This is a genomic window from Vreelandella lutescens (genome assembly GCF_014640815.1).
Lineage (GTDB): Bacteria > Pseudomonadota > Gammaproteobacteria > Pseudomonadales > Halomonadaceae > Vreelandella > Vreelandella lutescens.
In genome coordinates, this window is sequence record NZ_BMHM01000001.1 from 1 (window position 1) to 55,463 (window position 55,463).

Sequence of the window (55,463 nt, forward strand, 5' to 3'; positions counted from 1 at the left end):
AGGCTTGACCCTATAACACCCAAGGGGTCTGGTCGCAGTAATAACGACGAGTGTGAACGCACTCAGAGAACCGGATACGCAGCAGCAAGCCCAGGCGCTTGCTGACAAGAGACGATCACACAACACGTCACACGATTCAGCATGATGTACATGACAAGTTACGCCTGACGACCATAGCACGCGTGAACCACCTGATCCCTTGCCGAACTCAGAAGTGAAACCGCTTAGCGCCGATGGTAGTGTGGGGTCTCCCCATGCGAGAGTAGGTCATCGTCAGGCACTTATACTGCAAAGAACCCAGCCAATAGGCTGGGTTTTTTGTTGCTCCCAAGAAAAGTGCGTCATTCCCCAAGCCCCGTGCACAGCGTGCTCGGGGCTTTTTGCGTTCTCTAATTTATACAGCGATATGCACAAAGCTTCCTTGAAACAAGCGTTTTAAGAAATTAAATAACAAGGAGTTACTAGGCTGTGGTGGCGGTAGACGTGGCGAGCAACTAGTATGGATGAGTACCTATTATTGAAGCACCATCTCAGGAGGAGAGGCGATATGAGTACCCCGTTGATGAAGAAGCTTGCAGTAGCACTACTAATGGCCATGATGATGGGCGGTTTAGCGGCCTGCGATAATCAAGGCCCTGCTGAAGAGGCAGGTGAAAACATTGATGAGAGCATGGAAAATGCAGGCGAGAGCTTAGAAGAGATGGGCGAGAATATTGAAGAGGCTGCAGAGGATTAAACGAACCGGATCCTTGTTGTTGATGCCGTGTGACAATAGAGTATCGATACAAAAACAGCCGCTAAGAAGCGGCTGTTTTGCATTTTAAGGGGCTTATTTATGCGCCTGGGTTTTGCTCAATGCCTTGTAGGTACCAGGGTGCTTGGTCGCGCATGCTGCGGGTCAGGTGCCACGTTTCGTTGAACTCCGTTTGCTCACCGTTCTCGTCCAACACGCCGTGGAAAATCACGGTAGCTTCAGCATGGCCATCATACTCGTTAATATCACCTAGTTCGGCGAACAGTTTCACAACCTCAGTCTGGTTATTAGCAGGCTGCTCGGTACGCTCTTGGCGCAGAAGGTTATAGAGTTCAGGGGTCACATACTCCTGAATTTGGCTGAAATCGTTATTATCCCAAGCGCGTTGGAGCGTCATAAAATGCTCTTTCGCACCGCCGAGGAAGCGCTCTTTATCAAACCAATCTGGTGTGCTCTGCAAACCGCTCGCAAGGCTCCCAGGCGCTGCTGTGAAGTTGCTAGTCGGTGTATGCTGCGTCTCTTGACGTTCACGCTGATAGCCTGCTGCAGTAGTAGCCGACGCCGGGCGGCGCTGTCGCATAAACGCACGGAAAGCGAAGATAGCCAGCGCAGCTACACCGACCATCACTAGCAGATCCATAATGCGCAGCTCATCAAACGCGCCGCCGAAGAAGAGCGCTGCCAGTAAACCACCGGCGAGCAGGCCTCCCATCATTCCACCCATGCCACCACGGCGAGCAGCAGTAGCTGCGCCTGCGCCCTGTTGTTGGGTGCCTTGTGCCTGCTGTTGTGCGGGCGTGCTGGCCGGGCGGTCTGCTGAGCGTGAGACGCTGCCCATATTGCTACCACCGCCTAGCCGACGGGCTTCCGCGTGTTCTATCGCAGCGCTAAAGCCCATAACGCTAACTAGCAGCATGACAAAAAATTGCCTTAACATGTTGATTCTCCAATGAGATGGCAGGGATGTTTCACACTTCTGCAAGAAGTGCATAGAAAGTAGTCGGGCATCAGTTTACCGTGTAACGCCTTGGGTGGGTTATGGTGGTAGTCACTATAAAGACAAAAATAGGAGCAAAAAGTGCGTTTACATCAGGCTCAAAGCGTATTGCTGATGATCGACTTTCAAGCCGGTTTGCTACCCGTCATTGAAGGTGGTGAAGCGGCTATAAAAGAGGCCGCTTGGCTGGCTGGTATTGCCAGTGAGTTGCAGGTGCCGATATGGCTGACCGAGCAGTATCCCGAACGGCTAGGCGGTACTGCGCCAGCGCTGTTGGATGGCTTAGGACAACACGAGGTGTGGCAGAAGCTGCATTTTAGTGCGACAGAAGAAGCACCATTTACGCAGGCGCTCGCCGCGCTTGAACGTAAACAGGTGGTGGTGTGTGGTACTGAAGCGCACATCTGCGTGCTGCAGAGCGCGCTTGGGCTCTTGGAAGCGGGGTACGAGGTGTTTTGGCTAAGTGAAGCCACCGCCAGCCGCCGCCCAGAAGAAGCGCGTCTTGCGCGAGAGCGTGCTTGTGCCAATGGCGCGGTGGCGGTGACGGCGGATATGGTGGCCTATGAATGGCTCTACCGCTGCGACACGGCCACCTTTAAAGAGGTGCATCAGCGCTTTTTAAAGCCGCGCTCTGCTCAGGCGGTCACGTTCTACTGATATTAGCGATCCGTTTCACGGCGTGTGAAGACCAGCGTATCGCCTTCTGAGGCGGCGGCATCAAAACGGTAGCCGGCGACGTCGAAGCTTGTGAGCGCTTCGGGGTTGTTGATTTGTTGCTGGATAATCCAGGCGCTCATTAATCCGCGCGCTTTTTTAGCGTAGAAGCTGATGATCTTGAACGTGCCGTTCTTCTCATCTTTGAAGACCGGCGTGATGACGCGTGCGTCCAGCTTTTTCACATCTACAGCTTTGAAGTACTCGTTAGACGCCAGGTTGACCAACACTTTCGAGCCGCTCTCCGCGAGAGCGCTGTTCAGTGCCTTCGTGAGCGTAGGCTTCCAGTAAGCGTAAAGGTCTTTGCCTGCTTCGTTTGGCAGTTTAGTACCCATCTCCAGCCGGTATGCCTGGATCAGATCCAGCGGACGCAGCAAGCCATAAAGGCCTGACAAAATACGTAAATGCTGCTGGGCGAACTGGTTATCCGCTTCGCTAAAGGTTTCCGCTTCAAGCCCGGTATACACATCCCCCTGAAAGGCCTGAACCGCAGGCTTGGCGTTTTCAAGCGAGAAGGGTGGCTGCCAGTCGGCAAAGCGGGCGGCATTCAGCCCTGCCAGCTTATCGCTAATACCCATAAGCTCGCTCAGCTGTTGTGGCGAGTAACCGCGCAAGATATCAATCAACGGCTGGCTATGGTTGAGAAAATCGGGCTGGGTAACATGATTGGTCGTGGAGGGCGTTTCAAAATCTAGCGTTTTGGCAGGGGAAATAACGCTCAGCATGACGTGCTCCTAGGGCCGTGACAAAAAAGAATTGTCGATGAGGCGATTATATCAAGCCTCGGCAATGGCCGAGGCTATCGGTGTAATAGGAGCCGTTAAGGGCAAGGATTGGGCATACGGCGATGGATATCGTCGATAGCGGTTAACACCTCTTCATCCAGCTTCAGGCTCTCGCTGGCAAGGTTACTTTCCAACTGATCCATGGTCGTGGCACCAATGATGTTACTGGTGAGGAAGCTGCGTGAGTTAACAAACGCCAGCGCCATCTGCGCCGGATCAAGCCCGTGCTCTTTGGCCACATTAACGTACGCCTGGGTCGCTGCTTCTGCCTCTGGTGAGGTGTAGCGCTTAAAGCGCTCATAGAGCGTCAAGCGGCCTTTGGGCGGTTGGGCACCATTGAGGTACTTGCCGGATAGCACGCCAAACCCTAGCGGTGAGTAGGCCAGCAGACCCACATCTTCACGGTGGGCGATCTCTGCCAAGCCCACCTCAAACGAACGGTTCAGTAGGTTATACGGGTTTTGGATAGAGGCGACGCGTGGCAAGCCCAACTGATCAGAGAGCTGCAGCATGCGCATTACGCCCCAAGGCGTGTCGTTTGAAAGGCCCACGGCGCGAATCTTGCCCGCATCCACCAGCTCTTTAAGCGCGGAGAGCGTCTCTTCAAGCGGTGTGGCGTCTTCTTGCTCTGAGTGGGTATAGCCCAGCTTGCCAAAAAAGTTGGTGTTACGGTCAGGCCAGTGCAGCTGATAAAGATCGACATAATCAGTTTTCAGACGCTCCAGGCTGGTATCAATGGCCTGATGAAGGTGCTCACGGCTCATCTTAGGGCCGCCACGAATATGATCTAATCCTGGCCCTGCCGCTTTGGTGGCGATGATGACATCGTCACGAGCGCCACGCTCTTTTAGCCAACTGCCGATATAAGTTTCTGTTAATCCTTGCGTTTCCGCTTTTGGCGGTACCGGATACATCTCGGCTGTATCGATAAAGTTAATACCGAACGCCACAGCTCGGTCGAGCTGTTCGTGGGCTTCGGCCTCGCTGTTTTGCTCGCCGAAGGTCATCGTGCCTAAACAGAGCCGACTAACCTCCATTCCGGTTCTACCCAGTGGGCGCGTTTGCATGATTGTGTCCTCGCTAAGGCAAAATGATGACTGTCACAGGGGTGTTTAACACCGCCAATGACCGTATGTGGAAGGCATGTTAGCGAGGGTCTACAAAAGCAGCAAATCAATAGGGTTGAGTCGGGGCGAAGGCAGGCGTATGCTTGCCAGCCCATCGACCGGCCAAGTGCCGGTTTATCGTATGGTTAGCCGTCGCTGTAGGTGAGATGGTTAGCCGAAGGTCTCAACAGATAGGCAGGGTGGTTTGCCATGCCGCAGGCATCATCGTTGTTTACCCGGTTGGAATTTCGTCTAGCCGAGCAGCTGTTTCACACGCGTTGGTTACTACCGCGCTCACCGCGTACGCAGCGTCTTACTATGCGTCTGTTTAAACGGTGTGCAGAAGCGGGGCACCCTGATGCGCAATCTATTTATGGGCATATGCTGTTTCATCGCAGCTTATCTCCTCAGGATAAAGCTCGTGGTGCACGCTATGTGCTGGAAGCCGCCCAGGCGGGCGATGTAAAGTCGCAGTATCAGGTCGCGCAAATTCATGAGCACGGCTGCGTTCAGTACCCGCGCCGTGAAGACTATGCGGTGACTTGGTACGCTCGTGCCGCGCAGGCAGGGCACTATTTAGCTGCCGAGCGCTTAGTCCGCGCCTATCGCTTAGGTGAATTGGGCCTAGCGGTAGACAATGAACAGGCCGACTACTGGCAGCGTGTGGCAGAGCGACAGCCAGTGGTAGAAATGGCCGCCGCCTAATGCGTACGCCAGGTTGCGATTCGTAAAAGAGGAAGTCAGTGTCCGAGACGCTACCCACAGTGCTAGATATTGAAGCGTCCGGATTCGGGCGCGGCAGCTACCCGATTGAAGTGGGCATCGCCCGTGCCGACGGTAGCTGCTGTGCGTTTCTTATTCAGCCGTTAGAGGAGTGGGTCCACTGGGATCCAAAAGCAGAGCTTCTGCACGGAATCTCCCGTGATCGGCTGATAAAAGAGGGCTATCCGGTGCGGCAAGTCGCACAGTGGCTCAATGATGAATTACGGGAGCTGGGTAAGGCTTATAGCGATAGCTGGGGATACGATAATACTTGGCTCTCGTTACTGTTTCACCACGCCGGTATGCTGCCACGCTTTCGTCTGGAGGCATTGCGCATCCTTCTTAGTGAAGAGCAGCAGGCGCTTTGGAGCGATACCAAAGAGGCCATGGTGGCCGAGCGTGGCATCCACCGCCATCGTGCCGGGGAAGATGCCCGCTTGCTTCAGCTTACCTATCAGCGCACTCGCACGCTGACCGCCAAAATCTGATACGTATACATCAGTCTGAGCATTAACCCAGTTGGGCTTCCAGTGCATCTAACAAAAGCACTGGCGTCGAGGCGTCGAGCAGCATATCGCGTGTTGTTTGGGCAAGAAAGCCGTGGTTAACAGTGCTGTCTAAAAACGCCAGCAGCGGGGCGTAAAAACCATCGGTATCCAGTAATCCCATCGGCTTGTTATGCAATCCTAAGTAGCCCCAGGTCCAGATCTCAAACAGCTCTTCAAAAGTGCCAATGCCGCCGGGCAGGGCAATAAAGGCGTCGGCATTCGCTGCCATGGTGGCTTTACGTTCATGCATATTGGGCACGCGAATCAGCTCTGTTAAGCCAAAATGTGCTTGTTCACGCTCTACCAAGTGGACGGGCATAACGCCGATCACGTGACCGCCTGCAGCAAGTGTCGCATTGGCCAGCTCACCCATGAGCCCGATGCGCGCGCCCCCGTATACCAAGGTATGGCCTCGCTGCCCAAGGGTAGTGCCAAGCGTATGGGCGGCTTGGCGAAATGCTGGGCTGTTGCCTTCACGAGAACCGAGGTAAACACAAATACGTGACATGGTGGGGCGTCCTTATCGCAGAAGAGTAAGAGGTCAGCGAGTGGCTGAGCGGGGCCATTTAGCCCAGGCAGCGCTGTACGTCGTAGTGTTCGTCCATCCACTGTCCAATCACATTGTTACCGCACAGATGGTGGGCGTACTGAGTATGTAGGCAGCGCACCTGTTGCCAGTTACTGATGCCACCAACACCGCGTTCAGTGAGCACATCGGTATAGCCTAACCGTGCCACTTCTTCGCGCTGGGCATCGCTCATAAAGCGCCAGCGGGCAGCGACATAGTCGTGGTGGCTCTGCTGGTAAGCGGCGAGAAAATCAGGCTCTTCTTGCAAGCGCTGTTCCAGCGACTTGATGACGCCCACGGCTTCAATGCGGGAAATTTCGACTTTCAGCAGGTCAGAGCAGAGCCAGTAGAGCGTAGGAAAAGGCTTGCCATCCACAATGGGGGCCATGCGTAACACTAACGGCGTGCCGTTAGCATCTGTGGCTGCAACGGCTTCAATACCGCGAGGTGCTCGCCCGAGCTGTTGGGTGATAATCGCCAGTTGGCGTTCGTCGGGTGCTTGGTCGGTACGAATTACCATTGCGTAGAAGTCTCACTTTCGGTCGTCTTGAACAAATTTAGTCGAGCGGCCAACGGCCCGGAAGAAGCAGCGGTTGAGCTGCTCAGGAGACGCTACGTAGCGCCATTTCTCCTCGCAGTACTCGGCCGCGCGGGCCATCAGCACGTCGTAAAGTCGATTGAACGGGGCATCATAATCGTAGGGGTCTGCGCCGAACAAGCGGATATGAGGGTAATCGGCGAAGCGCTCAATAAAGTAGCGCTCAAGGTCAGCTTCCACGGCGCGGTGCTGCGCCGTGTTGTCAGGATCAATCCAGAGATTATAGCGGATAGCCATGGGTGCTCCTGGAATGCCCCGCTAGGCGGGGAAATATTAAGCCGGGGCGTTTGCGGTGTCCAAATGCGCTTCAAGCGCATCGCGTAGCGCGCCTTCAATAGGCACGGCTCGCTTTTCTTGATGGTCGTACTGCACCATCACCGTATGCCCTAGGTTGGTTAGCGTACCATGCTGCCGCGCTTCTTGGGTGACCGTAAACGAGCTGTTGCCTAGGCGCGTTAAATAGGTACGGATTTCGATATCGTGGCCGTAAAACAGTTCAGCGCGGTAATCCACTTCCATGCGCGCCATGATCAAGCGCCACTGTTTGGGGTTAAGGTCGGGCGTGAAGAGTTTGAACAGGTCGTTACGCGCCAGCTCAAACCATGCCGGTAGGCGAGTATTGTTAATATGGCCTAATGCATCGGTATCGTAAAAAGCAGGCTCAATGGTGCGAGTGAACATGGCGCTCTCCTTATTATTGGCGGTTAACGGTATGAGACCTGCTTCAGAATTAACCCAAGCGAGCGCTTGGTCAAGCGTTACGGCGCTGATACCAAGCGGTTAGCTGCATCCAGCCCAGTAGCCACAGGGTGGCGGCGAGAAAGCCCGCTAGCGTTCCCCATAGAAGCCCTAGCGTGCTGTAGGTATACGAAACGCACAGGGTGTAGCTCAATAGCGAACCAAGGCCCATAGGGTAATGCTTAATGACCGTTGCCACGGGGGCATGACCATGGCTGAAATGCAGAATGAGCAAAAACGGCAGCATGGTGACAGGGAACGCGGCCAGCGTGCCTGCCCACTCAGGGGGCAGCCAGTGGGCAATACGGGTAATGGCAAAAATAATCACCGTGGCAAGCCCAGCGCGTGCCGCGAGCGCTGGCCATGAAAAGGCGCGACTCGCCGTGCTTTTGACATCGGGGATACGCCGGAACAGCCAGCTAAACACCACAATCGCGCACAGGGTAACCAGCGTGCCGCTAAGGCGAGTAAAGTTGAACTGTGCTAGCAGGGTGCTGACCGCCAGCCACGCGGCAAAACCGCCTAGCACGCCGCTCACGATGCCTTTAACGCCAGGCTGTCGGCCGGTCAGTAAATAACCTGCCCCTAGCGCCATGGTGGCGGTAAACCCGGCCAGCGTGTGCACCGCGCTTTGAGTGGCAAAGGTGGGCGATATCTCTAAACCGATGAAAAACAGCGCCAGCGCAGTACCCAAGGGGTAGCCTGACAAAAGCCCTGCAACGCGAGGGCTTGCGCGGACAGCAATAGTGCCTAAGCCAAGCACCATACTGATAGAGAGGCCAAGCTTTGCCAGTTGCCACGTGAGCGGAACGTCTACCATGAGGCGTTTTCCTTACCTTTATTATGTGGTTACTATCATGATGCTGCCAAAAAAGGCGCTGCTAAAAAGACGCTACTGACAGGCAGCGCAATCAGCCTTTATCACCGTTTAGTCGTTGAGGCATTTTATCGTGACCCCTTCGTCAGACTCAGGCGCCCATGCGCTCTCCCCACCCCCTAAACCCAACGGCTGTGAACTTTGCCAGCGGGAGTCACCGCTGACCAAACATCACCTCATCCCCAGAACGCTGCATAACAAGCCGCGCTATCAAAAGCGCCACAGCCGCGAAGAGCGCTTAACCGCGATTGTGTGGCTCTGCCACCCCTGCCATAAGCATATTCATCGCTTATATAGCGAGCGTGAACTCGCGGACCGGTTTACCACAATAGAGGCGCTGATGGCGGATGCGGACATCCGCGCTTTTGTCGACTGGCTGGCGACGAAGCCGCCTGGCTTCAAGCCGAAATCACCGGTGCGCAAACGGCACTAAATCTCACACTAGTCGCAGCCCTTGCTGGTCACGCCACGCGGCTTCCAGTGCGTCAGCGAGGGGGGCTGCTAAGTGGGCAGGCAAGGCGGCCTGGGCAGCGTCGAGGGAGTCAAACGAGCGGTTACGCAGCCAGCAGTACGCCCAGGCGCACGCCTCTTCATCGCTTTGCGGCGTTGGCCTGGCGGGCATCTGATTCAGCAGGAAGACGGCAGTGCGCGGTGCCCATAGCGGCATCTCGCCCTGCTGGTCCTGGCTCCACTGCTCTAGCGTGGCACCGCTGGGCGTGGCATCGGGCGTGCCGAGCTTCGCCACTCGGGCGGTTTCGGCTAAAATCAGCGCGAGCTGGTCGGCATCGGCTTGCCCTAACGAGCGCCACTGCCGCAACAGCGCCGATAGGCCCGCGCGCATCTTGGTATAAAAGTCATCTTGCGGCATGCTCAGTGTCTACTCCCGTGGAAATAAGTGAGATTTGTCATGGCGTTTGATTTTGCCACGCCCGTTGAGCGGCGCGCCCCAGAAGGACATTACGCCTCTCAAAAATGGCACCGCTATGCGGCGGATGTGCTGCCGTTATGGGTCGCCGATATGGATTTCCAATCGCCGCCTGCGGTGATCGATGCGCTTCAGCGGCGGGTGGCCCACGGCGTTTACGGTTACGGAGAAGTGCCCGCCTCGCTTACCGATGCTCTGTGCCAGTGGAGTGCCCGCCACTATGCGTGGCCCATTGAGCCTGAATGGCAGCAGTGGCTGCCGGGCGTGGTGCCCGCGCTTCACTTTGCTGCCATGGCGTTGACCCAGCCGGGAGAGGGCGTGCTCACCATTGCGCCCATTTATCCGCCGTTTTTGGCCGTAGCCGAGCGCACTGGGCGTTTAGCGCAGCAGGCGATGTTAGCCGAGCCAGCGGCCCCTGGCGAGCCTTGGCAGCTGGATATCGCTGCACTGGAGGCGGCCATTACGCCACAAACGCGGCTACTGCTCTGGTGCCATCCGCATAATCCTACCGGTCGCGTCTGGACGTCCCGCGAGCTAGAACAGCTGGCCGCCACGGTTGAGCGACATGACTTATGGGTGGTTTCCGATGAGCTGCACTGTGATTTGCTGCTGGATGAAGGGGCGCGCCACCAGCCCTTGGCGGCCATGTTTCCTGAGCTAGCCAAACGCACGATCACCCTGTGGGCACCGTCGAAAACCTTCAACTTAGCCGGGCTCACCAGCGCCTGTGCCGTGATTCCCGATGCTACGCTTCGCCAACGCTTTGCCGCCGCCACCAAAGGCTTTCTGCCAGATGGCAACGTGCTGGGCTTAGTTGCCGCTGAGGCCGCTTACCGTGACGGCGAACCTTGGCGTCAGGCGCTGTTAGAGGTGCTGTGCAGCCACCGTAGAGTGTTGGAAGAGCGTGTGGCTACGTGGCCCGGCGTGTCGCTTAGCGCGCCAGAGTCGACCTATTTAGCATGGCTGGATATGCGGGAAGCAGGGCTGGGAGAGTCCCCGGCAAAGACGCTGTTAGAACAGGCGGGCGTTGCGCTATCCGACGGGGCTGCGTTTGGCTGCCCGGGCTTTGTGCGCTTGAACTTTGGAACCACCGCTTCCCAATTGGAAGCGGCGTTGGAACGGCTGGATACGCTGTTAAAAGCGTAAGATAGGCGGTGGTGCTAGTAGAGCAGGGCAAACAGCTTACGGCGGTAGGTGACGGTCAGAGGATGGTCTGCCCCTAGCGCATCGAATACCTGTAGCAGCGTTTTGCGGGCTGCGTCGTCGTTGTAGGCGCGGTCCTGCTTCATTAGCGCCAACAAGGCCTCCAGGCCAGCGTCGTACTGGCTATCGGCCACTTGGCGTAGCGCACGCTGATACTGGGCTTCGCTGTCGGTGCGATCACCCAGCGCGGCAATCTCTTCAACAGAGAGCGCCTGTTCGCTGAATTCGATACTGGCGCGGACGCCGCGAGCAGGCGCGGCATCGCGCTCCTCTGGCGGTAAATTGTCCAGCACGCTGCGCGCATCGTCACCGCGCCCTTCAGCGACCAGCGTTTTGGCTAAGCCAATTTGGTAAGCGTAGTGTTCGGGGTATTGGCCGATCAGCGTTTGATAAATCTCTCGCGCGCCTGCGGCATCGCCGGCGCTCAAGGCTTCTTCCGCCTGCTCTTCAGGGCTAGGCGGCACGTCACCAGGCGCAGGGAAGTAGCGGTTCAACCACTCGCGCACTTCTTTTTCCGGCAGTGCGCCCTGGAAGCTATCTACTAAGCCGCCTTGGCTAATGAGCTTCACGTCTGGCACTGAGCGCACGCCCAACTGCCCGGCGATCTCTGGGTTGGCTTCCACATCCAGCGTTGCCAGCAAGAAGGCACCGGCGTACTCCACCGCCAGTTTCTCAAGCACCGGCATCAGGTTCTTGCACGGCTCACACCAGGGAGCCCAGCAGTCCATCAGCACCGGCACCTGCATAGAGGCTTCCAGTACCTGCTGAATATTACCTGCGTTGAGCTCAATAACGACCTCTTCTCGAGTCACGCTAGGGCGCTCGCCACCGGCTGGCGCGTTACTGCTCGCAGCCGGGTCGGCAGTCATGGGGTTGCCGGTACGGGGATCAATAATGGACATGGGTAAACTCTGCATCGCATAAAAAAGGTTACTCCATGATATGCAGGCAACCCCGCAGGGATTCAAGGAACGTGTGGGAAATAAAGCACCGAGCCTGACGAACGCCCACAAAAAAGCCGATTCCCTAAAGAATCGGCTTTTTCTATGTTTGGTGGCGGGGACCGGACTTGAGTCGATGACCTTCCTGGGGTGATAAAGAGCTGAGCCCGACGAGCTGCTTCCCCCAGCACTGCCTATCATATATGCACAAAAAAACCGATTCCCTAAAGAATCGGCTTTTTCTATGTTTGGTAGCGGGGACCGGATTTGAGCCGATGACCTTCCTGGGGTGATGAAGAGCTGAGCCCGACGAGCTGCTTCCCCCCAGCACTGCCTACTGTATACGCACAAAAAAGCCGATTCTCTAAAGAATCGGCTTTTTCTATGTTTGGTAGCGGGGACCGGATTTGAACCGATGACCTTCGGGTTATGAGCCCGACGAGCTACCAGACTGCTCCACCCCGCATCAACGTGAGGCGTATTCTACGTATTTTTGACGCTAAGTCAACCCTTAATATAAAACGCTTCCTTGCTGGTAGTCATCTTCATCGTGCTGCAACATTGAGAGAGTAAAGCTATGCTTCCAATAGGCATAACAAAAAGCGTACTGTCGGTGTGTCGCCCAATAAAACAAGCGGCGTGCTGTGAGTGAAAGAAGCGTGAAAGCGCTTATTCAGAATGGCTTGCGACGCCATAACAGTGCTTAAAGTCCAAGCCATTTGTCATATCAGGGAGGTAGTCAATGGCCAATCAAGCCCCCGTCGCCTGGGTAACTGGTGGAACTGGTGGAATCGGAACGGCAATTTGCCGTTCGTTGGCGGATGCGGGTTATTTGGTAGTGGCGGGGTATCACAACCCTGACAAAGCCAAAACCTGGCTGGAAACCCAGCAAGCCGACGGCTACGACAACATCGCACTATCGGGTGTTGATCTGTCCGACCATAACGCCTGTATCGAAGGTGCCCGCGAGATCCATGAAAAACATGGGCCGATCAGCGTGCTGGTGAATTGTGCAGGCATCACCCGCGACGGCACCATGAAAAAGATGTCGTACGAGCAGTGGTATCAAGTCATTGATACTAACCTGAACAGCGTTTTCAATACGTGCCGCAGCGTGATTGAAATGATGCTGGAGGGTGGCTACGGACGCATCATCAATATTTCATCCATCAACGGTCGTAAAGGTCAGTTTGGCCAAGTGAACTATGCGGCGGCTAAAGCGGGCATGCACGGGTTAACCATGTCGCTGGCGCAGGAAACGGCCACGAAAGGCATTACCGTTAATACCGTCTCGCCTGGTTATATTGCCACCGATATGATTATGAAAATTCCGGAGCAGGTGCGCGAAGCGATTCGTGAAACGATTCCGGTCAAACGCTACGGTACGCCAGAAGAGATTGGCCGTTTGGTTACCTTCTTGGCCGACAAAGAGTCTGGCTTTATTACGGGTGCCAATATCGACATTAACGGCGGCCAATTTATGGGCTAAGCCTTTTGGGCAGAATACGCGATCTTTTCACAAGAAAGAGAGCGAAAACGGGAGGCGATATGCCTCCCGTTTGCGATTTGGCGGTTGCGATGCTCCGCCAGTGCGTTAGCGGCTAGGGTTGGGGTGGTCGCGCTAAGCGGCCTAGCAGATTGTCTAGCTCGTTAACTTCCTGCTGCCATAAACGGTAGGGCATTGGCCCCAGCGCCAACAGTGCCACCAGTACCTCATCCAGCTCATCGGTTTTGCTGCGCTCAGTATGCAGGCCACTGTTTAAACGCTCGACTTGTATGGCAAGCCGGAGTGGCTCGTCACGCTGCTTAACGCTGCCTAGTGCTAGTAGAGAGAGGTGAACCCTTAGGCGTGCCAGCTGCTCTTCTAAGGCACGTTGTTGCTCATCAAGAAGAGGCAGGGTAGCCGACAGGCGCGCATGATTGCGTTGCTGGTGCGCCTCATTAAATGCCGTAGACAGATGCGTAGTTATCTCGTTAGGGATCTCTACCTCCTGTATGCCTTCGCCATTAAGCGCCCGCTGGTCAGCCTCTAAATGTGCATTGACGAGCGGTAATAACGCATGCCACTGCTGCACTTTACTCACAATGTCCAGACGGCTTAAGCGTTCACGCTTGGCGCGAACAATGCCGCTAAGACGGCGCTGCATGCCTTCGCTACGGCGGTTGCGGGGCAGCGGCTCTAGCTGGTTGATGCTGGCAAGGTAGGTCTCCAACTGCGCTGATTCATGGGCGTGAGACGGTTGCCAGCCTTCCATTTCATCGATGATTGTCTGCAGCTGTTCAAGGGTCTGTTGCTGACGTGTCGCTTGCTCATGTTTTTGAGCATCACGCTGGGCAAACAGCTGATCACAGGCGCTACGGAAGCTTTTCCACAGTGCCTGCTCCTCCCCTTTGGGGGCTCGGCCTAGCGAGCGCCACTCCTGCTGTAGCTGCTTGGTACGCGTAATACGTGCGGCCAGCGGCTGCTCAGTATCGCTTTGCAGTGCCTGAACCTGCTCTATCAGGGCGCGTTTGTGCGCGGCGATTTGCTCCGCGCGCTGGTCGATGAGCGCCTGCAGCCGATGACGAATAGCGCCAAAGCGGCGGCCGATGGCTTCAGAGTGCTCTCTAGGTACCGGCGAGTAATGGCGCCACTGGTGGCGAGCCTTGTCACGAATTTCCCGCAGTACATCCGGGTCGGCGTCTTCTGCGGGCTGAGAAAGCAGCGTTTCCAGCTGTTCGCAGAGCGCTTCGCGGCCATGCAGGTTGGCTTCCCGTTCTTGGTCTAGCTGCGCGCGCCAGGGAGCAAGGCGTTCATGAATCCGGTCAGACGCCGCGCGAAAACGGGCGGACTGCTCTCGGTTAGCCGCCGCATCGCCTAGCGCTTTCCACTCTTTCACCAGCTGACGATGGTGGCGGTCCAGCGCTGACTCCGCCATATGCTGATCGTCGGCCAAGGCGTCGATGCTGGCGCAGAGCTGTTCACGTTTAGGGCCCGCTACAAAGCCGCGCCAGTCGCGCAGCTCAGCAAGCCGTGCACCTAGATGCTTTAAGCGGCTTTTTAACGGCTTTGCATCGTTGCCAGTCAGAGCCTCAATCGAGGGCTTTAATCGCTGGTGCAGGCGGCTGGCGCTTTTAAACGCGCCGCGTTCCAGTAGGTGTTCAAAGTTGTCCAGCTCAGCCGTCATAGCGTTCAGCGAAAGCCCAGACGGCGGTGGGGCTGTCTGCTGCGCGGCAAGCTGCTTCTGTGCTTGGACAAGTAAGGCCGGGGGGCTCAGAGTGGCTGGCCATTGGCATGTTGCGACGTGCTCTGCCAGCTCATCGTGAGCGTTGTTCACTAACGCGTGTTCTACCGCAGGGCTCACTGCTTGCCAGCGCTGCCAGGCCTCCATGCTTTGCTCGTACTGTTTTAGCGCCTGGCTATAGCGTTTCTGGGTAGTCTCGTTAGGCGGATGAAGATCCGACAGTGACTGCCAGCGCTGGCCCAGTAGCTGGCGCTGAGCGCGCAGGCTATCAATATCTTGAGCGGTGAGCTCGCTGGCGTGGGTCAGTCCTTCTAGGGTCTCTTCTAACCCTTCCAGAAGCTGGTCGCGGGTATTTTCTGCCTCTGCGCGACGGGCAAGGCTCTGCTGGCGCGCCTGCTCTTGAGTTTCGTGGTCGTGGAGCGTTTTTCGGCAGCTCAGCACGGCTTGGTGGAAGCGCTGCTCCTGGCTGACGCTAGGCGGGTGGCTCAGCTGTTGCCACTCGCGCTCTAAGTGGCGGAAGCGTCCGCCGTAAAGCGGCTCCCAAGGAGCTCTGGCATGCTGCTCTAGCTGGGCCAGCAGATGCTCACGCTGGGCCTGTTGATCTGTTAGCCACTGGGCATCGTTACGCAGCTGCGTAAGCTTCTCTTTAGCGAAGCGAACGACCTGGCGGTCACGACGTGCTTCTCGCAGCAGTCGCTTTAGCTGCTCTTCATCGTTCACTCGCTCTGCCGCTTGATGACGCACCGCCGCGACGCTGTTATGACATGCCTGTTGAACGAGGTCTTCCTCATCCGTCAGGCGCTCTAAAGCAACGAGCCGCAGACCTAGGTTGTCACCCTGCATAGCAATAGCGTTGAGCAGGCGCTGATCGGTGAGTGTCGACGCACACGCTTGGCGCTGCTGCAAATCCACATGGCCTTCTACTCCCGTGATGCGTTGGCAAAGCGCGTTGAACCACGCTTCGTCCTGAGCGTGCTGGGGATAGGCGGCGAGCAGGCCGTTGAGGTCGTCAAGGGCGAGGAGGGCGGCTAATTGAATGCCACTGTCGCTATCGTTAGCGAGGGCCATTAAGGCCTCACGCTGCTCTGTTTGTTGCGGGTCAAGCTGCTGAAGTGCCTTGCGGCGCACCTCGGGATCGGGGTGTTGCCACCGAGGAGCGAACAGGCGTCGTAACAGTCCGTGCATGGATCATCCTGCTAAGAGGTGCGTAACGTGAAAAAAATTAGACATCGATGAGCAGGCGGTTGCAGTCCTCGTCGCTGTCGCTTAGCTTTGCCGTAGCGCTGTGAGTTTTCCAGCGAGTCACAACGCAAGGCGCGAGATTGCGCTACTCTTATCTTACCTGAACATGACATGGAGTTCGGCCATGAGCCTCAACGCCAACAGTGCCGACGTAGCCTTCACCTTCAAGGGCGGCATGCTGCCGATGACCGTCATGGAGTTGACGAGCGCTGACCCGGAGCGTATCCGGCGGCAGCTTGCTGGCAAACTGTCGCAATCTCCCGCGTTCTTTCAGCATACACCCGTTGTGCTTAGCGTGGAAAAACTCGATGAGCCACATCTTGCCTTAGAGCGAATTTGTGCGGTTTGTCGCGACCATAAGCTGTTGCCCGTGGCCGTGCGCGGCGGTGCAGAGCCTATTCGTCAGTCGGCATGGGCGTTAGGGCTTGGTTGGTTCGCACCGGTAGAAGAAGGCCGGGCGCGGGCGCTGGAAAGCGTGGCCCCGTTCGTCGAACCAGAAGAGGACGTTAATGCGTCGGCTGTCTCAGACGTTGCTGCAACACGGCTTTATCGGGGGACCGTGCGTTCAGGCCAGCAGGTGAGCGCGTCAGAAGGCGACTTGATTGTCATTGGCGCGGTGAACGCAGGGGCTGAAGTGCTTGCGGCAGGCAGCATTCATGTTTACGGGGCGCTGCGTGGGCGCGCGCTCGCGGGTATTCATGGCAATACCAACGCGGGGATTTACTGCCGCGAATTAGAAGCCGAACTTCTTTCTGTCGCGGGTAACTATAAGCGTCTGGAAGATATCGACTCGCAGCTTTTAGGGCGAGCTGCAGAGGTTCATTTTATCAAAGAGCAGTTAGACATTAAGCCGCTGGGATAAGCCACATGACTGAGTAGCAGTTAGTGCTTCATGCCTAGCGACGCCAAGGCTGCGATCCGTTACAGTGTGTTGTTTTGATGACATTGATGTTCCCGTTATGCGGGCAGCGCAACGCGATCGCGCCCGCAATGAACGACTTCAAGAAGGAAGTGACTCTTGGCCAAAATTATAGTTGTGACCTCAGGTAAAGGGGGGGTCGGTAAAACCACCAGCGCGGCGGCGATTTCGACAGGGCTTGCGCTGCGTGGCAAAAAAACGGTGGTGATTGATTTCGACGTAGGTCTGCGCAACCTGGATTTGATTATGGGCTGCGAGCGTAGGGTGGTCTACGACCTCGTTAATGTGATTCAGGGTGAAGCTGGCCTGAATCAAGCGCTGATCCGCGATAAGCGCGTTGAAAACTTGTTTATCTTGCCCGCCTCGCAAACTCGGGACAAAGACGCGCTCACCCAAGAGGGTGTAGAGAAGATCCTGGAGCAGTTGAAAGGTGATTTCGACTACATCCTGTGCGACTCCCCGGCCGGCATTGAGCGCGGCGCGCAGTTGGCCATGTATTACGCCGACGAAGCGATTGTGGTCACCAATCCGGAAGTCTCCTCGGTGCGTGACTCTGACCGCATTCTGGGGCTCTTAGGCTCAAAAACGCAGCGTGCTGAGCAAGGCTTAGAGCCGGTAAAAGAGCATCTGCTGATTACTCGCTATAACCCTGCCCGCGTTACGTCAGGCGATATGCTGACCCTGGACGATATCCGTGAGATTCTGGCGATCGACCTGCTGGGTTTGATCCCTGAATCCGAAGCGGTGTTGCGTGCGTCTAACCAGGGTGTGCCGGTCACTCATGATGGCTCAAGCGATGCGGGCCAAGCCTACACCGATACCGTGTCTCGTTTGCTGGGCGAAGAGATGCCGCTGCGTTTTCATGAAATTCAGCGCAAGGGTTTGCTGAGCAGGATGTTTGGGGGTAGTCGTCGATGAAACTGCTGGAGTTCTTGAAGCGTGAGCGCAAGAAATCCGCCTCGGTGGCCAAAGAACGGTTACAAATCATCGTGGCGCATCAGCGTAGCCAGCGTGGTCAGCCTGACTACATGCCGCTGCTTGAGCGCGAACTGCTCGAAGTGATTCGTCGTTATGTGCATGTGGATGACGACGCCATTCAAATTTCGCTGGATAGCGAAGATAACTGCTCGGTGTTAGAGCTTAACGTGACGCTGCCTAAAAGCTAACCGTTAACAGACGCTGAGAGGGGCGGCGAGAAGCGCCGCGGGTGTGCTAGTCTTGGGCTTTTGTTCCCATCCAGCGAATGATGCCTCGGCGCATGGATGGGCTGTCACGCTCAAGGGAGTTTGCATCCATGGCGCCACCGAATGCCGCCCCTGCCAGTTTTCTCTGGCACGATTATGAGACCTTTGGTGCTGATCCGCGTCGCGATCGGCCCGCTCAGTTTGCTGCATTACGCACCGATGCCGACCTCAATGAAATCGGCGATCCCATCGAGTTTTACTGTAAGCCCGCCGATGATTATCTGCCGCATCCCGCAGCCTGCCTGATCACCGGCATTACCCCTCAAAAAGCACAGCGCCGTGGGCTGCCTGAAGCCGAGTTTGCGCGCCAAGTGCAAAGTGCCATGAGTGAGCCCGGCACCTGCGTGGCAGGTTACAACAGCCTGCGTTTCGATGATGAAGTCTCCCGCCATCTGTTTTACCGCAACCTGCTCGACCCCTATGCCCGCGAGTGGCAAAACGGCAACTCCCGCTGGGACTTAATTGATGTGGTGCGGGCGTTCTATGCGCTGCGCCCAGAGGGCATCGAGTGGCCGCTGCGGGAGGATGGTGCGCCCAGCTTTAAACTGGAACACCTGACCGCTGCCAACGGCATTGCTCATGAAGGGGCTCACGATGCGGTGTCGGATGTGCGCGCTACGATTGCGCTGGCACGGCTTCTAAAAGCGCGTAACCCTAAACTATTTGATTACCTGCTGGGTCTACGCGGTAAGCGTGCCGTGGCGAAGCAGTTAGATTTGCCCAGCGCCAAGCCGCTGCTGCATATTGCTCGCCGCTACCCCGCTAGCCGAGGCTGCAGTGCCTTGGTCATGCCGCTGGCAGAACACCCCACCAACCCTAATGGGGTGATTGTTTATGATTTAAGCGTCGACCCTGGCGATTTGCTGTCGCTTAGTGCCGAGCAAATCCGCGAGCGGGTATTCGTCAGTCAGCAGGATCTCTCTGAAGGAGAGGCGCGCATTCCGCTGAAAGTCATTCATATTAACCGCTGCCCGGTGGTCTTCCCGGCCACGGTGCTGAGAGATGTTGAGGGCGAGCAGAAGGGCGAGTACGGCGCGATTGTTGCGCGCTTAGGTATTGATATCGCTGCGTGCCGAGGCCACTGGAAAACCCTGCGCGAGGCTAGCGGTGTGGCTCAGAAGGTGACCGAGGTGTTTAACGGTGGCTATGAAGAGTCGCCCCAAGACCCGGATTTAATGCTTTATTCTGGCAGCTTTTTCTCTGCAGCGGATCGTCAGCAAATGGAGCGGGCGCTGGCGATGGACCCATGGGATTTAGTCGGCCAGCGCTTCGCCTTCCAAGACCCGCGTTTGGAAGAGATGTTGTTTCGTTTTCGTGCCCGCAGCTATCCCGACACGTTAGAGGGCGAAGAGCGAGAGCAGTGGGAGGCGTTTCGCTGGATGCGAATCAATGACCCGGCGCTATCGGGCTTTACGTTGAAGTCATTCGCACGTGAAATTGAGCGCTACAACCAACAAACGCTGTCGGATCGTGAGCGGCAGATACTGGAAGAGTTGGTGATGTTCGTGGAAGCGATGATGCCGGCTCAGGCATTTGATGCCTGAGCCGGTGAGTGGATTAGCGCCCGTCAAAGGGGGTGAGCGCCTCACGGTAAGTGGCAATGTCGCTGGGCGAGTCGCCGGGGTTGAAGCGAATGTCTAACTGATGGGAAAGCAGAGATGGCCAGAGTGCTTGAAGCTCCTCTGCGCTGACATCCAGCGCCCGCTCAGCGATCTGCGCGCGGCGGTCAAAGCGGACATCATCCAGGGCAGTGGCCTGCCAGTAGCGGTTTGCCATGCCTTGAAGACTAGTGTCCCTCTGGCGAAGACGGTCGTGAACCGCTTGGCGGTGGGCGGCCAGTTCATCATTGCTCAGCGCCCCAAGGCGGGCTTCTGCGGCTTCCATAAAGGCATCCATCCGTTCGGCAATGGTGCCACTATCCACATCCGGTGACTGTACGATTAAACCAATACCGGGTGCTTCCAGTAGCGGCGAGTAGCCTGCATTGACGATATACCCAAGCTGCTCTTCAGTGCGTAGCTGCTGATAGAACGGCGTATCCAGCCACTGGGCCAGCACGCTCAAACGTGCTTGCTCTTCAATGCTGGTGTCGCGGCCTTGCAGATAGCGCAGCACCAGTGACTCTTCGCGGGTGCTGTGAGGATGCAGGATCGCAGGCGCTTCACTCACCTCCAGCGGCTCAAGAGCCGGAATATCGTCACGCGTCAAACGCGGTGTGAGCGTGCCACGGATGAGGTCTGCCTGGTCGCGTGCCTGTTCTGCCGTTAGGTTGCCCACGGCCATCGCATCTATATAGAGCCCGTTTAAGAAACGCTGACGGAAGTTTTCCAGATGCCCTTTCTCAAGTCGCTGACTGGCTTCCAGTAGATCCGTGGTCGACCACTGTGGCGTGAGCAGGGCTTCGCCCAGGGTGCGGCTGGCCTGTCCGGTCAGTGAAGCCTGAGGCGCATTACGCCACTCCCGCTGTAGCTGATAGCGCACGCGCTCAAACGCACCAGAAGAAATATCCGCCTGCTGCAGTTGCTCAAGGGCTTGCTCAATCAGTGGCGTTTGACCGTCGCGCCAGCCTGAGAACGACAGCGTTATGCCACGGGCGTGGGCATAGGCGCTAAACGCTTGCCCAGCAATCCAGGCGGGGTAGAGCGACTCGTTTAAGCTGTCATTGAGCCAGCCTGCCAGCAGGCGAGCTAGTACGGCTTCCTCCGCCGAGTAGCTGGCGCTGGGGTGCTGCAGGCTCACCCGCCACTCAACGCTTGGGGTGTTAAAGCGGCTGTCCTGCATGTGCCACGCCGTGAAAGTAGGAGCCTCAATGAGTGCGGAAGGCTGCTCATCCTGGCCCGCCTGAAGGGTCAAGTCGCTGGCAATAAAGGGGTTGGGCTCGGGGAGCGCCAAGCCACTTAGCGCTTGGCCCGCGGCCGTGGGCGGCTGCTCTTTCCACTGGGTGTTAAACCATGGCGATACGGTGTCGCTCTCGACATCCGGTGCCGAGTAAAAGCGCAGCATGTTGTCGGGCGTTAGCGCGTCTAAATAGTGCTGCTGGCGCTCGCTATCCATACCGTCCATCCGGTACGCGGCGTACTGCACATCTTCAACCGGGTAGCGCGAAAGGCTCATGGCTAGCCGAGTGGCTTCTTGCTGGGGCGCGCCATGCTGCTGAAAACGAAAGGCCTGTTCGCTGAGACTTTGCTGCTCCTCATAGCGCCATTGTGCCAGTCCTGCGTCGCGAATCTGTTCGATAGCGGCAAACAGCGTGGCTTCGATATCGTCCAGGCGCTCGGCACCTGCCGGTGTCAGGCTGATAGACACCGTAAACAGCGCCTCGTTGCCATCGCCGCGTCCGGCACCCGCAGAGAGGCCATCCGCTAGGCCCGCTTCGCGCAGGGCCGCCAGCAGGCTGCCGTCACCTTCATCACCCAGTAGGTGGGAAATGAGCTGAGTAGGCTTGGTGCGATACTCGTCAGTAGGATCGGGAATCGGAAAGTAGAAGCGTAGCTGGCGACGATCCTGCAATGACTGGCGCTCAATGTAGCGAGGCAGCGTATCCGGGTCGATCAGCGGCGCTTCAATGATAGGAACGCTCAGGCCGCGATCAGGGATGTCGGCAAAACGCTCTACCACCAGGGCTTCCAGCTCATCCAGAGGTTGAGGGGCGACCACCGCCAAATTCATCACATTGGCGTCATAATAACGATGATAAAAGTCGATGACGCGCTCACGCAGCGTGGCTTCGCCTTCCGGCGGGTTGGCGAGCGTCTCACGGCTACCGACCGCAAAGCCCGTGGTGGCGTTTTCCGGGTTGAGGAGCTGGTTCAACACATCGTTTTCACGGCGGGACTCATCGCGAATACGCGCCATGTACTCGGAGTGAACGATGTTGCGCTCGCTCTCCAGGTGGTCGGCGTTGAACAGCGGTGAGAGGAAAAACTCGCTAAAGCGGTCCAGCGCGCCGGGTAGCGCTGTAGGCTCGATATCAAAAAAGTAGTTAGTGTCCTGCTGTGCCGTAAAGGCATTATGTGAGCCAGCGTTGTCGGAAATATATTGCTGGTAGGCATCCGATTGCGGATAGGGCTCGGTGCCTAAAAACAGCATGTGCTCCAGGAAGTGCGCTAGCCCCTGCAGGTCGTCTGGATCCTGGGCGCTGCCAACGCGAACGTTCATGGAGGCAGCGGCCTTATCGGCATCAGGGTCGCTGACCAGTAGCGCTTGCAGACCATTATCGAGAGTCACAACGCGATAGTCGCGGTCATCAAACGGGCTGACCGTGGGCGTAGTGACGTCGGCCACGGGGCTCTCTTCCGCCCAGAGACTGGAAGCAGGTGCCCATAGCAAGCTGATGGCTAGGCCGAGAGCGGCTCGCCGCCCCATAGGCCGGGGCGAAATAGCATACGTGGTTCGCAACATTAAAACTCCTGTGACACGGTCCAGCGCAGCATTGGCCCCGTTGGGTGCGCGCAAGAGGGTGACTGAAAGGCGGGATTGTTCACATGCTTTGATACCGGAAAAGCACCCAACAGTTCCAATGGTGCCGGCATCAATAGTGGTGTTAGCGACGCTAAATCAGTGTTGGGGTTGAGCCAGTGTGATAGCGCCTCTGGCGGGATAATCACCGGTAGGCGGTCGGTCAGTGACGACAAGCAGGCGTTAGCGGGCACGCTGATCAGTGCTGTCGAGTCCGTAAAGGCCGTTAATGTCGTGTGGTAACGGCACCACAGCGCGCCCAGTAAGAGCGGTGTACGGTTGACGTGAGTGACAAGAAACGGCTGTTTGCTGCGGGCCTGGGGTTTCCATACATAGAACCCGCTCACCGGAATGACACAGCGGCGTGCGCTAAATGCCTCATGAAACATAGCTCGCTGATTCAGTGTCTCTGCCCGCGCGCAGTGGGGGGCATGGTCAAGCACTTTGAGCCATGGCGGCGTTAGCCCCCAAAAAAGAGGGCGATGTGTGATGTGCCCCTGTTCAAAGCGCAGCGCAGAGACGGGCTGACGTGGCGATAAATTAGGTGATTCGATAAGTGGTTCAGTGCCCATAAGGTTTGGCGCAAGGCGGGCGAGCGATAGGCGCTGCACGTGTAGGCGTCCCGTCATGCCGATCTCCTTAAATGCGCAATGCCTATTAGGCGGGTACAAAATGGCAGAGGGGAAGAGTAATACGTTAAATGTCGCGTTTTAGTGTCGAAAACAGTGTTCGATGTAAGGTATCCTATCGTATACCTTGCTCACGCTAAAGCGCGATGAGGCATTCTTCCCTGTTTGCCGTTGACCTGAAGAGATCGCCATGGCCCGTCCTAGACAGCATGCGCCCGATGCCCTCCACGCGCAGGTCATGAACGCTTGTGATGAGTGGTTGGCTAAGCAGCCAGTCCATGGTTTATCACTACGTGCCCTGGCTAGAGAGGTGGGCTGCGCGCCCAGTACGCTGCTAAAACTGTATGGCAGCTTTAACAATTTATTGCAGCACGTCAACGTAGACACCCTCGCACGTTTGCAGCATACCATTACCAGTTTGGCTGCGGATGACCCCGAGCCGTGGCTACGTTCACTGGCGCACGCCTATTGGCACTTTGCAGAACAAGACTGCTATCGCTGGCAACTGCTGTTCGACTATCCGCTGGCTCAGGAAGGTGAGCTGGATCAGCGTCAAAGCGACCTCATTGAAGCCCTGTTCACGCAAGTGGAAACATCGTTAAAGCAGTATCAGCCTGCCTTGGATGATTTGGAGGCTCGCCGCCTTGGCCGCACCCTATGGGGCAGTGTCCATGGTTTGGTGCAGTTAGGTTTGAACGAGAGACTCGGCTATTGGCAGGGGCATCAGCTCAAGGTTGACGAGCTGTTAGAGCAGCTGATGAGCACGGTATTGGCCGGATTGCGACACCGGGGGGCGGTGACGTGACATGGGGGATCAACACCACCCGTTGCCTGTTGCGCCGCGTGATTTACGTGGCGATGCGTGGCTGCTATCGGCTCTCTGTGCACGGTCAAGAACATGTGCCCAAACAGGGCGCGGCGCTTGTGGTGTGTAACCACGTCAGCTTTATGGATGCGCTGGTATTAGGGGGCGGAAGCCCTCGGCCGCTGCGATTTGTTATGGATCAGCCGATCTTTGAGTCTCGCTGGCTTAAGTGGTGGTTTCAACTGGTGGGTGCTATCCCCATCGAGTCAGAGCGCCATAGCCCCGGCGCACTTCGGCGCACGCTGGATGAAGTCAGCAAAGCGCTGCGTCAGGGCGATGTGGTGATGGTGTTTCCAGAAGGGCGCTTAACCCCTGATGGCGATATTCATACCTTCCGTCGTGGTCTTGAGACCATTCTCGCTCGTGATAACGTGCCGGTGATTCCCGCTGGGCTCGCAGGGTTGTGGGGGTCGTGGACCTCTCATTACGGTGGTAAAGCACTCAAGAAGTGGCCTTCTCGGTTTCGAGCGCCAGTTAGCCTGCACTTTGGCCCGCCTATTGCTGTGCATGAAGTGGAAGATATGGCGTTGCGGCGTTACCTAGAGAGCCGAGTCAGAGCATTGAAGGCAGCGGGCGATAGCGAGATCACGCGCTGCCAACAGCGTCATAAGGATTAACGGCGGGGCAGGCGCAGCTTTTGCCAGCAGCGTGCAGAGGTAATCAGGTTGTCGCGGATTTCCAGAATCTCCATCCGCGTATTGCCGATTTGTAGGCAGGCTGGACCTTCCGGAAAGGCCTCCAAGTGCTCCAGAATCAGCCCGTTTAGCGTCTTAGGGCCGTCGGTGGGTAGCTGCCATCCCAGCATCTTGTTAATTTCACGAATGTTCGCCGTGCCTTCAATGACATGGCTGCCGTCGTCCTGCTGATGAATCTCATCATCTTCGGAAACATCGGTGGTGAACTCACCCACGATCTCTTCCAGAATATCCTCCAGCGTCACCAACCCTTCTACATCACCATACTCATCCACCACGATGCCGATGCGGCGCTTCTGCTTCTGAAAGTTGAGCAGCTGGGTATGCAGCGGCGTGGACTCGGGTATGAAATAGGGCTCCCGTGCCTCTTGAACAATTGCTGCCTTGGTGACTTCGCTGCGTGATAAAAAGCGCGCTGCGTTACGTAGGTGCAACATGCCGATAATGTTATTGATATCTCCCTTATACACCGGCAGGCGAGTGTGCTGGCTGGTGCGGATCTGAGTGAGAATATCCTCCAGCGAATCATCAAGGTCGATACCCAATACTTCATGGCGGGGCACCATGATGTCGTTCACCGTCACGTTCTCCAGGTCAAGAATCGATAGCAGCATGGCCCGGTGGCGGTAAGGGATCAGCGTGCCCGCTTCATGCACCACGGTGCGCAGCTCGTCACGGGTCAGGCTATCGCCGCCGTTATCCACGCTTTTGACGCCCACTAGCCGCAGCAGTCCGTTCGACATCACATTGACCAGCCACACCAAGGGGTAGAGCAGCTTGAGCAGCGGTTCCAGCGCCACGGAAGTGGGGTAAGCGATACGCTCAGGCTTGATCGCGGCGTACGTTTTGGGCGTCACTTCCGCAAAAATCAGAATGGTAATGGTCAGCAGCGCGGTGGAGATCGCAGGGCCGGAGACATCGCCGAAAAAGTGAATGGCAATAATGGTGGCAATAGAGGCCGCTAGGTTATTGACGAAGTTATTGCCGATGAGGATCACGCCAATCAGGCGATCTGGGCGTGTGAGCAGTCGCATCACGCGTTTGGCACGGCGGTCGCCGCTGTTGGCTTGGTGGCTTAGCCGATAGCGGTTGATCGACATCATGCCTGTTTCAGAACTAGAAAAGAAGGCAGACAGCAGGATGAGTAAGGCTAGCAGGCCGAACAGTAACCCCAGGGGGAAGTCGTCGCTCAAGTCGAAAGTTCCTTTATGGCGTATTAAGCTCGTTTTGTAGAAGTATGGCAGTGGTGTGTCAAGCGTGCGCGTACTAACGCATTAACTGCCAAGCGCGCAGGCTTAGCGGTTAAGCAGAATTTCCAACACGAATTTACTACCAAAGTAGGCCAGCAGCAGGAGCGCACAGCCGCCTAGCGTCCAGCGCACCGCTCGCATACCGCGCCAGCCAAAACGGTAGCGCCCTACCAGTAGCGTGGTGAAAATCACCCAAGCGCCTAGTGAGAGAACCGTCTTATGAACCAGATGCTGAGCAAACAGGTTATCGAGGAAGATTAAGCCACTGATAATCGACAGGGTGAGCAGCACAATGCCTGCCCATACCAGCTCAAACAGCACCCGTTCCATGGTGGTCAGCGGTGGCAGCGACTGAACAATGCCGCGAATATGGTGGTGGCGCAGCGCCTTGTTTTGTAATCCCACCAGCACCGCCTGTACCGCCGCAATGGCCAGTACTGCAAAGGCGAGCGCTGAGCTGACCGCATGCAGTAAAATACCGGGGGTCAAGCCGCCATGGCTGCCCTGGCTAGGTAGCCAGGTGGCAACAATCAAGGCAATGCCCGCTAGCGGAAAGAGCACAATGCCAGCATTCAACACCGGCTTGAATAGACTGGCCACCAGCACCACATTCACTGCTACCGCCATGAGCAACGTGGCGCTAATAGTGAAGCCAGGCAGTAGCCCTGGCGATTCGCCTACCAACTGCACCACGACGGGAATATGCAGCAGTAAGCCTAGTGCGCCCAGCAGGCGAACCATGCCCTGGCGGGGTGGCACTCGGCGAAATAGCGTCATCCCCTGCCAAATAGCAGCGGCGACATAGAGTATAAAAGCGATCGTGGCGAGCGGAAGCGCCTGCATGATGCTATCCATGCGCCTTGCAGCGCGTTGTTGAGAAAATAGAGCTAAAACAGCGTCTTTGGTATTCGAATAGTGATACTCGAAGTAAGACGCCTAAGCGTATTCTCCGCTCACTCTAGAGCGGCTTGCCTACTATAACCAATCAAGGCGGCGTCGCACAGCCATCGAGCGCCAACGCTGACGGCCATGGAGACTCACGCCGCGAGCGCGTATAATCGCGTCCACATTCGTCCGGTGAATACGCCCGGCGACAGCGACGGAGGCAGAGGCCCCATGTTTCAGAATCTGAGCGAGCGTCTTTCCCAGACGCTGAAGTCGATCAAAGGCCAAGCACGGCTAACCGACGACAACATCAAAGACACCCTGCGTGAAGTGCGTAAAGCGCTACTGGAAGCCGACGTAGCGCTGCCCGTGGTGAAAGCGTTTATTGAGCGGGTGCGCGAGCGGGCGGTGGGACAAGAGGTTTCTAAAAGTCTCTCGCCGGGCCAGCAGTTCGTCAAAATCGTCCAGCAAGAGCTGGAAGCGATTATGGGCGAGGCCAATGAAGGCCTGAGCCTAAAAGGCTCTCCTGCCGTTGTGCTGATGGCGGGTTTGCAGGGCGCGGGTAAAACTACCTCGGTGGCCAAGCTGGCGCGTTACCTTCGCGAGCGCGAAAAGAAGAAAGTGCTGGTGGTCTCGGCAGACGTTTATCGCCCGGCGGCGATAGACCAGCTCGAAACCTTGGCGAAAGAAGTCCAGGTCGACTTTTTCCCCTCCCGCTCTGATCAAAAGCCAGTCGATATTGCAAACGCGGCCATCAAGCACGCCAAGATTCAGTTTCACGATGTGGTGCTGGTGGATACCGCGGGCCGCCTAGCCATCGATGAAGCGATGATGGCGGAAATCCAGGCGCTGCATAAAGCCATTGCGCCCCAGGAAACGCTGTTTGTTGTCGATGCCATGACCGGCCAGGACGCGGTGAATACCGCCAAGGCGTTTAATGAAGCGCTGCCCCTGACCGGCGTGATCCTGACCAAGGCCGATGGTGATGCCCGCGGCGGTGCGGCGCTCTCTGTTCGCCATGTGACGGGTAAGCCGATCAAGTTCATGGGGGTCGGTGAGAAAGTCGACGCCCTGGAGCCGTTCCACCCGGATCGCGTCGCGTCGCGGATTCTTGGCATGGGCGACATGCTGTCGCTGATCGAAGAAGCTGAGCGCACGGTGGATAAAGACAAGGCCGCCAAGCTTGCCAGTAAGGTGAAGAAGGGCGATGGCTTTGATCTTGAAGACTTCCGCGACCAGCTTCAGCAGCTCAAGAAAATGGGCGGCATGGGCGGCTTGCTAGGCAAGCTGCCCGGCATGGGCCAAATGGCAGAGATGGCTCAAGGCCCTGGCCCTGAAAAAGAGCTGGGCAAGCTTGAGGCGCTGATTAACTCCATGACGCCGAAAGAGCGCCGCAAGCCGGATATCATCAACGGCTCACGCAAGCGCCGTATCGCGGCGGGTGCAGGTCTGCAGGTGCCTGATTTAAACCGTCTGTTAAAGCAGCATAAGCAGATGCAGAAGATGATGAAGAAGGCGGGCCAAAAAGGCGGCATGCAAAAAATGATGCGCGGTATGTCGGGCATGATGGGCGGCGGCGGTGGTCCTGGCGGCCCCGGTGGCATGGGCGGTATGGGCGGCGGTGGCGGTCTGCCCTGGCGTTAAGCGCTACCGTTCATCGCGTTTGGAGACGCTTGGTGAGGTTGACGGCCTGTGAGTTTTCTGGCTGTCAGGCTTTCCAAGCCGAGCGCATTTGCGTAGAATGCGGCCTCTTCATGTGCAGGTGTTGGCAAAACGTGCGTTAGTACGCCCACTGATTCCTGTAAGTGAAGGTCCTGATAGTGCGCTGCAATGGCTTATATAAGCAGGCAGCGCGCCAAGAAAACAGTATGACGAGTGTTCTGATAACGATCTGTTATTTCACACTCTCGTAACCTCAACCGAAGGATAGTTATCGTATGGTTACCATTCGTTTGGCACGTGGTGGCGCCAAAAAGCGTCCCTTTTATCACCTGACTGTTACCGATTCTCGCAACGCCCGTGACGGTCGTTTCATCGAGCGTATCGGCTTCTTCAACCCGGTTGCCCGTGGTCAAGAAGAACGTCTGCGCGTTGATCTTGAGCGTGTAACTCACTGGCAGAGCCAAGGCGCCCAGCTGTCTGGCCGTGTTGCTGAGCTGGTTAAAGAAGCGCGCAAACAGGCCTAAGCCTGTTGATCGCGTAAGAATAGATGCTGTGGTAGCAGGAGTGGTCGTCAATGACGCGTTTTGAAACTAGCCATACTGACGACACACACGTGGTGCTTGGTAAGCTAACCAGCCCTCACGGGATTAAAGGTTGGCTAAAGGTGTACTCCTATACCAGCCCCATGGACAGCATTCTAGAGTACCCCGAATGGTGGGTGCGCCAAGGGGAAACCCTCACGCGTATGACCGTGGTTCAGGGGAGTCGGCAAGGTAAAGGGTTGGTGGTGCAGTTAAAAGGTGTGGATGACCGAACGGCAGCCGAAGCGCTGGCGCAAGCGGATATCCTAATGCCGAAAGAGTCACTGCCTGAGCTTTCCGACGATGAGTACTACTGGCATGAGCTTGAAGGCATGAGTGTCTTTACTCAGTCAGGCGAGCGGTTAGGGCAGGTCAGCTACCTGTTTGAAACCGGCGCGAACGATGTCATGGTGGTGCGTGGTGACAATGACGCAATCGACAAGCGCGAGCGACTGTTACCTTTCTTGCCCAACGATGTGATCGTTGACATCAACCTGGAAGACCGCCGCATGGTAGTCGACTGGGATCCTGAGTTTTAATGAGCCAGCCTGCTTTGAATAAACTGATGGATACAGATGCAACGGTAGCAACAGACGCGCAAGCGAGTCAGCCGACAGACGCCCCGGCGATGTGGATTGGCGTAGTGTCGCTGTTTCCCGAAATGTTTGACGCGATTACCCAGCAGGGTGTCATTAGTCGCTCAATAGAGAAACAGCGAATTGCGCTAGAGTTTTGGAATCCGCGCGATTACGCCACTGACCGCCACCGCAGCGTGGACGATCGCCCCTATGGCGGCGGCCCCGGAATGCTAATGAAGGTAGACACCCTACGGGCTGCTATCTTTGATGCTCGCCAACGTGCCGAGCAGGCAACTGGGCTTACGCCAACAGTGATCTACCTGTCGCCCCAAGGGCGCAAGTTAGATCAGCAAGGGGTTCAAGCGCTCGCCTCAGCCGGCCCTTTAGTGGTGGTTGCAGGGCGCTATGAAGGGATCGACGAGCGGGTGGTAGAAGGTGACATCGATGAAGAGTGGTCAATTGGTGACTATGTGCTGAGCGGCGGAGAGCTGCCCGCGATGGTGCTGATTGACGCAGCGGCAAGGCTGATACCCGGCGTGCTGGGCCATCAGGATTCCGCTATCGAAGACTCGTTCAATGACTGCTTGTTAGACTGTCCGCACTATACCCGTCCTGAAGTGATTGACGGGCGTCATGTGCCTGACGTGCTGCTAAGCGGTAATCATGCAGCCATCAAGCGCTGGCGGTTGAAGCAGTCTTTGGGCCGCACTTGGCAGCGTCGTCCTGATTTGTTGGCAGGACGTACATTAACCGCTGAGCAGCAGCAGCTGCTAGACGAGTTTATCGAGGAGCACGCCTCGTCCGCTTTGTTAGCAGAAACAAAGTAGACCAGGGCGGCGGTGCAGGGCGACAGCAGCAGCTAGCGCACCTGTGTCACCCATAACGACTCCCGCGTGGCTCGCTTCGAGCGCCGGGATCACGGTTTGCCCCTTCCACAACTGCGTGGCAAATCATTACGTTATTTAGGAGCATGAAGATGAGCAGCAAGAATAAGGTGATCCAGGCGATCGAAGCCGAGCAAATGAGCAAAGAGATTCCTGCTTTTGCACCGGGCGACACCATTGTCGTTCAGGTTAAAGTAAAAGAAGGTACTCGTGAGCGTCTGCAGGCGTTTGAAGGTGTGGTAATCGGCAAGCGTAACCGCGGCCTGAACTCCGCTTTCACCGTGCGTAAAATCTCCCACGGTGTTGGCGTTGAGCGTACCTTCCAGACCTACAGCCCGCTGGTTGACTCTATTGAAGTCAAGCGTCGCGGTGATGTTCGTCAAGCCAAACTTTACTACCTGCGTGAGCGCAGCGGTAAGTCGGCGCGTATCAAAGAAAAGCTGGGTTAATAGCCGCTTTTCACGGGCGCGTAGCGCTCGGATACGGAAAACCCCGTCACCGCTTTGCGGGGCGGGGTTTTTGTTTGTTGCCTTCCAGTGAGACCGTTAGCCTATGAGCGTGATTGATGCCTATCTGGATGCTCTTTGGCTAGAGCAAGGGGCCAGCGACCATACGCTAGCGGCCTATCGGCGCGATCTAACCGCCTGGCAGCAGCAGCTTGAACGCGATGATGAAACGTTACTCACCGCCTCGCCAGAGCGCTTTGGCACCTGGATGGAGCAGCGTCGCGAGCAAGGTTACCAGCTGCGCAGTAACGCCAGAGTGTTATCGTCGTTGCGCAGCTTTTATCGCTGGGCGCGGCTCTATGGGCATATCGACAGCGACCCGCTGGCGAATGTGACGCTGCCCAAAGTGCGCCCCAGCCTGCCCAATACGCTGGAAGAAGAGGAGGTTGAGCGCCTGCTGCTAGCCCCGGATGTGGGCACACCGCTGGGTGTGCGTGACCGCACTATGCTGGAGCTGCTTTATGCCTGCGGGCTGCGGGTGTCTGAGCTTGTTGGCTTGACCGGCGATGCGGTGAATTTGCGTCAAGGCGTGGTGCGCGTGCGTGGCAAAGGAGATAAGGACCGCCTAGTGCCGATGGGGGAAGAAGCCGCCGAGTGGCTAGCGCAGTACTTGAAAACGGCGCGCCCGGCGTTGATGCAAGACCCCACGCGCCCGGCGCTGTTCCCTGGGCGAGGCGATAACGCCATGACGCGGCAGACGTTTTGGCACCGCATTAAAGCCCATGCCATCACCGCAGGCATATCGCGGCCGCTGTCGCCACATACATTGCGGCACGCCTTTGCGACTCATTTATTGAATCATGGGGCTAATTTGCGGGTCGTACAGCTGCTGCTAGGTCATAGCGACCTATCCACTACGCAAATTTATACGCACGTTGCCCAGGCGCGCCTGGAGCAGCTGCATGCTGAACATCATCCGCGAGGTTAATCAAAGAATGCGCCAACGTATGCCGTCAGTTGCGAAATCCTGTGCCCCTTTGCTGGTGCTGGCAGGCAGTTTACTGCCGACTTTTGCCTACGCCGACGATGTTGCCGAGCGCTTGGCTGAGAATTTACAGGTCAATGGTCAGACGATGCCTGTGGAGCAGGTGAGTGCTACGCCCATGGAAGGGGTGTATCACGTTCGCCTCGAGAGCGGTGAGTCGTTTTATTCCAATGCGGACGGTAGCCACTTTTTGGTAGGGGACCTCTACCAAAATGCGGATAATGGGCTGGTAAATTTGACCGAGCAGTCCCGCAATCAAGAGCGCGCCTCAGCGCTGGCGGCGATTCCAGAGAGCGAGCGTGTGGTCTTTCGGGGTGTCGATGAACCCAAAGCCACGGTGGTAGTGTTTACCGACCCCACCTGCCCCTACTGCGAGCGCCTGCATGAGACCATCCCTGAGCTCAATGAGCGGGGGATTGCGGTACACTATCTAGCCTTCCCTCGCGCAGGGATGGGCAGCGGCGCTGCCACTACCTTGCAGCAGGTATGGTGCTCTGATAATCGCAGCGAGGCGATGAATCAGGCCAAAGAGGGGCAGGCGATTGCCGCGAGCGCAAGCTGCGATAACCCAGTGGCAGACCAGTACGCCCTGGGGCAAGCACTGGGCGTGCAGGGCACCCCCGCTATCCTTCTGCCTGACGGGCAAATGGTACCTGGGTTTGTACCCCCCGACCGGCTCGTTGCCATGTTAGGCTTGGAAGATGAATAACGTCACCTGAGTGACGAACGATCACGCTGAGACACTGAATTAAGAGGCGGCACCTGCGGGTGCCCAACACGAAAGGGGAAGTATTTTGAAACCGGTAAGAGTAGGCATTTGTGGGTTAGGCACTGTCGGTGGCGGCACCTTTAACGTCTTGACGCGCAACGCGGACGATATTAGCCGCCGCGCAGGCCGCCCGATTGTGATTGAGCAGGTTGCCCACCGCAGTATTCATCCCGACTGCGATATTACCGGCATTAACGCGACGACCGATGTGTTTGAAGTCGCTAACAACCCCGATGTGGATGTGCTGGTTGAGCTAATTGGCGGTTACGACATTGCCCGCGAGCTGGTGCTCACCGCGATTGCCAACGGCAAGCACGTGGTTACCGCCAACAAGGCGCTGATCGCCGTTCACGGTAACGAGATTTTCCGTGCGGCCCACGAAAAGGGCGTCATCGTGGCGTTTGAAGCGGCGGTCGCTGGCGGTATTCCGGTCATCAAGTCGCTGCGCGAAGGCCTGGGTGCCAACCGTATTGAGTGGGTCGCCGGCATCATCAATGGCACCGGCAACTACATTTTGACCCACATGCGTGACGAAGGCCGTGCCTTTGAAGACGTATTGGCCGAAGCGCAGGCGCTGGGTTACGCCGAATCTGACCCCACCTTCGATGTGGAAGGAATTGATGCGGCCCACAAGCTCACTATTCTTGCCTCCATTGCTTACGGCGTGCCGCTGCAGTTTGAAAAAGCCTTCACCGAAGGCATTTCGCGCATCACCGCCGAAGACGTGGAGCAGGCCGATAACCTCGGTTACGTCATCAAGCACCTGGGTATTTCCAAGCGCACCGATCAAGGTCTTGAGCTGCGGGTTCACCCCACGCTGATTCCGAAAGAGCGCCTGCTGGCCAATGTACACGGCGTGAAAAACGCCATTGCGGTGATGGGCGACGCCGTCGGCCCGACGCTGTATTACGGTGCGGGCGCGGGTGCTGAGCCAACGGCATCTGCGGTGGTCGCTGACCTGTTAGACGTGGCGCGTGATATCACCACCGACCACCACTATCGGGTGCCTTACCTGGCGTTTAGCGGCATTGACGAAGACGTCAGCCAACTGCCGATTATGCCGATGGAAGATATCACCACGGCCTACTACCTGCGCCTGCTGGCGGTAGACCGCCCCGGCGTACTGGCCCGTGTGGCCACCATTCTGGCAGAGCAGGGCATCTCCATTGAAGCGCTGATTCAGAAAGAAGCCACCGAAGGCGAGCTGGTGCCGATTATTCTGCTGACGCACCGCACCAAAGAGAAGCAGATGAACGAAGCCATCCGCGAGATCGAAGCCATGGCGGATATCGCAGGCCCCGTCACGCGTATTCGCGTGGAAAGCCTGGACGAAGGAGAGTAACCGATGCGCTATATCAGCACGCGCGGGCAAGCCCCCGCGCTCTCTTTCGAAGAGGTGGTGCTCACCGGTATGGCCAGCGATGGCGGCCTCTACGTACCGGAAACACTGCCTGAATTCTCTAAAGAAGAGCTGGCCGACATGGCCGGGCTCTCCTATGCCGAGATCGCCTTTCGGGTGATGAAGCCGTTTGTGAACGGTGAAATCGACGACGAGACCTTCCGCCGCTTGGTGACCGAGGCGTACGCCACGTTCAACCACGACGCGGTGTTGCCGCTTAAGCAGTTAGATGCCAGCCACTTCCTGCTGGAACAGTTCCACGGCCCGACGCTGGCGTTTAAAGACGTGGCGCTGCAGCTGCTGGGGCGGCTGCTGGATCACTTCCTGAAGAAGCGCAACGAGCGCGCGGTGATCATGGGGGCAACCTCGGGCGACACCGGCTCTGCGGCCATCGAAGGCTGCCGCCACTGCGACAACCTGGATATCTTTATTCTGCACCCCCATAACCGGGTGTCCGAAGTGCAGCGCCGCCAGATGACCTCTGTGCTGGCAAATAACGTCTTTAACATCGCCATTGAAGGCAACTTCGACGATGCCCAGGCGATGGTGAAAGCCAGTTTTGCCAATCAAGACTTCTTGAACGGCACGCGGCTTGTAGCGGTGAACTCGATCAATTGGGCGCGCATCATGGCTCAGATTGTTTACTACATCGCTTCAGGCGTTGCTCTCGGTGCGCCCCAGCGGGAAGTGAGCTTCTGCGTTCCGTCGGCTAACTTTGGTAACGTGTTTGCAGGCTACATGGCCTACAAGATGGGCCTGCCGGTGAAACAGTTCATCATCGCTACCAATGCAAACGACATCCTGCACCGCACCCTGGCGGCCAACGACTTCTCCAAGAAAGAGCTGGCGGCCACGTTAGCACCCTCGATGGATATCGTCGTGTCGTCCAACTTTGAGCGCCTGCTGTTCGATGCCTACGACCGTGATGGTGCCGCCGTGGCAGCCCTGCTGGAGCGCTTCCAGCAAGAGCCCACCGCGCTTGCCGATGCGCCGCTGGCCAAACTGCGCGAAAAATTCGCCAGCTACAGCGTCGATGACGAAACGATTCTGGAAGTGATTCGTGAAGCCCACCACCGCACCGGCGAGATTCTTGACCCGCATACGGCTACCGGCTATCGAGCGGCCGAGCGGGCGCGTGTAGACACCTCCACTCCGATGATCACCCTGGCCACCGCCCATCCGGCGAAATTCGCCGAGGCGGTGGTGAAAGCGGGCTTCCAGGGCGTGCCGCTGCCGACCCACATGGACGACCTGCTGGAGCGTGAAGAGCGCTACACGGTATTGCCCGCCGAGCTAAGCGCGGTACAGCAGTTCGTTGCTGACAACCGCCGCTGAGGTGATATGACCCAGGTGTCAGCACTTTCTCAGCAGAGTAGCCAGCCCCGCCTAGAGCCTCGTCCCCTGGACGAGGCTGTTTATTTGCGTGCGCAATCTGAAGGGCTGAGCGAGCTTCAGGCAAGGCTTTTGGCGTCGCGGCTGCCCGGCTATACCGGGGAGCTTGCGCCGCTGGTGTCGCCCAGCCTGCGCTATCTCGTGCATCCTGAAAAACTCGCCGATGGTCGCCGCGCGGCGGAGCGCATTGCTCAGGCGGTGTCTGAAGGCGAGTCTATTGGTATTCTCACCGACTACGACGTGGACGGTATCACCTCCCACGTGGTGATTCGGCGCACGCTGGTCGAGCTATTTGGCGTGCCCGAACACAAGCTGCACAGCTTAATTGGCCACCGTATTCACGATGGCTACGGCATCAGCCTGCCGCTGGTGGAGCGAGCGCTCAGTTTAAAACCGCTGCCCACACTGGTGATTACCGCCGACTGCGGTAGCTCCGACGAGCCGCGCATTGCGCGCTTGAAAGCGGCCGGTATCGATGTGGTGGTCAGCGACCACCACGCGCTGCCTATGGAAGGCCCGCCGCCCTCGGCGTATGCCTGTGTGAACCCGACCCGCAGCGACTGCGCTTACCCGGATAAAACCATTGCAGGCTGCATGGTGGCGTGGCTGCTGATGTCGCTCGCCCGCGGCGTACTGGTGGAGTGGGGGGCTCTGCCGGAGGCCACGCCGAAGCTCTCACCGTGGCTCTCCTACGTGGCGTTAGGCACCGTGGCGGACTGCGTCTCGCTGGGTGGAAGCCCCGCCAACCGTGCGGTAGTGAACTACGGTTTGACGCTGATCAACCGTATGGATGCCGCCTGCTGGCGGGCTATGGCCGCGCGCTTAGGGGCCGACAGCGTGCCCTTCAATGCTGAAACCTTGGCGTTTCAGATGGGCCCGAGGATCAACGCCCGTTCGCGGCTAGATGACCCCTACGCGGCGCTGCACTTTATGCTGGCAGAGAGCGACGGTGTCGCGAACCGTCAGCTTGAAGTGCTTGACCAGGATAACCAGTCCCGCAAGGCGATTGAGGCGGATATGGCCGAGGAGGCGCGGGCGCTCGCCGTTCCCGCCTTGGAGGCCAACGAGCCTGCCGTCGTGGTGCTGTTGGAAGATGGCCACCCCGGCGTGCAGGGCATCGTCGCCTCGCGGCTGGTGCAGGCCTACGGACGTCCAGCCGTGGTACTCACGCGGGCAGCGGCACCCAATATGCTCACCGGCTCCGGCCGCTCCATTGAGGGGCTGCACCTAAGAGATGCCCTGCAACGCACCTTTGAGCTTGCTCCTGAGGCGCTGCCGCGCTTTGGGGGGCACAGTGGTGCCGCAGGTGTAGGCGTGCCACGGGAGCAGCTGGCGGCCTTTAAAGCCGCGTTTTTGCAAGCGGTTGGCGAGCAGTTGGGCGACACACCGCTCTACCCGCGTCTGTGGACCGATGGCGAGCTCTCGACCGCCCAGCTCTCGCTGACGACGCTGGTGGAAATCGAGACGTTAGGCCCCTACGGGCGGGAGTTCGACCCGCCGCTATTTGAAGGGCGCTTTATTGTCGAGGCGCTGCGCCCCGTAGGCGCAGAGGGCTCACACCTGATGATGGAGCTCTCCATGGGGGCCGTGACCAGCAAAGCGATCTGGTTTCGCGCGCTGACGCCGGGGGAGCTGCCCTCGTTTAGCGTGGGCGATACGCTGCACTGCGCTTACAAGCTCAATCGCAACCGCTGGCGCGGCCGCGAGTCATTGCAGCTGATGGTGGAGCACGCTAGCCCCGTTTAATACTCTCCGCTATCCTCGCGTCCTTGGCCGCTTAAGCGGCCGCTCTAATAATCCTAAAAAAGGACGCACTCATGCGCATGGAAGACCTGCCTAAAGACCCCCATAAGCCCTATGAAGACATCATGGCGATGCTGTTGGGCACGCTGTTTGTGGCGCTGGGGGTGACGTTTTACACCCACGCGGTGCTGCTCACCGGCAGCACCGCAGGGCTTGCGCTGTTGCTGAACTATGTCACGGGGTGGGGGTTTGGTATCTGGTTTTTTGCTATCAACCTGCCGTTTTACTATCTGGCGATCAAACGCATGGGATGGAGCTTTACGCTGCGCACCTTTGCGGCCATCGGCTTGGTATCGCTGTTCTCCGAACTCACTCAGGGGTGGGTCGAGTTTGCCAACGTGCCTTCGCTCTACGCGGCGCTGATGGGCGGCGCATTAATGGGGATTGGCATGCTGATGCTGTTTCGCCACCGCACCAGCCTCGGCGGTATCAACATTCTTGCCCTCTACCTGCAGGATAAACACGGCCTGCGGGCGGGCTATGTGCAGCTTGGCATCGATGGCGTGATTCTGCTGATCGCGCTGACCCAGCTACCTCTAGACCGCGTAGGCTACTCGGTGCTCGGCGCGCTGACGCTTAACCTGATTATCGCCTTGAACCATAAGCCGGGGCGTTACATAGGGGTTAGCTAAGCGGTGGCTAGTTAAGCCAAAACCACCAAACGATAACGCCAATCACACCGATACCCGCCAAGTTAATCACTACGCTCATACGGCCTCCTGTTGGCTGGGCTTCCATAGCCGCAGGCGGTTGGCGTTGCTGACCACGGTAATCGAAGAGAGCGACATGGCCGCGCCGGCAATAATGGGTGACAGCAGCATGCCGGTAATGGGGTAGAGCACGCCAGCGGCAATCGGGATGCACAGCACGTTATAGCCAAACGCGCCCACAAGGTTCTGCTTAATATTGGTCAGCGTGGCCCGGCTAAGCTCAATCGCCGTGGCCACGCCGTGCAGCGAGCCGCGCATCAGCGTCATACCGGCGCTCTCCATGGCAATATCGGTGCCTTGCCCAATCGCAAAACCTACGTTGGCCCGGGCCAGTGCGGGGGCGTCGTTAATGCCGTCGCCGACCATGCCGACTACTTCCCCTGCTGCTTGGCGGCGCTCAATCTCGGCGTGCTTGTCGTCGGGCGTCATCCCTGCCTTGAACTCGCTAATGCCGACCTCGCGGGCCACCGCAGCGGCGGTATGCTCGTTATCGCCCGTCAACATCACCACGGTTAACCCATCATCCTGCAAACGCTTCACGGCAGCGGCGGCATCTTTGCGCAGCGGGTCGCTAACGCCGAAGAGGGCGGCCAGCTTGCCATTCACCGCTAAATAGACCAGCGAGCGCGCCTTGGCTTCCAACTGACGAATGCTCTCTTCTGCCGGGGAAAGGTCGACGCCAGCCTCATTCAGTAGCCGCGCATTGCCCAGCAGCAGCGTGTCATTATCGGCGCTGGTGCCTTTCACCCCGCCACCGGTCACGCTCTCAAAGGTGCTGAGTGTGCTTGGTTGAGCGTTGTGCTCCTCAGCGTAGGCCGTCAGCGCTTTGGCCAGCGGGTGCTCTGAGCGGCTCTCTAGCGCCGCCACCCAGGCCAGCACTTGAGCGCTATCGTCGTGCAACACCGTTGCCTCCGTCACACGCGGTTTGCCTTCGGTCAGCGTTCCCGTTTTATCGACAACCAGGGTAGTCAGGCGGCTAGCGGTTTGCAGCGCTTCGCCGCTGCGCACCAGCACGCCATGCTCGGCGGCTTTGCCTACACCAATCATGGTGGAAATGGGAGTGGCCAAGCCCAGCGCGCAGGGGCAGGCGATAATCAGCACGGTGGTCGCGGTCACCAGCATGTGAATAACCACCGGGGCAGGCCCCAGGTTGTACCAAGCCAGCGCCGTCAGCACTGCAATGATCATCACGGCGGGCACGAACACGCCGGATATTTTATCGGCCAGCTCGCCAATCGGCGGGCGGGAGTTTTGTGCACTGGCGACCTGTTCGGTAATGCGCCCCAAACGGGTATCGCGGCCGATGCGCGTGGCGTGGTACACCAAGCTGCCGCTGCCATTCACCGTGCCTGCGCTTACCTCTTCATCCGCTGTTTTGTGCACCGGCACGGGTTCGCCGGTGAGCATCGACTCATCGATATAGCTCTGTCCATCAAGCACTACGCCATCCACCGGCAGCCGTTCACCGGGGCGTACGCGGATATGATCATCCAGCGCTACCTCGTCCACCGCGACTTCCTGCTCCACACCGTTGCGTATTACTCGGGCAGTTTTTTCCTGTAGGTCGAGCAGGCGTTTAAGGGCGCTGCTGGTGCGGCCACGGGCGCGTAACTCCATGGCGTTGCCCAGCAGAATAAGCCCGATCACCATGGCCGACGCTTCAAAATAGATCCCCTGGGCCACCTCCGGCAGCCAGGGGGCGAAGAGCACCACCATCATTGAGTAGAGCCAGGCGGTACCGGTACCCATCGCCACCAGGGTGTCCATATTGGCCTGATGATGCTTGAGCTGTTTCCAGGCGTTGGTGAAAAAGTGCCGCCCAGGAAAGGCCAAAATAGCGAGCGTCAGCAGGCCAATTACCAGCCAGTACAGGCGGCCCAAGCCCATGGGGTGGGGGTGATAGATGAACATGCTCAGCATCAGCGGAATCGCAAGAGAGAGCGACAGCACGCTGCCTTTGAGGCGCTGACGGTAGGTAACAGCCTCTTGCGCCTCGCGAGTGCGCTCGGCTTCGCGCATATCCACAATCGGTTCGGCGCGGTAGCCCGCCTTGGCAACGGCGTCCATTAGTGCTTCCTGAGTAGCACTGCCGGTGACTTGGGCGGTGTGGGTGCCAAAATTCACCGAGGCGCTGTTCACCCCGGGCGTGTTGGCCAGCGCTTTTTCGACACTTTTGACACAGCCTGCGCAGGTCATGCCGCTAATCAGCAGGCGCAGTGGAGGCGCACTTACGGGGGCGTTCTGCGATTCAGCGAGCTCAGGCTTGTCCGGGGGCGGAGCGTGAATGGCGTCGTCGCTGGGTGGGTAGCCCGCTTCGTTGAGCGCACTATCCAGCGCTTGGTCGTCGAGGGTGCTGGTCACTTCCAGACGTTTTTCGCCAGGAAACCCTTCCACTTGGGCGGCCGGGTCCTGGGCTTGAATCGCCTCGCGCATGCGCTTAACGCAGCCCTGGCAGTTCATGCCCGGTACGGTACGCGTTAGCGTTGGCGGCTGCTCGTTGCGCTGCATGGGGCCTCCTCAGGAAAACTTTCGATTAAGCGGCACAGGCTGTGGCCATCGGGGGTGCCGTCGGGCATGTCTTGCCAACTTTCTAGCGCTTGCTCCATTCGCTGGGCGAGCGCTTCGAGTTCGGCAATGCGCGCGCGTATTTGCGGCAGCCGGTGAGCGAGCAGGTCGCGTACCAGCGGGCAGGGGGAGTCGCCTTGGTCGGCATGGGCCAGAATGTCGCGGATTTCCGCCACGCTAAAGCCCAGCTTTCGCGCCCGCTGAATAAAGTGCAGCCGCTCAAGGTCGGTAGCTGAAAAAAGTTGGTAGCCATTATCAGGGTGGCGTGTGGGCGAGAGCAGTCCTTCGCGCGTGTAATGGCGAACGGTCTCAGCAGTCACGTTGCCACGTTTGGCAAGTTCGCTCACTTTTAAGTCGTTCAGCACTGTTTTGCTCCCAGGCCGCCATCTAATGTTATTTAAAATAGTGTAAAACCTATGGGTTACCCATAGGTCAAGCGTGCGTGTCAGCATCAGCCAAAATGACTAAAACACTGATTTAAAACGGTCGTGCGACTAATGTATAAGTAAAAAACAAAATAAAACGCTCGTTTGCCCTTGAACCAAACCCTACATTGGGCGAAAACTGAGGTGTAGGAACAACGCGGGTGGATGGCACAGTCCGCCGGATCATCGGGAGAGAGGCCCACAATGCATAATAACTTCAAAAAACTAACCCTAGTGGCCGCGGTAGCAGCAGTTGCTTTTGCTAGCCAAGCCAACGCAGGCGGATATCAAATCAACGAGCAGAGCGTCAGTGGGCAGGGGTACGGCCATGCAGGGCGTAGCTCTAATATCAACGATGCCACCATTGTGTACGGTAACCCGGCGGGTATGTCGTTCCTTGACCGCGCGCAGATTACAGCGGGTGGTACTTTCCTAAGTGTCGATACGGATATTAGTAATGTGAGTGCTTCTAGAACTGGGGCGCTTGTTAACACGGATGGCGCGGGCGGCGTTACTGGTATTACTCCTTTTGGGAGTTCTGTGGTGGGCACTAACGATGGTGACATGGTACCGGGTACTCTGGTGCCTTTTGCGTTTTATGCGCATCCTGTAAATGAGCGCTTGGCATTTGGTTTTGGTGTATATGCGCCATTTGGCTCAAAAACTGAGTACGAGGATAGCTCTCAAGGTCGTAATCAAGGCAATTATACAGAGCTGAAAGTGGTGACGGCGCAGCCAACTGTTTCATACCGCTTCAATGAGCAATGGTCAGTTGGTGCAGGCGTAACTTATAACCAAGTCGAGGGTGAGCTGAGGAGGCAAGTGCCTGTTTCTGTGCCTGGAAACCCGTTGTTAGACCCTTTAGTAACTGAAGTAGATTCGCGTGTTGAGGGTGATGACGAGGCTTGGGGCTACAACCTAGGCGTTATTTATCAGCCGGTTCCAGAAACTACACTAGGCTTAACTTATCGCTCAAAAGTAGATTTCAACCTTGAGGGTAATTTTACTGCGAGCTCGCCTGTATTGGATCAGTTGGGTATTGGTACCGTTACTGATACAGCTGCACTTGATTTGACGACGCCGGAAACCGTTAACTTCTCCTTGACCCAGCAAATGAGTGACAATCTGAAGCTCATGTTTGGAGCTTCCTGGGCACGTTGGAGCCGTTTTGATCAGATATTGGTCACCGGTGATGAGCGCGGACAGATTACCAACGAGCAGCAGAACTACTCAAATGCATGGGCATTCTCAACAGGTGGTGAGTATCAGCTAACACAAACATTAGCACTGCGTGCAGGTGTAACGCTGGACTTTACGCCAACTCAAGATTCGACTCGTAGCGTACGTATTCCATCAGATGATCGCCGTATCTTTTCGATTGGTGCTGGCTGGAGCCCCACGCCTGACCTAACGCTGGATGTTGCCTACTCTTATCTGACGGAGCGCAGCACCCAGGTTGATCAGACTAAAACCGATAGTTTCACTGTAGCCGGCCAGTCCACTGCGCCGGTCACGTCTAACTACTCTGCTGACTACAAAAACCAAGCTCATGGCATTGGTGCTCAGCTGACCTATCGGTTCTGATCGGCTGCTCGCGCTTACTGATCGGTTTTCGACCTACTGACCCGGCTTCGGCCGGGTTTTTTACGTGAGTAACGAAGGGCTGGATGGATGCGGTATGCGCTGGGTTTCGTTACAATGTGTGCCAGAATTCCGCCGCTGGGGTGGCTCGCGAAGTTGTTAAGTGCCACGCTGCGAGTCACCTCAGCGGCGCCTGTCTCTTTTAAGCCGCGTTTTAGCGCGCATGAGACCCCGCTATTTACTGAACAAGGCTAGGGCGATCCATGTTGGAAACCAACCCGATTCATAACCAGATCAAGGACCTGTCTGAGCGGACAGACGTTCTTAGGGGGTATCTTTGACTATGCCGAGCGTAAAGATCGGCTAGAAGAAGTTTCCCGCGAACTCGAAGATCCTAACGTCTGGAACGACCCAGACTATGCCCAAAAACTGGGCAAAGAGCGTGCCTCCCTCGAAGCTATTGTAGCGACCATCGACGAGTTAGATCAGGGCCTGGCCGATAGCCGCGACCTGCTGGAACTCGCTGAAATGGAAGAGGACGAAGGCACCGTCGAGGAAGTGCGTAAAGAGCTTAACGGCTTGCAAGACGCGCTAGAAAAGCTCGAGTTTCGCCGCATGTTCTCCGGAGAAATGGACGAGAACAACGCCTACCTGGATATTCAATCGGGCTCTGGCGGCACCGAAGCGCAGGATTGGGCTAATATTCTGCTGCGTATGTACCTGCGCTGGGCAGAAAGCCATGGTTTTAAAGCCGAAATCATCGAAATCTCGGCGGGCGAAGTGGCAGGTATCAAATCGGCGTCCATCCATATTCAGGGTGATCATGCGTTTGGTTGGCTGCGCACGGAAACCGGCGTTCACCGCTTAGTACGTAAAAGCCCGTTTGATTCTGGCGGCCGCCGCCATACCTCGTTTGCATCGGTGTTTCTGTCACCTGAAATCGACGATAGCTTTGAGGTGGAACTTAACCCCTCTGATCTGCGCGTCGATACCTACCGCTCCAGCGGTGCCGGTGGTCAGCACGTTAACACCACGGACTCAGCCGTGCGGATTACCCACGAGCCCACGGGCATTGTGGTGGCGTGTCAGAACCAGCGCAGCCAGCATGCCAACCGCGACTTCGCCATGAAGCAGTTAAAAGCGAAGCTGTGGGAGTTTGAAATGCAAAAGCGCAATGCGGCCAAGCAGGAAGCAGAAGACTCCAAAGCCGATATCGGCTGGGGTAGCCAAATTCGCTCTTACGTATTGGACGATCAGCGCATTAAAGATCTGCGTACCGGCGTTCAGTCCAGCAACTGCGATAAGGTGCTCGATGGCGATCTGGATCAGTTTATCGTCGCCAGCCTGAAGCAGGGTTTGTAATCTTTTTTAGCGTTTGAACATAAATAGGGTGCCCGATGGCTAACCAAGACGCGTCTTCTCTCGACAACGAAAACCACCTGATTGCCGAGCGCCGTGCCAAGCTCACTGCCCGTCGTGAGCGTGCCGCTGAGCAGGGTAAGAGCGCTTTTCCGAATGATTTTCGCCGCGACAGCTTAACCGTTGAGCTCCACAACCTGCTGGGTGAGAAAGATAAAGCCGAGCTGGAAGCGCTGGGCCATCAGGCGTCTGTAGCGGGGCGCGTGATGCGTCAGCGCGGCCCGTTTATCGTCATCCAGGACGTGGCAGGCCAAATTCAGCTCTACGTAGACAAAAAAGGGCTGCCGGAAGACGTGCTGGAAGACATCAAAGGCTGGGATATCGGCGATATCGTGGCGGCGCGTGGCCCGGTGCATAAGTCGGGTAAAGGCGACTTGTACGTCATGATGGAAGAGGCGCAGCTGCTGACCAAGAGCCTGCGCCCGCTGCCGGACAAGTTCCACGGTCTGACCGACCAAGAAGCGCGCTACCGCCAGCGCTACGTCGATCTGATCATGAACCCGCAGTCGCGTAAGGTGTTCGAGACCCGTGCCGCGGTGATCAGCTCCATGCGCCGCTTCTTTGAAGCCCGTGGCTTTATGGAAGTGGAAACGCCGATGCTGCAGCCGATTCCCGGCGGCGCGGCGGCGCGCCCGTTTATCACTCATCACAATGCGCTGGATATTGATATGTATCTGCGTATTGCGCCGGAGCTTTACCTGAAGCGTCTGGTCGTGGGTGGTTTCGAGAAAGTGTTTGAAATCAACCGTAACTTCCGTAACGAAGGGCTGTCTACGCGGCATAACCCTGAGTTCACCATGGTGGAGTTCTACTGGGCTTACGCAGATTACCGCGACCTTTTAGACATGACTGAAGCCATGCTGCGCACGGCCGCGCAGGAAGTGTTGGGCACCACGTTGATTACCTACCAAGGGACAAGCTATGACTTTGGCCAGTCCTTTAAGCGCCTGACGCTGCGCAACGCCATTCTTGAGCACGGCGACGGCATCACCGACGCTGACCTGGATACCCTGGATGCTGCCCGCACTGCGGCGGAAAAACTGGGCATCAAAGTCAAAGAGAGCTGGGGCCTGGGTAAAGTTCAAACCGAGATCTTTGAAGAAGTGGCGGAACACAAGCTGGACCAGCCCACGTTTATCACTGAATACCCGGCAGAGGTCAGCCCGCTGGCGCGTCGTAACGATGCCAACCCCTTCGTCACTGATCGCTTTGAGTTCTTCGTCGGTGGTCGCGAGATCGCCAACGGCTTCTCCGAGCTTAACGATGCCGAAGACCAGGCAGCGCGTTTCCGTGAGCAGGCAGCGGAAAAAGACGCCGGCGACTTAGAAGCGATGTACTTTGACGCCGACTACGTGCGCGCACTGGAGTACGGCTTGCCGCCCACGGCAGGCGAGGGGATTGGTATTGACCGTTTAGTGATGCTGTTTACCGACAGTGCCTCGATTCGCGACGTGCTGCTGTTCCCGGCGATGCGCCCTGAGGTCGATTAACGCTAAACTTGGCGGTGGCGGACGAAAAGTTGGTAAGGGCGCGACTTAGCGCCCATAATGGTCAACGTTTCGACGGCGAGGAGAATCCAATGAAACTGCTAAATCGCTCTGCCCTGAGCGTCAGGCCGACCCAGACCTTCGTGGACTGGATCAATGCGCTCGAACCCACCATGGGAGACGACGACCTGACCCTGGACGACGTCGAACGTGAAAGTACGGTGTACCTCATTCCTGAAATGGATACCCCTGAGGCGCTGGAAACGTTTGTCCGAGACCGCCACGCTGAAATTCTCGAAACCGAACTGCGTGCTTGGGAAGAGGATGAGCGCCAGTGGCCAGAGAAGCTGGATTGGTCACTGTTTCAGGATTTCCTGCGCGTTGAACACAGCTACTTAGCCATCGACCTAGACGACGAAACCGCCCTGGAAATTTCAGACGTGGACGACGCGTTGCTGCTCGACAGCGAACAAGATTAGCGTGCTATTATTTTTAGCGTAAGCGCATTGTGAAACCGGCTTCGGCCGGTTTCGCCGTTTCAGAGGGTGTTGTTTAGGAACTCATCACCATGCGACTGTTTGAAACTCGCCCCGGCGACGATGGCCTGCCAGGGCCAGAGCGCCTGCTCGCTGTCTTAGCACTGGTTACCGGTACGCTCATGGCCGTGGTGGATACCACCATGATCAACCTCGCCCTGCCTACGATTGCCGCTGATCTGAATGTGTCTGCCTCGCGGGCCGTCTGGATTACCAACTTATTCCAGGTGGTGTGTGCGGCGTTTTTGCTGGTTTTTGCAGGCGTGAGTGAGCTGATTACCCGTCGGAGGCTTTACCTATTTGGCCTGGCGACCTTCGTACTGGCCGCGCTGGGGGCAGCGCTGTCACGCAATTTAGAAACGCTGTTGGTATTTCGTGCGCTGCAGGGCTTGGGGGCGGCAGCGACGCTCTCGATTGGCCCATCGCTCTACCGGGCTATTTTTCCCTCTAGGCTGCTGGGCAGCGCCCTGGGCTTAAGCGCACTGGTGGTGGCGGGAGGCTATGCAGCAGGGCCAACGCTCAGCGGGGTGATTCTCTCATTTGCCGACTGGCCGTGGCTGTTTGCGCTAAACGTGCCGTTAGGGCTTTGTTCGCTTTGGCTAGCTCACCGTGCGCTGCCACGGGATACACCCCGCCAGGGCAGCTTCGATACGCTGGGCGCGGTGTATTCTATGGTGATGCTGGCGAGCTTTTTTGTCGCCATGGATGCCGTTGGGCACGCCGCGCCTGTTTGGCAAAGTGGCGGCTGGGCGCTGCTGGCCGTGACGGCGTGTGGGCTGTTTATCCGTCGCCAACGTCGTGCTCCTTACCCGTTATTACCGCTGAGTGTGTTTGCTGAGAAGCGCTTTACGCTGGCGGTGTCGGCATCGGGGCTGGCGTTTATCGGCCAGGGGTTAACCTTTGTGGCGCTGTCGTTCTTTTACCAAGAGCAGATGGGGTTTTCGCCTTTAGAAACCGCGTGGCTCTTCACCCCGTGGCCGCTGGCCATTATGGTCATTGGGCCCCTTGCCGGACGCTTGGCAGACCGCATTAACCCTAGCTTGCTGTCGAGCGTGGGGCTGGTATTGCTGATTGTGGGATTGGTGGCGCTGGCGCTGGTGGATGAAAGCACGGGGGTGGCGGGCAGTCTGTGGCGCACGGCGCTGTGCGGTATTGGCTTTGGCCTTTTCCAGCCGCCGAATAATCGCGAAATGATGGGCAGCCTGCCGCCGGAGCGCAGCGCAAACGTCTCAGGGGTGATGAGTACCACGCGTACGGTAGGGCAGTCGTTTGGGGTTGCTCTGGTGGGCGCTGCCCTCGCGTTGGGGGCACCTATCCAAGTTACCCTGTGGCTAGGGGCCGGAACAACGTTCTTGGCCTTGTTGGCGAGTCTATCGCGGGTTCGCGTGGCCCAGCGCGCTCTGGTTGAGCGGCGGGCATCGTCTGCTGGCCGGTAAGGGCGTACAATAAGTGAGTTGCTGATTGAAGGAGCCTTCCATGACGATGCAGACACAGATAGAGCAGAAGTTAGCGGCCTTAGCCCCTGACGTGCTGCAGGTCGAAAACGAAAGCCATATGCACAACGTGCCGGCGAATTCTGAAACTCACTTCAAAGTCACCCTGGTGAGCGACAGCTTCGACGGCATGATGCCCGTTAAGCGCCACCAGCAAATTTATGCGCTACTAGCCGATGAGTTATCGGGGCCGGTGCACGCGCTGGCGCTGCATCTGTATACGCCTAAAGAGTGGCAAGCTCGTGGCGCTGCACGGCCTAATTCACCTAATTGCCGTGGCGGCGGCCAGTGACCCCAGAGGTTGCGCGTCGGCACTACCTTGATGCCATGGGCATTACTGCCTGGGCGTCCCGTTATCAGTTGCCCAACGCACTCCCTACGCAGGCCTGCGAGTGGGACGAAACGCCTGCCAAGACGCCTCCCCGCGAGCGGCTGCATGCGTTATTAGATGATGCCCCTGCGCCGCGTCCGCGCAGCCAAGCACCCGCTGCGGAGCCTAGCTCAACCATTGCATCGCCGTCGGCGGTACGGGCACTGCTGGGTCATGCGCCAGCGGCTGAACCACCGCCGGAAGTCAGCGCGACGCCTGCACCCAGTGCGCGCGTTGCCGAGCCTCTCAAACCGCTTAACTTTAGTTTTTCGTGCCTGTGTATCGGCGGGCGCTGGTTAAGTATTTGTGAAGGCGAGATGTCACCGGTGGAGCAGCAACTGCTGGCGAATATACTGCGTGCAGCGGGCGTGCATAAGGGCGACATGCCCAAGGTGACCTATTTCAAATGGCCTCCTATGGCGACCTCCTTTACCCCCGAAGAGCCGCTTGAAGAAGCGCAAGAAGGGGTGGCCGCATTTATCGCTGGGGCCGCTAGCCGCCAGGGTTGGCAATTGGAGCAGGTGCTCTGGTGGGGCGCAGAAGAAACCCCGGAGGATTCCCCGCTGGCTCAAGTAATAGCGTTGGCAAACGGGCAAAGCAGCACCCTGGCACTGCCGGTATGGCAAGGCCCACGGCTGGCCTCGCTTATCCAGCAGGCCAGCGCTAAGCGTGCGTTATGGCCGCGTTTGGCGGCACTCAGCAAGCAGTGGGGCGGTGAGTGATCGGTAGGCTAGAGGCTCATCACGCAGCGCTGTTGCACGCACTGGAAGCCGTCGCCTGCAGCGGTATGCGCCCGCAGCAGTTGGCGGATGATGATACGGTGGTGCTGGGAGCGTGGCAGGAGGAGGAGCTTGTTGGCTACGCACTGGTGGCAAAGCTGCCCTTTGACGCAGAGCTACAGGCAATTGGCGTACTGCCTGCCTGCCAAGGACAAGGCATTGGCCAACGACTGCTTCACGATGTAGCGATGGTGGCATCACAGTGGCAAGCGGAGCGGCTGCTGCTGGAAGTGCGCGCCGGTAACCAGCGAGCCATTCATCTGTATCGTCAGGCGGGGTTTGGGGAAGATGGTTGTCGAAAGGGCTACTACCCGGCCGCAAAGGGCACGACCGGGCGTGAGGATGCACTATTAATGTCGCGGCCGTTGGCTTAAGACGCGCTGCTGTCGTCCATGCCATCGAACTTGCTCAGCACGCCCTGTAAACGACGCTCCCACTCTTCACGCTCCTGCTTCAGCTGGGCGTTTTCGTTACGCAGCTCTTCGTTTTCCAGCTTCATCATCTCCAACGCCTCAACGGTGTCGGTGACTTTCTGTTCTAACTGATTAAAAAGCTCAAGGCTCATGCCTACCTCCGGTAACAAGTGACAGGCAGTGGCCTGTCATTCATGGACATCAAAAATGCGAATTAACCTGCCAATCAGTGGGGCGAGCGTAACGCTGCTGTAAGATGTCGGCAAGCGCTTTACGCAGGCAGGCGTTGATAGAGTCGTGCCATGCTTTCACCCGCCTGTGTTTCGCGGTGTAATTGCCAGTTAGCGGGCACTGTAGGCGCGAGCGAACGTTCGGTTTCCAGGTAGATCATGGCATCACTGGCTAACCAGCCGCCTGCTTCCAGCGCCGCGCAGCACGGCGCTGCCAAGCCCTGATTAAACGGCGGGTCGAGAAAGACCACGTCGGCCGGTTGCCCAGGCTCGGCAAGATACACCTGTGCATCGCGTGTCACGACATGGCCTTGCGTTGCCCCTAGGGTGGCGAGGTTGTCGCTGATCAGAGAGGCGACCTGCCGGTCGCGCTCAACAAAGGTAACGTGCGCAGCGCCCCGAGAAAGCGCCTCAATGCCGAGCGCGCCGGTGCCGGCAAATAGGTCAAGTACCTGCTTGCCATAAAGCGCTTGGCCCAGCCAGTTAAACAGCGTTTCACGCACACGATCCGGTGTGGGGCGTAGGCCCGGAAGGTCGAGTACCGGCAGCATGCGGCGGCGAAAATCGCCACCGATAATGCGCAGCTTACCCGGCGGTTGAGGAGACCCACGCCGAGCCGTCGATGGGCGAGAAGATGAGTGAGAAGAGCGTTGTCGTTTCATAACGCGGATTGTAGCGGGCTACTTATCCAAAGTCTTGGTCTGCGGTGGTAGGATAATCGCAATGTTCACCTATTTAGTCGGATGACACCTATGTTCGGTTTTTTCAAACGTAAGAAAAAGCACGACTCCCAGCAGGAGCCCCATGACGCCCAAGAGCAGCAGGGACTGCCAGAGGAACCCGAAGGCACGCCTGCTGACGAGGCGACCCCTGCTCCTGAAGCCTCGACGCCAGCAGAGGCGCAGGCCGAGGTTAAAGAAGCTCAGCCCCCCAAGCCCGAGCCTGAAAGCGCCGCTGAGTCGGCTCCAGAACCGGTCGCCGAAGAAGAGATTCAGCCTGCCGTGGCAGAAGAGCAGGTGGTGCCCGCTCCGGTCCAGGAAACTGTGCCAGAGCCAGAGCCAGAGCCAGAGCCAGAGCCAGAGCCAGAGCCAGAGCCAGAGCCAGAGCCAGAGCCAGAGCCAGAGCCAGAGCCAGAGCCAGAGCCAGAGCCAGAGCCAGAGCCAGAGCCAGAGCCAGAGCCAGAGCCAGAGCCAGAGCCAGAGCCAGAGCCAGAGCCAGAGCCAGAGCCAGAGCCAGAGCCAGAGCCAGAGCCAGAGCCAGAGCCAGAGCCAGAGCCAGAGCCAGAGCCAGAGCCAGAGCCAGAGCCAGAGCCAGAGCCAGAGCCAGAGCCAGAGCCAGAGCCAGAGCCAGAGCCAGAGCCAGAGCCAGAGCCAGAGCCAGAGCCAGAGCCAGAGCCAGAGCCAGAGCCAGAGCCAGAGCCAGAGCCAGAGCCAGAGCCAGAGCCAGAGCCAGAGCCAGAGCCAGAGCCTAAGCCTGCGCTGCAAGAGAAGCCGGTATCGGATAAAAGTGAGAAGAAAGGCTGGTTTGCGCGTATTAAATCGGGCCTGGGGAAAACGCGCGCCAATCTCACCGATGGCCTTGCCGACCTGTTCCTGGGCAAAAAGCATATTGATGATGAGCTACTGGAAGATCTAGAAACCCAGCTGCTGATGGCAGACGTGGGCATCGAAGCCACCAGCGACATCATTGAACGGCTGGAGGCGCGGGTTTCCCGTAAAGAGCTGAATAACCCTGAGGCGCTGTATCGCGGCTTGCAGGAAGAGCTTGCCGCGCTGTTGGCCCCAGTCTCCACGCCGCTGAGCTTTGAAAAAGAGAGCGATGGCCCCTTCGTCATTTTGGTAGTGGGGGTCAATGGCGTGGGCAAAACCACCACGATTGGTAAATTAACCCAGCGTTTCCAGCGTGAAGGTAAGAGCGTCATGCTGGCGGCGGGGGATACTTTCCGTGCGGCAGCGGTAGAACAGCTGAAAGTATGGGGTGAGCGCAACAGCGTGCCGGTGATCGCACAGCACACCGGGGCCGATAGCGCTTCGGTGATTTACGATGCGGTCGCGGCCGCTAAAGCTCGCGGTGTTGATGTGCTGATTGCGGATACCGCTGGGCGGCTGCATAACAAGAGCCACCTGATGGAAGAGCTGAAAAAGGTGCATCGCGTCATGCAGAAGCTCGATGACACGGCTCCCCATGAGGTCATGTTGGTACTGGATGCGGGCACCGGGCAAAACGCCATTGCCCAGGCGAGTACCTTCAATGAGGCCGTGCCGATTAGCGGTATTACCTTAACGAAGCTCGACGGTACCGCTAAAGGCGGCATTATCTTTGCCCTAGCGAAACAGCTGGAAACGCCGATTCGGTTTATCGGCGTGGGCGAAGGCTTGGATGACCTGCGCCCCTTCAATGCTGATGACTTCGTCACCGCGCTGTTTGACCGCCAAGGAGACGATGGCCGCGCATGATTGCCTTTGAGCATGTGAGTAAGCGCTACGGAGGGCGCTTTGATGCACTGGCGCACCTGAACTTTCGCGTGGCAAGAGGTGAAATGGTGTTTCTCACTGGCCACTCTGGTGCGGGCAAAAGCTCTCTGCTGCGATTGATTATGCGGCTGGAAAAGCCTAGCCGTGGACGAGTGGTCGTAGCCGGGCATGATATTGCCCAGCTACATGCCAGCCAGGTGCCGTTCTATCGCCGCCAGATTGGCGTGGTGTTTCAGGACCATCAGCTGCTATTTGACCGCAGCGTGTTTCATAACGTCTCGTTGCCGTTGGAGATTCAAGGCGTTGAACCCCGTGAAGCGGCGCGGCGGGTGCGGGCAGCCTTGGATAAAGTCGGGCTACTACACCGTGAGAAAGCGCTGCCGGTGGAGCTGTCTGGCGGTGAGCAGCAGCGGGTGGGGATTGCCCGTGCCGTGGTCAATAAGCCTGCGCTGCTGCTGGCTGACGAACCCACCGGTAACTTAGACCCCCAGCTCTCTGCCGATATCATGGCGCTGTTTGAGGACTTTAACCGCATTGGCACTACGGTGATGATCGCGAGCCACGATCTCGCGCTGATCGCGCGCCTGCGTCATCGCATCCTGCGCCTGCGGGACGGCCGGTTAGTCGGCGATGAGGGGGCCGTATGAAGCGCTCATCTCCTCGTTCCACGACCACTCCTTCCGCCACGCCTCGGCAAGCGACCTCGCGCCAAGGCGGCGCGGCGCGCAAGCGTTCGCTGGCCAAACCGGAAGCCGCCGCTCCGGATACCGCGTCACGCAGTGGCGCACGCTATCAGCAAACGCGTTTTAGCAGCCGCTTACGCGCCTGGGGGCGACACCACCGGGCCATGGCGCTAGATAGCCTTTACCGGTTAGTGAGGCATCCGCTGGGTAATCTGCTGACGATGTTGGCCATTGCCATTGCCCTGGTATTGCCTGCCGCGCTGTGGCTCACGCTGGACAGTGCCAAGCTGCTCAATACGGAGCTTGATGAGAGCGCAACGTTGACGGTGTACCTGGATGTCAGCGTGGATGAAGCGCAGGCGGTACGCATTGAAGAGGCCGTGGTGGCCGATGAAGGCGTTGCTGGGACGCGCCGGATTAGCCCAGAGCAGGGCATGGCGGAATTTCAGGAATCATTGGGCGTCGACGATACGCTGGCAGGGCTTGAGGATAATCCGCTGCCCACCAGTATTGTGATTGCGCCGCAAACTGTCGACCCGCAGGCCATGGCGGGGCTGGCGCAGCGGCTTGAAGGGCTGGCTGGCGTAGATGAAGTGCGTCTCGATTTAGCCTGGGTCGAGCGGTTGCGGCATTTGGCAGAGCTCGGCCGTCGCGTGGCGCTGGCCTTAGGGGTTTTGTTTGGGTTTGGCGTATTACTGGTGGTAGGCAACACGATCCGCTTAGCGGTAGAGAGCCGCCGCCGGGAAATTGAAGTGGTGATGCTGATTGGTGCCACCCATGCGTTTGTACGTCGACCCTTCTTATACAGCGGGGCGTGGTATGGTGTGGGCGGCGGGTTACTGGCATTAGGCCTGTTGGGGCTCGGCAATTATTGGCTTTCGCTGCCCGTGGCCGCGCTGGCGGCAAGTTATGGTGCCAGCTTCACGTTGCCGCAGCTGGATGTGACAGGCTCTACAATTCTGCTATCTTGCAGTACACTACTAGGCTGGTTGGGGGCATGGCTTGCAGTAACACGCCACCTCACCAGTATTCGTCCGCGTTAAGTCATCTACCTAGCAGTATGCTGTGTTATGCGGGCGATAACAGGAATTTCCACCCCATTTAGCGCTATATACCGAGTCATCGTATTGGTCGCTTTGAACCTTACGCTGCAACTAAGGTCTTATGGGTTAACGTAAGACGTCTGGCAATGTTACGCCACAACGTCAACCACGATAGGTTTTAAGGGAGACCACCTGCATATGAGCACTAGTCTTCTACCGGTGGGACAAATCTCTCCAGGTCACGACCTGGGAGGTTATATTCAAGCGGTTAATGGTATTGCCGTATTAAGCGTTGAAGAAGAGCGCGAGTTAGCATTCCGGCTTTACGACGAAGGCGACCTAGAGGCTGCGCGCCGCCTAGTGCTTTCACACCTGCGTTTTGTGGTGCACATTGCCCGCAGTTATTCAGGCTACGGCTTGCCTCAAGCGGATCTGATCCAGGAAGGCAACGTGGGCTTGATGAAGGCGGTCAAGCGCTTTGATCCTAACCAAGGCGTGCGCTTGGTGTCGTTTGCTGTTCACTGGATCAAAGCAGAAATTCATGAGTTTGTGCTGCGTAACTGGCGGATTGTTAAAATCGCCACGACCAAAGCCCAGCGCAAGCTGTTCTTCAATCTGCGCAGCGCGAAGAAGCGTCTGGCATGGCTGAATAACGATGAAGTGGATGCCATTGCCAAAGACCTCGACGTGAAACCTGCCGTCGTGCGCGATATGGAAGGTCGTCTCTCAGCATTTGATGCAGGGTACGACGCCTCGCCAAGCGATGATGAAGAGAGCACCTATCAAGCGCCCGCGTATTTTCTTGATGATGCCTCCGCTGATCCAGCAACGCAGCTTGAAGATAGCGATTTTGAAGAAGACTCCACCCGTCGTCTGCAGCTGGCGCTCAAAGGGTTGGATGAACGCTCGCGGGATATTCTGCAGCGTCGTTGGCTGACCGATAACAAAGCCACGCTGCATGATCTGGCCGACGTGTACGGCGTCAGCGCTGAGCGTATTCGCCAGCTTGAAAAGAACGCGATGAAGAAGCTGCGTCAGAAAATGGGCGATGCCGCTATCGCGGCGTAATCCAGTACGGCGCTCGTCAAAACGCCCTGAAGGTATTGCCTTCAGGGCGTTTTTTATTGAGCGGGGCTGAGTCCTTAAGAAGGTCCTTAAGAAGGCCCTTAAAAAGGCTTTTAAGCAGGCTGAGTGGTTTCTCTCAATAGCTGGCTAGAAAGCAGTGCCCACTGGTCTTCCCAGTGCTCGGTAGGCAAGCGCTTGAAGTCGCTGCGCACGTACTGGGAGATGCGGCCTTCCGCTTGAGCGATCAGCAGATTGGCAGCGGCGGAGGAGGGAATGCTGGTACGACGGCCTTCACGCAGCTCAGCTTCTCGCAGTACCTGCTTAAGCTGCGTTTCCAGGCGCTCAAACAGCTGATGCACCCGCTGGCGAAGTCGCGCCGTTTCTCCGGTGAGCACATCGCCGCCCAATACGCGGGCAAGTCCTGGGTTCTTCTCGGCGAACCCCAGCAGCAGCGATAAAATCGTGCCACAGCGGGTCGCGGCGTCGGGAATGTCGTCCAGAATGCGCGTTATCCGAGCAAAGATGCTCTCTTCGATAAAATCGATGAGCCCTTCAAACATGCGCGCCTTACTCGGAAAGTGGCGGTAAAGCGCTGCCTCCGAGACGCCCACTTGGCGTGCTAGCGCGGCGGTGGTGATGCGTTTGCCGCTATCTTCTTCCAGCATCACGGCCAGTGCTTGCAGTATTTGCTCGCGGCGGCGAGG

Annotated in this window: 56 protein-coding genes, 1 tRNA gene and 1 rRNA gene (1 of these 58 running past the window's edge); 37 read left to right on the forward strand and 21 right to left on the reverse strand. The window is 57.6% G+C overall.

What is annotated here, in order from left to right; genetic code table 11:
- Positions 1 to 163 precede the first annotated feature (163 nt).
- Together rrf and IEW65_RS00010 are read left to right on the forward strand one after the other, a co-directional pair.
- Positions 164 to 279 (forward strand): 5S ribosomal RNA (gene rrf, locus IEW65_RS00005).
- Between the two features lie 268 nt (positions 280 to 547).
- Positions 548 to 736 (forward strand): hypothetical protein, encoded by a 189-nt coding sequence (locus IEW65_RS00010; protein ID WP_188637483.1) that lies wholly within the window; start codon positions 548 to 550, stop codon positions 734 to 736.
- 97 nt (positions 737 to 833) lie between these two features.
- Here IEW65_RS00010 and IEW65_RS00015 read toward each other — a convergent pair whose 3' ends face one another.
- Positions 834 to 1,691 carry a Tim44 domain-containing protein gene (locus IEW65_RS00015; RefSeq protein WP_188637484.1) on the reverse strand — a complete coding sequence of 286 codons (858 nt, stop codon included), beginning with the start codon at positions 1,689 to 1,691 and terminating at the stop codon, positions 834 to 836.
- A gap of 141 nt (positions 1,692 to 1,832) precedes the next feature.
- Here IEW65_RS00015 and IEW65_RS00020 point away from each other — a divergent pair, with 141 nt between their 5' ends.
- Positions 1,833 to 2,408, forward strand: coding sequence for an isochorismatase family protein (locus tag IEW65_RS00020; protein ID WP_188637485.1), 576 nt, complete (start codon positions 1,833 to 1,835; stop codon positions 2,406 to 2,408).
- Between the two features lie 2 nt (positions 2,409 to 2,410).
- Here the strand turns inward: IEW65_RS00020 and yaaA are convergent, their stop codons facing one another.
- A complete protein-coding gene (yaaA, locus tag IEW65_RS00025) occupies positions 2,411 to 3,190 on the reverse strand; it encodes a peroxide stress protein YaaA (RefSeq protein WP_188637486.1) in 780 nt (259 codons plus the stop codon).
- A gap of 95 nt (positions 3,191 to 3,285) precedes the next feature.
- The gene (locus tag IEW65_RS00030; RefSeq protein WP_188637487.1) at positions 3,286 to 4,317 is read right to left on the reverse strand and encodes an NADP(H)-dependent aldo-keto reductase; all 1,032 of its coding nucleotides are present in this window, start codon (positions 4,315 to 4,317) and stop codon (positions 3,286 to 3,288) included.
- Between the two features lie 249 nt (positions 4,318 to 4,566).
- On the opposite strand from IEW65_RS00030, the gene IEW65_RS00035 reads away from it, so the two are divergent.
- Positions 4,567 to 5,061 carry a tetratricopeptide repeat protein gene (locus IEW65_RS00035; protein WP_188637488.1) on the forward strand — a complete coding sequence of 165 codons (495 nt, stop codon included), beginning with the start codon at positions 4,567 to 4,569 and terminating at the stop codon, positions 5,059 to 5,061.
- A 38-nt stretch (positions 5,062 to 5,099) separates the two neighbouring features.
- Positions 5,100 to 5,606 (forward strand): hypothetical protein, encoded by a 507-nt coding sequence (locus IEW65_RS00040; protein ID WP_188637489.1) that lies wholly within the window; start codon positions 5,100 to 5,102, stop codon positions 5,604 to 5,606.
- A 22-nt stretch (positions 5,607 to 5,628) separates the two neighbouring features.
- Here the strand turns inward: IEW65_RS00040 and IEW65_RS00045 are convergent, their stop codons facing one another.
- The 5 genes from IEW65_RS00045 to IEW65_RS00065 all read right to left on the reverse strand — a co-directional run bounded on the left by IEW65_RS00045 (position 5,629) and on the right by IEW65_RS00065 (position 8,390).
- Entirely contained in the window at positions 5,629 to 6,174 is a 546-nt protein-coding gene (locus IEW65_RS00045; RefSeq protein WP_188637490.1) for an LOG family protein, read from the reverse strand.
- Positions 6,175 to 6,232: 58 nt separating this feature from the next.
- Positions 6,233 to 6,754: a DUF501 domain-containing protein gene (locus IEW65_RS00050; protein WP_188637491.1), complete on the reverse strand. Its 522-nt coding sequence runs from the start codon at positions 6,752 to 6,754 to the stop codon at positions 6,233 to 6,235.
- 12 nt (positions 6,755 to 6,766) lie between these two features.
- The gene (locus IEW65_RS00055; RefSeq protein ID WP_188637492.1) at positions 6,767 to 7,069 is read right to left on the reverse strand and encodes a hypothetical protein; all 303 of its coding nucleotides are present in this window, start codon (positions 7,067 to 7,069) and stop codon (positions 6,767 to 6,769) included.
- Between the two features lie 36 nt (positions 7,070 to 7,105).
- Positions 7,106 to 7,513, reverse strand: coding sequence for an acyl-CoA thioesterase (locus IEW65_RS00060; RefSeq protein WP_188637493.1), 408 nt, complete (start codon positions 7,511 to 7,513; stop codon positions 7,106 to 7,108).
- Positions 7,514 to 7,583: 70 nt separating this feature from the next.
- Entirely contained in the window at positions 7,584 to 8,390 is an 807-nt protein-coding gene (locus IEW65_RS00065) for a hypothetical protein (protein WP_188637494.1), read from the reverse strand.
- A 130-nt stretch (positions 8,391 to 8,520) separates the two neighbouring features.
- Here IEW65_RS00065 and IEW65_RS00070 point away from each other — a divergent pair, with 130 nt between their 5' ends.
- On the forward strand, positions 8,521 to 8,880 hold the full coding sequence (locus tag IEW65_RS00070; protein WP_188637495.1) for a hypothetical protein: 360 nt from the start codon (positions 8,521 to 8,523) through the stop codon (positions 8,878 to 8,880).
- Between the two features lie 3 nt (positions 8,881 to 8,883).
- Here the strand turns inward: IEW65_RS00070 and IEW65_RS00075 are convergent, their stop codons facing one another.
- Positions 8,884 to 9,315: a hypothetical protein gene (locus tag IEW65_RS00075; protein ID WP_188637496.1), complete on the reverse strand. Its 432-nt coding sequence runs from the start codon at positions 9,313 to 9,315 to the stop codon at positions 8,884 to 8,886.
- Between the two features lie 39 nt (positions 9,316 to 9,354).
- Between IEW65_RS00075 and IEW65_RS00080 the strand changes: the two genes are divergently transcribed.
- A complete protein-coding gene (locus tag IEW65_RS00080) occupies positions 9,355 to 10,518 on the forward strand; it encodes a MalY/PatB family protein (protein ID WP_188637497.1) in 1,164 nt (387 codons plus the stop codon).
- Positions 10,519 to 10,532: 14 nt separating this feature from the next.
- Here IEW65_RS00080 and IEW65_RS00085 read toward each other — a convergent pair whose 3' ends face one another.
- Positions 10,533 to 11,477 (reverse strand): tetratricopeptide repeat protein, encoded by a 945-nt coding sequence (locus tag IEW65_RS00085; protein WP_188637498.1) that lies wholly within the window; start codon positions 11,475 to 11,477, stop codon positions 10,533 to 10,535.
- A gap of 428 nt (positions 11,478 to 11,905) precedes the next feature.
- A tRNA-Met gene (locus IEW65_RS00090) sits at positions 11,906 to 11,982 on the reverse strand.
- Positions 11,983 to 12,258: 276 nt separating this feature from the next.
- Between IEW65_RS00090 and phbB the strand changes: the two genes are divergently transcribed.
- Positions 12,259 to 13,005, forward strand: coding sequence for an acetoacetyl-CoA reductase (phbB, locus tag IEW65_RS00095; RefSeq protein ID WP_188637499.1), 747 nt, complete (start codon positions 12,259 to 12,261; stop codon positions 13,003 to 13,005).
- 112 nt (positions 13,006 to 13,117) lie between these two features.
- Here phbB and IEW65_RS00100 read toward each other — a convergent pair whose 3' ends face one another.
- Positions 13,118 to 15,925, reverse strand: a complete 2,808-nt coding sequence (locus IEW65_RS00100) for a DUF349 domain-containing protein (RefSeq protein WP_188637500.1) — start codon at positions 15,923 to 15,925, stop codon at positions 13,118 to 13,120.
- Between the two features lie 181 nt (positions 15,926 to 16,106).
- On the opposite strand from IEW65_RS00100, the gene minC reads away from it, so the two are divergent.
- The 4 genes from minC to sbcB all read left to right on the forward strand — a co-directional run bounded on the left by minC (position 16,107) and on the right by sbcB (position 19,689).
- Positions 16,107 to 16,844: a septum site-determining protein MinC gene (minC, locus tag IEW65_RS00105; RefSeq protein WP_188637501.1), complete on the forward strand. Its 738-nt coding sequence runs from the start codon at positions 16,107 to 16,109 to the stop codon at positions 16,842 to 16,844.
- 156 nt (positions 16,845 to 17,000) lie between these two features.
- Positions 17,001 to 17,819 (forward strand): septum site-determining protein MinD, encoded by an 819-nt coding sequence (minD, locus tag IEW65_RS00110; RefSeq protein ID WP_188637502.1) that lies wholly within the window; start codon positions 17,001 to 17,003, stop codon positions 17,817 to 17,819.
- Entirely contained in the window at positions 17,816 to 18,067 is a 252-nt protein-coding gene (minE, locus tag IEW65_RS00115) for a cell division topological specificity factor MinE (RefSeq protein ID WP_016915987.1), read from the forward strand. The genes minD and minE overlap by 4 nt, the downstream gene beginning before the upstream one ends.
- Before the next feature lie 128 nt (positions 18,068 to 18,195).
- Positions 18,196 to 19,689, forward strand: a complete 1,494-nt coding sequence (gene sbcB / locus IEW65_RS00120; protein ID WP_188637503.1) for an exodeoxyribonuclease I — start codon at positions 18,196 to 18,198, stop codon at positions 19,687 to 19,689.
- 13 nt (positions 19,690 to 19,702) lie between these two features.
- Here the strand turns inward: sbcB and IEW65_RS00125 are convergent, their stop codons facing one another.
- Both IEW65_RS00125 and IEW65_RS00130 read right to left on the reverse strand, forming a co-directional pair.
- Positions 19,703 to 22,546: an insulinase family protein gene (locus IEW65_RS00125; RefSeq protein ID WP_188637504.1), complete on the reverse strand. Its 2,844-nt coding sequence runs from the start codon at positions 22,544 to 22,546 to the stop codon at positions 19,703 to 19,705.
- Positions 22,546 to 23,232 (reverse strand): SOS response-associated peptidase, encoded by a 687-nt coding sequence (locus IEW65_RS00130; protein ID WP_188637505.1) that lies wholly within the window; start codon positions 23,230 to 23,232, stop codon positions 22,546 to 22,548. The genes IEW65_RS00125 and IEW65_RS00130 overlap by 1 nt, the downstream gene beginning before the upstream one ends.
- Positions 23,233 to 23,422: 190 nt before the next feature.
- On the opposite strand from IEW65_RS00130, the gene IEW65_RS00135 reads away from it, so the two are divergent.
- Complete coding sequence (locus IEW65_RS00135) at positions 23,423 to 24,037, forward strand: TetR/AcrR family transcriptional regulator (RefSeq protein WP_188637506.1); 615 nt, start codon at positions 23,423 to 23,425, stop codon at positions 24,035 to 24,037.
- A 53-nt stretch (positions 24,038 to 24,090) separates the two neighbouring features.
- Positions 24,091 to 24,714 (forward strand): 1-acyl-sn-glycerol-3-phosphate acyltransferase, encoded by a 624-nt coding sequence (locus IEW65_RS00140; RefSeq protein ID WP_422822594.1) that lies wholly within the window; start codon positions 24,091 to 24,093, stop codon positions 24,712 to 24,714.
- On the opposite strand, the gene IEW65_RS00145 is transcribed toward IEW65_RS00140, so the two are convergent.
- Positions 24,711 to 25,985, reverse strand: a complete 1,275-nt coding sequence (locus IEW65_RS00145) for an HlyC/CorC family transporter (RefSeq protein WP_188637508.1) — start codon at positions 25,983 to 25,985, stop codon at positions 24,711 to 24,713. The genes IEW65_RS00140 and IEW65_RS00145 overlap by 4 nt on opposite strands.
- A gap of 102 nt (positions 25,986 to 26,087) precedes the next feature.
- Entirely contained in the window at positions 26,088 to 26,885 is a 798-nt protein-coding gene (locus IEW65_RS00150) for a cytochrome C assembly family protein (RefSeq protein ID WP_188637509.1), read from the reverse strand.
- A 273-nt stretch (positions 26,886 to 27,158) separates the two neighbouring features.
- On the opposite strand from IEW65_RS00150, the gene ffh reads away from it, so the two are divergent.
- From ffh to IEW65_RS00205, 11 genes are all read left to right on the forward strand, one after another.
- Complete coding sequence (gene ffh / locus IEW65_RS00155) at positions 27,159 to 28,571, forward strand: signal recognition particle protein (RefSeq protein ID WP_188637510.1); 1,413 nt, start codon at positions 27,159 to 27,161, stop codon at positions 28,569 to 28,571.
- Positions 28,572 to 28,864: 293 nt separating this feature from the next.
- Positions 28,865 to 29,113, forward strand: coding sequence for a 30S ribosomal protein S16 (gene rpsP / locus IEW65_RS00160; RefSeq protein ID WP_009724081.1), 249 nt, complete (start codon positions 28,865 to 28,867; stop codon positions 29,111 to 29,113).
- A gap of 50 nt (positions 29,114 to 29,163) precedes the next feature.
- The gene (gene rimM, locus IEW65_RS00165) at positions 29,164 to 29,709 is read left to right on the forward strand and encodes a ribosome maturation factor RimM (protein WP_188637511.1); all 546 of its coding nucleotides are present in this window, start codon (positions 29,164 to 29,166) and stop codon (positions 29,707 to 29,709) included.
- Positions 29,710 to 29,798: 89 nt separating this feature from the next.
- Positions 29,799 to 30,575: a tRNA (guanosine(37)-N1)-methyltransferase TrmD gene (gene trmD, locus IEW65_RS00170; RefSeq protein ID WP_188638249.1), complete on the forward strand. Its 777-nt coding sequence runs from the start codon at positions 29,799 to 29,801 to the stop codon at positions 30,573 to 30,575.
- Positions 30,576 to 30,724: 149 nt separating this feature from the next.
- Positions 30,725 to 31,081 carry a 50S ribosomal protein L19 gene (gene rplS / locus IEW65_RS00175; RefSeq protein WP_188637512.1) on the forward strand — a complete coding sequence of 119 codons (357 nt, stop codon included), beginning with the start codon at positions 30,725 to 30,727 and terminating at the stop codon, positions 31,079 to 31,081.
- Positions 31,082 to 31,184: 103 nt separating this feature from the next.
- Entirely contained in the window at positions 31,185 to 32,066 is an 882-nt protein-coding gene (gene xerD, locus IEW65_RS00180; RefSeq protein WP_188637513.1) for a site-specific tyrosine recombinase XerD, read from the forward strand.
- On the forward strand, positions 32,041 to 32,832 hold the full coding sequence (locus tag IEW65_RS00185; RefSeq protein WP_188637514.1) for a DsbC family protein: 792 nt from the start codon (positions 32,041 to 32,043) through the stop codon (positions 32,830 to 32,832). Before xerD ends, IEW65_RS00185 begins: the two co-directional genes overlap by 26 nt.
- A gap of 85 nt (positions 32,833 to 32,917) precedes the next feature.
- Positions 32,918 to 34,234, forward strand: a complete 1,317-nt coding sequence (locus IEW65_RS00190; protein WP_188637515.1) for a homoserine dehydrogenase — start codon at positions 32,918 to 32,920, stop codon at positions 34,232 to 34,234.
- Positions 34,235 to 34,237: 3 nt separating this feature from the next.
- Positions 34,238 to 35,626, forward strand: a complete 1,389-nt coding sequence (gene thrC / locus IEW65_RS00195; protein WP_188637516.1) for a threonine synthase — start codon at positions 34,238 to 34,240, stop codon at positions 35,624 to 35,626.
- A gap of 6 nt (positions 35,627 to 35,632) precedes the next feature.
- The gene (locus IEW65_RS00200; protein WP_188637517.1) at positions 35,633 to 37,429 is read left to right on the forward strand and encodes a single-stranded-DNA-specific exonuclease RecJ; all 1,797 of its coding nucleotides are present in this window, start codon (positions 35,633 to 35,635) and stop codon (positions 37,427 to 37,429) included.
- A 71-nt stretch (positions 37,430 to 37,500) separates the two neighbouring features.
- Positions 37,501 to 38,118, forward strand: coding sequence for a YitT family protein (locus IEW65_RS00205; protein WP_188637518.1), 618 nt, complete (start codon positions 37,501 to 37,503; stop codon positions 38,116 to 38,118).
- 75 nt (positions 38,119 to 38,193) lie between these two features.
- On the opposite strand, the gene IEW65_RS00210 is transcribed toward IEW65_RS00205, so the two are convergent.
- Together IEW65_RS00210 and IEW65_RS00215 are read right to left on the reverse strand one after the other, a co-directional pair.
- Positions 38,194 to 40,704 (reverse strand): heavy metal translocating P-type ATPase, encoded by a 2,511-nt coding sequence (locus IEW65_RS00210; protein WP_188637519.1) that lies wholly within the window; start codon positions 40,702 to 40,704, stop codon positions 38,194 to 38,196.
- On the reverse strand, positions 40,674 to 41,126 hold the full coding sequence (locus IEW65_RS00215; RefSeq protein ID WP_422822585.1) for a MerR family transcriptional regulator: 453 nt from the start codon (positions 41,124 to 41,126) through the stop codon (positions 40,674 to 40,676). Before IEW65_RS00215 ends, IEW65_RS00210 begins: the two co-directional genes overlap by 31 nt.
- Positions 41,127 to 41,390: 264 nt before the next feature.
- Here IEW65_RS00215 and IEW65_RS00220 point away from each other — a divergent pair, with 264 nt between their 5' ends.
- From IEW65_RS00220 to rimI, 8 genes are all read left to right on the forward strand, one after another.
- The gene (locus IEW65_RS00220) at positions 41,391 to 42,770 is read left to right on the forward strand and encodes an OmpP1/FadL family transporter (RefSeq protein ID WP_188637520.1); all 1,380 of its coding nucleotides are present in this window, start codon (positions 41,391 to 41,393) and stop codon (positions 42,768 to 42,770) included.
- Between the two features lie 260 nt (positions 42,771 to 43,030).
- Positions 43,031 to 44,129 (forward strand): peptide chain release factor 2 gene (gene prfB, locus IEW65_RS00225; RefSeq protein ID WP_188637521.1). Its coding sequence is split into 2 segments (ribosomal slippage): positions 43,031 to 43,105 and positions 43,107 to 44,129, totalling 1,098 coding nucleotides; the frame shifts between segments, so codons are not numbered across the junction.
- Positions 44,130 to 44,164: 35 nt separating this feature from the next.
- Positions 44,165 to 45,676: a lysine--tRNA ligase gene (lysS, locus tag IEW65_RS00230; protein ID WP_188637522.1), complete on the forward strand. Its 1,512-nt coding sequence runs from the start codon at positions 44,165 to 44,167 to the stop codon at positions 45,674 to 45,676.
- Between the two features lie 89 nt (positions 45,677 to 45,765).
- Positions 45,766 to 46,152, forward strand: a complete 387-nt coding sequence (locus IEW65_RS00235) for a hypothetical protein (RefSeq protein WP_188637523.1) — start codon at positions 45,766 to 45,768, stop codon at positions 46,150 to 46,152.
- Between the two features lie 89 nt (positions 46,153 to 46,241).
- Entirely contained in the window at positions 46,242 to 47,645 is a 1,404-nt protein-coding gene (locus tag IEW65_RS00240; protein ID WP_188637524.1) for an MFS transporter, read from the forward strand.
- Between the two features lie 40 nt (positions 47,646 to 47,685).
- On the forward strand, positions 47,686 to 47,994 hold the full coding sequence (locus tag IEW65_RS00245) for a BolA family protein (protein ID WP_188637525.1): 309 nt from the start codon (positions 47,686 to 47,688) through the stop codon (positions 47,992 to 47,994).
- Positions 47,991 to 48,794 carry a hypothetical protein gene (locus IEW65_RS00250; RefSeq protein WP_188637526.1) on the forward strand — a complete coding sequence of 268 codons (804 nt, stop codon included), beginning with the start codon at positions 47,991 to 47,993 and terminating at the stop codon, positions 48,792 to 48,794. The genes IEW65_RS00245 and IEW65_RS00250 overlap by 4 nt, the downstream gene beginning before the upstream one ends.
- Positions 48,791 to 49,225, forward strand: a complete 435-nt coding sequence (gene rimI, locus IEW65_RS00255) for a ribosomal protein S18-alanine N-acetyltransferase (protein WP_229755439.1) — start codon at positions 48,791 to 48,793, stop codon at positions 49,223 to 49,225. The genes IEW65_RS00250 and rimI overlap by 4 nt, the downstream gene beginning before the upstream one ends.
- Here rimI and IEW65_RS00260 read toward each other — a convergent pair.
- Positions 49,222 to 49,416, reverse strand: a complete 195-nt coding sequence (locus IEW65_RS00260; protein WP_159340955.1) for a cell division protein ZapB — start codon at positions 49,414 to 49,416, stop codon at positions 49,222 to 49,224. The genes rimI and IEW65_RS00260 overlap by 4 nt on opposite strands.
- A gap of 119 nt (positions 49,417 to 49,535) precedes the next feature.
- Entirely contained in the window at positions 49,536 to 50,156 is a 621-nt protein-coding gene (gene rsmD / locus IEW65_RS00265) for a 16S rRNA (guanine(966)-N(2))-methyltransferase RsmD (protein WP_188637527.1), read from the reverse strand.
- Between the two features lie 90 nt (positions 50,157 to 50,246).
- Here rsmD and ftsY point away from each other — a divergent pair, with 90 nt between their 5' ends.
- The 4 genes from ftsY (at position 50,247) to rpoH (ending at position 54,762) form a co-directional block, all read left to right on the forward strand.
- Positions 50,247 to 51,950, forward strand: a complete 1,704-nt coding sequence (gene ftsY, locus IEW65_RS00270) for a signal recognition particle-docking protein FtsY (RefSeq protein WP_479694271.1) — start codon at positions 50,247 to 50,249, stop codon at positions 51,948 to 51,950.
- The gene (gene ftsE / locus IEW65_RS00275; protein ID WP_188637529.1) at positions 51,947 to 52,615 is read left to right on the forward strand and encodes a cell division ATP-binding protein FtsE; all 669 of its coding nucleotides are present in this window, start codon (positions 51,947 to 51,949) and stop codon (positions 52,613 to 52,615) included. The genes ftsY and ftsE overlap by 4 nt, the downstream gene beginning before the upstream one ends.
- Complete coding sequence (ftsX, locus tag IEW65_RS00280) at positions 52,612 to 53,694, forward strand: permease-like cell division protein FtsX (RefSeq protein ID WP_188637530.1); 1,083 nt, start codon at positions 52,612 to 52,614, stop codon at positions 53,692 to 53,694. The genes ftsE and ftsX overlap by 4 nt, the downstream gene beginning before the upstream one ends.
- 198 nt (positions 53,695 to 53,892) lie before the next feature.
- Positions 53,893 to 54,762 (forward strand): RNA polymerase sigma factor RpoH, encoded by an 870-nt coding sequence (gene rpoH / locus IEW65_RS00285; protein WP_188637531.1) that lies wholly within the window; start codon positions 53,893 to 53,895, stop codon positions 54,760 to 54,762.
- Positions 54,763 to 54,872: 110 nt separating this feature from the next.
- Here rpoH and slmA read toward each other — a convergent pair whose 3' ends face one another.
- Positions 54,873 to 55,463, reverse strand: the 3' portion of a protein-coding gene (slmA, locus tag IEW65_RS00290) for a nucleoid occlusion factor SlmA (RefSeq protein ID WP_188637532.1). 18 nt of this gene lie beyond the right edge of the window; only the last 591 of its 609 coding nucleotides appear in the window; the start codon falls outside the window, past its right edge — the gene reads right to left on this strand; its stop codon occupies positions 54,873 to 54,875.

Excerpts from the sequence above, each read along its gene's own strand:
- IEW65_RS00010 (WP_188637483.1), top strand. The coding sequence starts at position 548 with ATGAGTACCCCGTTGATGAAGAAGCTTGCAGTAGCACTACTAATGGCC.
- IEW65_RS00015 (WP_188637484.1), bottom strand. The coding sequence starts at position 1,691 with ATGTTAAGGCAATTTTTTGTCATGCTGCTAGTTAGCGTTATGGGCTTT.
- yaaA (WP_188637486.1), bottom strand. The coding sequence starts at position 3,190 with ATGCTGAGCGTTATTTCCCCTGCCAAAACGCTAGATTTTGAAACGCCC.
- IEW65_RS00030 (WP_188637487.1), bottom strand. The coding sequence starts at position 4,317 with ATGCAAACGCGCCCACTGGGTAGAACCGGAATGGAGGTTAGTCGGCTC.
- IEW65_RS00035 (WP_188637488.1), top strand. The coding sequence starts at position 4,567 with ATGCCGCAGGCATCATCGTTGTTTACCCGGTTGGAATTTCGTCTAGCC.
- IEW65_RS00045 (WP_188637490.1), bottom strand. The coding sequence starts at position 6,174 with ATGTCACGTATTTGTGTTTACCTCGGTTCTCGTGAAGGCAACAGCCCA.
- IEW65_RS00050 (WP_188637491.1), bottom strand. The coding sequence starts at position 6,754 with ATGGTAATTCGTACCGACCAAGCACCCGACGAACGCCAACTGGCGATT.
- IEW65_RS00055 (WP_188637492.1), bottom strand. The coding sequence starts at position 7,069 with ATGGCTATCCGCTATAATCTCTGGATTGATCCTGACAACACGGCGCAG.
- IEW65_RS00060 (WP_188637493.1), bottom strand. The coding sequence starts at position 7,513 with ATGTTCACTCGCACCATTGAGCCTGCTTTTTACGATACCGATGCATTA.
- IEW65_RS00065 (WP_188637494.1), bottom strand. The coding sequence starts at position 8,390 with ATGGTAGACGTTCCGCTCACGTGGCAACTGGCAAAGCTTGGCCTCTCT.
- IEW65_RS00075 (WP_188637496.1), bottom strand. The coding sequence starts at position 9,315 with ATGCCGCAAGATGACTTTTATACCAAGATGCGCGCGGGCCTATCGGCG.
- IEW65_RS00080 (WP_188637497.1), top strand. The coding sequence starts at position 9,355 with ATGGCGTTTGATTTTGCCACGCCCGTTGAGCGGCGCGCCCCAGAAGGA.
- IEW65_RS00085 (WP_188637498.1), bottom strand. The coding sequence starts at position 11,477 with ATGTCCATTATTGATCCCCGTACCGGCAACCCCATGACTGCCGACCCG.
- phbB (WP_188637499.1), top strand. The coding sequence starts at position 12,259 with ATGGCCAATCAAGCCCCCGTCGCCTGGGTAACTGGTGGAACTGGTGGA.
- IEW65_RS00100 (WP_188637500.1), bottom strand. The coding sequence starts at position 15,925 with ATGCACGGACTGTTACGACGCCTGTTCGCTCCTCGGTGGCAACACCCC.
- minC (WP_188637501.1), top strand. The coding sequence starts at position 16,107 with ATGAGCCTCAACGCCAACAGTGCCGACGTAGCCTTCACCTTCAAGGGC.
- minE (WP_016915987.1), top strand. The coding sequence starts at position 17,816 with ATGAAACTGCTGGAGTTCTTGAAGCGTGAGCGCAAGAAATCCGCCTCG.
- sbcB (WP_188637503.1), top strand. The coding sequence starts at position 18,196 with ATGGCGCCACCGAATGCCGCCCCTGCCAGTTTTCTCTGGCACGATTAT.
- IEW65_RS00125 (WP_188637504.1), bottom strand. The coding sequence starts at position 22,546 with ATGTTGCGAACCACGTATGCTATTTCGCCCCGGCCTATGGGGCGGCGA.
- IEW65_RS00130 (WP_188637505.1), bottom strand. The coding sequence starts at position 23,232 with ATGACGGGACGCCTACACGTGCAGCGCCTATCGCTCGCCCGCCTTGCG.
- IEW65_RS00135 (WP_188637506.1), top strand. The coding sequence starts at position 23,423 with ATGGCCCGTCCTAGACAGCATGCGCCCGATGCCCTCCACGCGCAGGTC.
- IEW65_RS00140 (WP_422822594.1), top strand. The coding sequence starts at position 24,091 with ATGCGTGGCTGCTATCGGCTCTCTGTGCACGGTCAAGAACATGTGCCC.
- IEW65_RS00150 (WP_188637509.1), bottom strand. The coding sequence starts at position 26,885 with ATGCAGGCGCTTCCGCTCGCCACGATCGCTTTTATACTCTATGTCGCC.
- ffh (WP_188637510.1), top strand. The coding sequence starts at position 27,159 with ATGTTTCAGAATCTGAGCGAGCGTCTTTCCCAGACGCTGAAGTCGATC.
- rpsP (WP_009724081.1), top strand. The coding sequence starts at position 28,865 with ATGGTTACCATTCGTTTGGCACGTGGTGGCGCCAAAAAGCGTCCCTTT.
- rimM (WP_188637511.1), top strand. The coding sequence starts at position 29,164 with ATGACGCGTTTTGAAACTAGCCATACTGACGACACACACGTGGTGCTT.
- trmD (WP_188638249.1), top strand. The coding sequence starts at position 29,799 with ATGTGGATTGGCGTAGTGTCGCTGTTTCCCGAAATGTTTGACGCGATT.
- rplS (WP_188637512.1), top strand. The coding sequence starts at position 30,725 with ATGAGCAGCAAGAATAAGGTGATCCAGGCGATCGAAGCCGAGCAAATG.
- xerD (WP_188637513.1), top strand. The coding sequence starts at position 31,185 with ATGAGCGTGATTGATGCCTATCTGGATGCTCTTTGGCTAGAGCAAGGG.
- IEW65_RS00185 (WP_188637514.1), top strand. The coding sequence starts at position 32,041 with ATGCTGAACATCATCCGCGAGGTTAATCAAAGAATGCGCCAACGTATG.
- thrC (WP_188637516.1), top strand. The coding sequence starts at position 34,238 with ATGCGCTATATCAGCACGCGCGGGCAAGCCCCCGCGCTCTCTTTCGAA.
- IEW65_RS00200 (WP_188637517.1), top strand. The coding sequence starts at position 35,633 with ATGACCCAGGTGTCAGCACTTTCTCAGCAGAGTAGCCAGCCCCGCCTA.
- IEW65_RS00205 (WP_188637518.1), top strand. The coding sequence starts at position 37,501 with ATGCGCATGGAAGACCTGCCTAAAGACCCCCATAAGCCCTATGAAGAC.
- IEW65_RS00210 (WP_188637519.1), bottom strand. The coding sequence starts at position 40,704 with ATGCAGCGCAACGAGCAGCCGCCAACGCTAACGCGTACCGTACCGGGC.
- IEW65_RS00220 (WP_188637520.1), top strand. The coding sequence starts at position 41,391 with ATGCATAATAACTTCAAAAAACTAACCCTAGTGGCCGCGGTAGCAGCA.
- lysS (WP_188637522.1), top strand. The coding sequence starts at position 44,165 with ATGGCTAACCAAGACGCGTCTTCTCTCGACAACGAAAACCACCTGATT.
- IEW65_RS00235 (WP_188637523.1), top strand. The coding sequence starts at position 45,766 with ATGAAACTGCTAAATCGCTCTGCCCTGAGCGTCAGGCCGACCCAGACC.
- IEW65_RS00240 (WP_188637524.1), top strand. The coding sequence starts at position 46,242 with ATGCGACTGTTTGAAACTCGCCCCGGCGACGATGGCCTGCCAGGGCCA.
- IEW65_RS00245 (WP_188637525.1), top strand. The coding sequence starts at position 47,686 with ATGACGATGCAGACACAGATAGAGCAGAAGTTAGCGGCCTTAGCCCCT.
- IEW65_RS00260 (WP_159340955.1), bottom strand. The coding sequence starts at position 49,416 with ATGAGCCTTGAGCTTTTTAATCAGTTAGAACAGAAAGTCACCGACACC.
- rsmD (WP_188637527.1), bottom strand. The coding sequence starts at position 50,156 with ATGAAACGACAACGCTCTTCTCACTCATCTTCTCGCCCATCGACGGCT.
- ftsY (WP_479694271.1), top strand. The coding sequence starts at position 50,247 with ATGTTCGGTTTTTTCAAACGTAAGAAAAAGCACGACTCCCAGCAGGAG.
- ftsE (WP_188637529.1), top strand. The coding sequence starts at position 51,947 with ATGATTGCCTTTGAGCATGTGAGTAAGCGCTACGGAGGGCGCTTTGAT.
- ftsX (WP_188637530.1), top strand. The coding sequence starts at position 52,612 with ATGAAGCGCTCATCTCCTCGTTCCACGACCACTCCTTCCGCCACGCCT.
- rpoH (WP_188637531.1), top strand. The coding sequence starts at position 53,893 with ATGAGCACTAGTCTTCTACCGGTGGGACAAATCTCTCCAGGTCACGAC.